Below are 50,423 nucleotides of genomic sequence, written 5' to 3' on the forward strand. Positions count from 1 at the left end.
ATAGACTCGTTCAGACAATGACATATTTTTTACATTTCCACAACTGCTACATGTTTTTGTGGAAGGAAACCATTTGTCTATTTTCATAAGTTGTTTTCCTTGTTCGTATAGTTTATAAGCTAAAAAAGAAGTGAACATTCCCCAACTATTGTCAGCGACACTTTTTCCAAAATGAAGTGCTTGCGACATTCCTTTCATGTTTAGGTCTTCAATAGCTACAACATCAAAATGAGTAGCCAACTCTTTAGACTCATGATGAAGGAAATTCTTACGTTGGTTAGCTACTTTCTCATGTAACTTAGCTACACGAATACGTTGTTTATTCCAACGCTCAGAACCTTTATTGCGTCTTGCTAATACTCGTTGTGCCTTTGCTAATCGATCTAACATTTTACGATAGAACTTAGGATAATTGGCTTTCTCACCCTCAGAACTAACATATAATCCATCCATCGCAAAGTCTAATCCAACAACTGTTTCTACTTCTTTTTGTACAATCTCTTTTTCGTATTCAGTCAAGATGGACACATAGTATTTACCAGTAGGTGTCATAGAAATCGTACATGACTTGATCATATAATCTTGTGGTATCTCTCTATGCTGTTTGATACGTACCATTTTCAGTTTTGGCAATTTGATATGACCATTAAGCAACATAATATTTCCGTTTACTACATTCGTTGTATAAGACTTTCTGTCTTTTTTACTTTTGAATGTTGGGAAGTCATTTTGACCACTAAAGAAATTCTTATAGGCAGTTTGCAAGTTTAGTTGAGCATTTGCCAAAGCTAATGAATCAACTTCTTTTAACCACTCAAATTCTGCTTTATATTTTGCAGGAGTTGGAAGCTTTTGTTTCTTTAGTTGTTCCTTATCATCTTTGTATTTTTCGTACGCTTCTTTCCGTTCAGCTAACATTCTGTTATACACGAAACGTACACAACCGAAGGTTTTACGCATAAGATATGCTTGTTCTTCTGTTGGATACAAACGGAATTTATATGCTTTATTATGCTTTGTCATATCATTTCACCTCACTTTTCATCTTGATTTTCAATATATTTCTTTACTACATCTATTGGCGAACCACCAGTAGTTAGTAAGCAAAAACTTCTTGACCAAAACATCTCTTTCCAAAGTTTCGTTTTCACTTGTGGAAAGTCTCTCTTGATTAGTCGAGAACTTGCACTCTTATAAGCATTGATGAATTTTGTCATTTCTGTATTCGGATGTGCCTTGAACAAAATATGAACATGGTCTACATCATGATTCCACTCTACCAGTGTTATGTTGTAATTCTCGGATAACCTGATAAACATGTCTTTTGCATAATCTGACATATCATCATCAAACACATTTCTTCTGTATTTCACGACCAACACAAGATGATAATACAACAAGAACACTGAATGATTATTACTGTCTAATTTCATTGATATACCAACCTTTATACTTTATAAGACTGATTATATCAGAGGCAAAATAAAAAGCAAAGCCTTTTGGCTACGCCAAACCGAAATTCATCTCCCACCTACCGCTAGGCTACGCCCTTCACGCGCTTGAGGAAGGAGAATTCTTTCGAGGAATTCGTTAAAAGCCTCTTATATGTAAACACATGCATCATGCTTAGAAATAATAGTGCCAGTATTTTCTTCTAACGCTTCATACACTTTTTCTAGTGAGGTAATAATTGTTTTTCGTTTTGGATCTGTATTAGCAAAGTTAATCGCTGCTTGAATTTTCGGAAGCATACTTCCTGCGGAAAATTGATTATCCCGTATATATTGTTCTAATTCATCAACTGTCACTGCCTCTAATTTCTTTTGATTTGTTTTATTAAAGTTTAAATAAACGTGATCAACTGCAGTTAAGATAACAAGCGTATCAGCATCTACCAATTCAGCTAGTTTTTGAGAAGCAAAATCTTTATCAATAACAGCCTCAGTTCCTTTTAATCCCTCTTCAGACTCAATAACCGGGATTCCTCCGCCTCCAACAGCAATCACTATATCTCCATCCTCCACTAAGGAATTAATGATCTTATGTTCATGAATACTTACAGGTTTTGGGGATGGTACAACTCGTCTCCATCCTCTTCCTGCGTCTTCTTTAAATACCGCTTTGGTTTCTTCCATTAACTTTCTTGCTTCCTCTTCAGTATAAAAAGGGCCAATTGGTTTTGTTGGATTTTCGAATGCTTCATCCTTTTCATCTACAATAACGCGTGTTATAACGGTGGCAACATCTTTTTTTATTTTACGTTTTTTCAGAGCCTTCTCAATCGCATTTTCCATCCAATATCCAATCATACCTTGACTCATTGCACCACAGGTATCTAACGGCATTGCTGGTGTTTTTTCCGTTTCCGCTACTTTTTGTTGTAATAGGATGTTACCAACCTGTGGGCCGTTTCCATGTGCAATGACGATATCTACATCATTTTCCATAATCTTAGTAAGTTGTTCTGCTGTTCTTTCCAACGCTTCTTGTTGCGCTTGTGCAGTAGCGTCCCCAGATTGTATAGCATTTCCACCTAATGCAACTACTATTTTTTTTCTTTTCATCTTTCAACCCTCCAATTGATTTCATATTTACAAGATCTTATACAAGAATGCATCCCGTTTATTTAAAAAGTAATATTACCTGTAATCAGTCCATAAATTGCAAAAAATGCTAAAGCTCCAATGGCCACAGATGAAGCAAGTTCAACCCGCGTAAATATTTGTTTTGGATTCGTTTGCTTTTGAACATTGTAAAAAATGAAAATCCCAGGAGCATATAATGTCATTGTCAGTAATAAATAATCTAAGCCCGCTGCATAAATTAACCAAATTCCATACATACTCGCCACTAAACCAATTATAATATTCTTTGTTCGATCATTTTCTTTAGATTGTAGACTAAACTTAAATTGATAAAATGCCGAAAAGGCATACGGAATTAAAATAGCAGAGGAAGCGAGAGAAAACGCAAAATGATAGGCTTGATCGGAAACTATAAATGTTAATAAAAAAATTTGAATTAACCCATTTGTTATCCATAATGAATTTACAGGAGCTTTGTTCTTATTTTCTTTCGCAAACCACTTTGGAAATACGCCATCTTTAGCAGCTAAATACGGAATTTCAGATGCAAGTAAAGTCCATCCTAGCCAAGCACCTAATACAGAAATAACTAACCCTAAGTTAATAAAAATCGCGCCCCATTTTCCGACAACACTTTCAAATAAATAAGCCATGGCTGGATTTTTCAAATTAGCAACATCGGCTTGTTGCATAAGCCCTAGAGATAATAGTGTAAGTAGGATGTAAATAATAAGAGTCCCAATTAATCCGATGACAGTCGCTTTTCCTACATCACTTCGGTTTTTAGCACGACTTGATAGGACAACAGCTCCTTCTACACCAATAAATACCCAGAGGGTTACAAGCATTGTGCTCTTAACTTGACTACCTACATCTCCCCATGAAAAAGAACCCGCTTGTCCCCAAAATCCATCTAAGAAAATATCAATATGAAAGGCGAAGATTCCTACCACAATAAATACAAAAACGGGTACTAATTTTGCAATTGTTGTTACTAAATTTACAAGGGCCGCTGATTGTATACCACGTAAAATTAACATGTGAACACACCATAGTAATACACTCGCGCCAATAATTGATGCTACATTTTGCCCCCCTTCAAAAACGGGGAAAAAATATCCAAGTGAAGAAAATAACAATGTACCGTAAGCTACATTTCCAAGCCAAGCGGACAACCAATATCCCCATGCACTATTAAACCCCATAAAGTTACCAAACCCCGCTTTTGCATAACTAAAAATGCCACCATCTAAATCTGCCCTTTTTACGGTTAAATTTTGAAATGATAATCCAAGGGCGATCATTCCTATACCCGTTATAACCCATCCAATAATAATTGCACCGGCACCAGCACCTTTTGCCATATCGCTTGCTAAGTTAAATGCTCCGCCGCCTATCATAGAGCCAACAACAAGAGCTGTTAAAGTAAATAAGCCTAATTTCTTTTCTTCACCCATTACACTCACCTCTCTTTAATCACAATAAAAATAAATAGCAGTAGTGAATGATAGTGTCTAAAGGTAGGGAAAGAAGGAAGTTTAACCTCCTTCTTTACTCCATATTTCCTAAAGTAGCTGCCATAACCGCTTTAATTGTATGCATTCTATTTTCTGCTTGATCAAATACTTTTGAATACTTGCTGCGAAATACTTCGTCACTTACTTCCATTTCTTTTATTCCATATTTTTCATAAATTTCTTCTCCATATAACGTTTCTACATTATGGAATGCAGGTAAACAATGTAAGAACATAACATTTTCATTTCCAGTCGCTTTAATCATGTGCATATTTACTTGATATGGTTTCAATAATGTAATGCGTTCAGCAAATTTGTCTTCTTCCCCCATGGAAACCCATACATCTGTATAAATTACATCCGCCCCTGCAACAGCCTCTTCGACATTGCTTGTTACCTTTACTTGATTATTATATTTTTTGGCCATATCAATCACTTCTTGTGCTGGCCATAATGATTCCGGTGTACAAATACGAACTTCCATTCCAACAATTGCTCCACCAACTAGTAAACTATTAGCGACATTATTTCGTCCATCTCCAACATAAACGAGCTTAACGCCTTTTAAATGTCCTATATGTTCTTTTATAGTTAATAAATCTGCAAGTGTTTGTGTTGGATGCCACATATCTGTTAAACCATTCCATACCGGTACACCTGAGTTTTCAGCTAAAATTTCTACTGTTGCATGATCAAAACCACGGAACTCAATTCCATCAAACATTCGTCCTAGAACTTTTGCTGTATCTTCAACAGATTCTTTTTTTCCAAGCTGAATATCACCTTTCCCTAAATATTCAGGGTTGGCGCCTAAATCTGTACAAGCTACTGTAAATGCACATCGCGTACGAGTTGAAGTTTTTTCAAATAAAAGTGCTACATTTTTGCCTTCTAAATAACGATGTGGAATACCATTTTTCTTTTTCTCTTTTAATTCTGCTGCTAAGTCTAGAAAATATAATAAATCTTCTTCTGTAAAATCTTTTTCAGCAAGAAAGCTTTTTCCTTTTAAGTTCGGTCTAGTCATTAACATGATTCATCCCTACTTTCTCCATTATTTATACTAAATATCTTTTCGAACAATCGGCATACTCATGCAGCGTGGACCCCCACGACCACGAGATAATTCCGAACTGAGTACCTCAATAACTTCTATACCATGCTCACGTAATAAAGCATTGGATACATAATTACGATCATATGTAACAACTACTCCTGGTGCAATTGCCAATGTATTAGACCCATCATTCCATTGTTCACGAGCAGAAGCGATTACATCTCCTCCTCCACAAGGGATAAGTACCAATTCACTTAATCCTAATACTTCTTTTAAAGTATCCATTAAAGAAGTACGATGTGTAATTTTAAGAGTTTCTGCATCCAATCCTTTTTCTAAAATATAAATGTTCATATTTCCTTTTGGTCCTTGGATAGCTGGATGAATTGTAAATTTATCGTAATCGACCATTGTAAATACTGTATCTAAATGCATAAACGCTCGACATTTTGGAAGTTCTATGGCCACTACTTTCTTAATTTTATTTTGACGACTAAATAAATTTTTAGCTAAGCGCTCAATTGCTTTAGCTGAAGTACGAGCAGATACGCCAATTGCAATTGTTTCCGCATTCAAGATTAATTCATCGCCACCTTCAATTGGAAACTTGTAATCACGATCTAACCAAACTGGCACATTATGATTTGCAAAACGTGGATGATGTTTAATGATATATTCCATAAACAATGATTCCCGTCTACGTGCTGGTTCTCTCATTTTATTAATCGTTAAGCCGTCCCCTATAGTAGCTGCTGGATCACGGGTAAAATATAAATTTGGCATTGGATCTAAATAAAATGGATAATGGTCTTCCATTAACTCATATAAATGTGCTTTCTTACTCGCTTCAATTTCGTTTTTCCGCACACCGCCCATAATTTTTTGAATCAATTCTTCATTTGAAAAGGAAAGTAAATATTCTTTTAAAGTTTGATGTGCAACATTTACATCAGCATGTCCTTCTTTTAAAATACGATCAACAAATTCTTCTCGAAGCTTTTTACCAACTAACGCCTCCGCTGCTAGATTTTCTAAATAAAGAACTTCAACACCCCGATTGCGTAATGTTTGTGCAAAATAATCATGTTCTTTTTGAATAATTGGTAAAAATGGAATATCATCAAATAATAACTGCTGTAAATAATCTGGCGTTAAGTTTTCTACTTCTTTACCAGGGCGTTTTAATAAAACCGTTTGTAATTCTCCAATTTCTGAAGTAACATGTATCGGATGTTTCATTTGCTGTACCTCCTTTTAAATTTTTTGATGCCTTTCAAGTACATAATAAACGTTACAAACCTCCCCATTTTTGAAAACGCTAACATTTTCTAGTGAAATATTTCACAAAATATTTTTTAAAATAATTTAATCTTGTATTTTTATGAACTTTTTTATCACAATGATCGCTAAAATTCTATACATTACGTATATATGATGTATAATGACCTCTTAATTAATAGTAGATAAAAAAACTGTGTCTAATTGGAATTAGACACAGTTTTTTTATCTACATAATTAATTTCAATCTCTCTTCTAAAACCTTCCTATCAGATTGTGATTTTGAAATTACAAGACATGTATCATTTCCACAAATACATCCTACTTTTTCTTTCCAATCTAAAGAATCTAATAAAACACCTATAACATGAGCATTACCCGGTAAAGTTTTAATAATCGTTAATTGATTTACATAATCAATCTTCACGACAACTTCTCCCAACTTTTTCTTTAACATCATATCAGTTTGTAAACTATTTTCTGTGAAAACCTTGTATATAGTTAATCCATTTGAAGTGATTGTCTTTATTAAATTTAATTCATGAATATCCCGCGAAATAGTAGCTTGTGTTACTACTACCCCTTGTTCTTCTAACAATTCTACTAATTTCTCTTGTGTATCTATTTCATACTCTCTCACCAATTGTTTAATTAGCCTTTGTCTTTTTTCTTTTTTCATAAAAGACGCCCCTTATATCATTATAGCTTTATTATATCTTGCTATAAATTTCATTCGAAAGAGACAAAGGAGAATATTGCGGAAACGTTCATAGTTTTGAGTGCTTTACGTCTCTCTATATAACAACAATTTTAAATTTCTGCATTTTTATCATATTCTAGAATACGGGGTATCACCACATATCCATCAACTTAAGAATTTTCTTTACCCCCAAGTGTTAAAAAAACGCCATCCTTTCCTATAAGGAAACAGAAAGAATAGCGTATTTTTTCATTTTAGAGAGGATTTTATTTTATTTTATTATCTTGATAGTAATAGGTCTGTACTCCTAGTAGAAAAATGCCTTTTTAATTATAATGGAATATATAACTTAATCAATTAATAAGGAGAATGTAGCATGGGACAAAGTATTAATCACATTTGTTTTTCAGTCTCAAATCTAGAGAAAGCTATTGAGTTTTATCAAAATATACTTCAAGCAAAATTATTAGTAAAAGGTAGAAAGTTAGCTTATTTTGATTTAAATGGTTTATGGATTGCTTTAAATGTTGAAGAAAGTATACCAAGAAATGAAATTCAGCACTCATACACACATATAGCTTTTACTGTAACAAATAATGAATTTGATTCTTTAAAAGAAATATTAATTCAAAATCATGTTAATATCTTAGCTGGACGAGAGAGAGATGAACGAGATAAACGGTCTATTTATTTTACAGATCCAGATGGTCACAAGTTTGAGTTTCATACTTATAAAGATATTTTGCTTTTGATTGCTACACTTTGCGTAGGGATCTTCTCATGAAAAAAAGACACCCCTTGAGTGCCTTCATCGTAGATCATTTTACTTTTAACAATTAAACTTTAAGCATTTTTTTCTATAGATTTTGATAGTGTGTACAATAAAATTCATTTAGCTTTAATACAGTATATAGTACTTCTTCCGGATCATTTTTTTCGAGCATTTGTGTTATTGATAAATAATACAACCTAGTATTTAGTTGTTTCAATTTCATAGTCATTCTTAAACCTCTCAGTTCATCTAACATTAAATGATATCTTTTAACATCGTCAGGATTACTAGGGGTGTGTTGTTTAATAATATGCTCACAATCTAAAATCAACTTTATAAATTCATAATCATTTTCCATGCTGGCCTCCTAGAAATGTTTCATTGTAGCCAATTGTTATTTACGTTATTAATCCAATATTGAATTGCTCCACCTTTTCTATATTCTTGCGCTATATCTGTTCCATTAAGATATTGAGTTTGGGGGGCTGTTAATCCTTTAAGCATTCTAATACCCTTTGGCACTTGAATTTTATATACCGTATTAAGTGGATTTCCCCATGCTTCTAATACGGCTAATTCATTTCTGGTTTCTTCAATACTTCTCGCTTTATCCCCCCACCAATAACCAAGACCATACTTAGACTCTGGTTCTCCAGATTTACTTCTTCTATATAGTACAAGTGGCTGATTGGTCTCCACAATTTCTATTTTCAACTCTTTAAACGCTAAAATATCTGAATTCGTTCCTTTGAAATCAAAATTTGAAAAACCAAAATGGCGTATTATTTCTCTCTTTAATGTCGCACGTTCCATTATGCTTAGATTTAAACTATCTATTCTGTCTAAAGTTAGGTTAACCTCTTTAATTGACCAACTATTAAAATCAATATCCTTAATATAACTAATTTTTTCTTCTACATTAGCATTATCATTAAAAACATTAACAATTTGATCAATTTTTTTAAAATCCGTGTTACTTGTCTCCGCATGCATATTAGAAAAGGGGGACAATAATCCGAATAAAATTAAAATTAAAAGTAATGTAATAGACAAATATTTTTTCATATTATGTAATCGACTCCTAACAATACAATATTTTATATTTTAATATACAAAACAAACGGTCTGGATTTTAAGCTTAGCAGCTCATCAGCCCGTTTATAAAGCGTTCTTGCTTAGGTAGTTCACATTTAATTCTTTTTTAGTGATGATTAGGATTTAATAGTTTGACATATACTTAACTTTTTCAAAAAATTCTTTTAAACGTACAAACTCCTCTTTATCTCCACGTGTCGAAAAAACATCTTGATCTTCATGGGAAACGGCAATAGCTGGAATCGTTTTAAAAAGGGCAAAAGCTTGTTTTTTTTCTTTTATTTCATTAATTTTATGGAAAGGTATCTGTAATGAAATAGGTAGCTTGCCAAACACTTCACTATAAAATAACAATTGTCGTTCTGTATATGCTAAAATCCCTTGCACAGGAGTAGAATTTCCATTTGGTACACCGATTAATCCAGATATACCATTTTGCATTTCATAATAGGTTGTAATCATACCTTGTAAGCTCTCATTGGAATTCATTTTTTCTTGAAACTCTTTCATTGCATGTTCTTTTAAACTCATATCAACATCTCCTTAAATTAAAATCTATTTTTGATTTTTTACTAGAAAAGAAATACTAAATAATAATAGAAAAGCTAACATTGCTAAAAAAGGTATTGTTATAAATTTCAAAAAAACAAAATCAATCGCTGAGCAGTCTTCATATAAATGACAAAAGGCACTCTTTGTTTGCGTCATTTGTATAATGTATTGATATAAAGATATTACTAAGCCTATTCCTGAAAAATACTTGATATACTCATTTGTATTAGAATGTCTTTTAATTAAAGATACAATACAAATTATAAATATAGGGTATAAGCATATCCTTTGATACCAACATAAACTACATGGAACTAAATTCATAATTTCACTTAAAAATAAACTACCTACTGTTCCAATGAACGATACCATTGTCACAAAGAACATATAGCTATTATAACGTATCAATTTCATAATTATCACCCATTTTTCTCCATCTTCTAAATAGAATTACTTATCATTATGATCATTTAAAAATTGGTTTAATTTTTTTTCTGTAATAATTTGATTGCTTAGACGAGCATCCTCTTTTCCATTTTTGTAGTGAATTAACATTGGAGTAGAATCGATGTTGTGCTCAACAAAATAGTCTTTATGACTGTTCCTATTCTTAGACATTTCGATACTGTCTATTGTTATGTTTCTCTCTTTTATTACTTTATTCAAAGTTGGTTCTAACTCTTCGCATGCTGGACAACCAGTTCTATAAACATATAAGAAAAACGATTGATTACCATCTAATTTCTCCATATATTTTTCAAAACTCATATCTTTATATTCATGGTTATTATCAACTGATGAACTATACACATATATACCTATTCCAAACGTCATTAAAATTACAATTAAAGATACAATATATTTTTTCACAGATTTACACCTCTATCAAATTCAGATATTCTTTCTTTTGAAAAATCATATATTTGATCATAATAATCAAACAAACAGGAATTATGATTAATAGAAATTACGATTATATCCATATTTTTTAGGTTCTTCATAATCTTTAATGCATTCTCTTCGTCTACGTTACTTAGCACTTCGTCCAAAATTAAAACATCTGGTTTTTGTAGAATAGCTCTAGCTAAAGAAAGCCTTTGGGATTGCCCTAAAGAGAAGTTAGACGAATCCTCCATTACTGGGAAATCGTAACCTTTATGTAGCCCATTAATAAAATCGTGAAGACAGGCAGCTTTACATGCATTTACAATTTCATCATCACTAAATGCTTTCCCCAAGGTTAAATTTTCCCTTATCGTTCCAGGGATAAAAAAGCGTTTATCATTTATATAGCAAACTTTTTCTCGAAGGGATTTTAAATTTATATCATTTATATCAATATCATTAACATAAATGGTGTTTTTAGATGTTTCTAGGAACCTAATTAAAAGCTTAGCTAACGTACTCTTTCCTGAACCACTTTTCCCTACAAAACTTACTATTTGATTTTCATTAATCTCAAATGAGAAATCTTTAAGTAATGGCTCTTCGTTCTTATAATTAAAACTCAAATTATCTACTCTGATATTTTTTATTTTATCTTCTATGATTTGCCCCTTATCCTCGTCTTCTACAAGACTGGATTCTAAAATATCAAAGAATCTATCAGCAGCTATAATTGATTGTTGAATTTGAGGTTGAATACTGGCTATATGTTGTACAGATGTGAAGAAGAATGCTGACAATGATAAAAAAGTAATTAATGCTCCTGTTGTTAATTGTGAAGACATTACCTGTAACGCACCAACCCATAATACAACCATTGGAAAAATGTACTGAATTATATTTTTTAAATACAGACTATTGTTATTTGTATTTTGAAGCTTTAATACCTTTTTAATATATTCATCGACTTTCGATACACTCATTGCACTGATACTCTTTTCTTTACTCAAAGCCTTTATATTTTCAATACCATTTAACATTTGAATAAAGAATGAATTGACATTGGCATGCCCTTCCATTGCTTTTCTATTTTTATTTGATAAATTTTCAAAAAATAGATAGCAAATAATTGAATATAATAAAACTGGAATTCTATCGTTTCACCAGGGATGAGATCCTACATCATTTGTGTCATATCAAGCTGGATGTATTCTGTTTGCTTTTTTAACGTACCATTATTGAACTATTCTGGGTCAGGGTTCTTGATATAAATGCGTGTATTCAACTTCAACCGTGAGATATGGTAAACCTTTTTATCCTGAATGGTTTGTAAGTCTACTAAATCGAAGTAACCTAGATCACGTAAACACAAATCGCTTGCTTCTAAGGTTTCAAGACAGATGGTACCATATGTTTTATCATTATTCTTTCCTGGTCCAAGCAGCACGTTAATGAATTGACCGCTAAATAAATCATATTCCAATTGAATTTTCATGCCTGCCTTATTACTACTCCCACCTAAACCTTGATAGTCGGTTGCGAATTGACCAGGTAGTTGAAACACTCTTGCATCTAGAATACGTATACGATTGAAAGTAGAGATTATATGTGCAGAAAGTGAGTGATTTGAACAGAGTTTTTGTGTGAGAAGAGAAGTAAAGATTTCTCAAAGAAATGCTACGTGTAGACTAATCCAAACTCATAAATCGGCCAAATCTCTTGTGTCATACTTACTTTTACGTTTTACGAAACTTTTCTCCCGTAGGAGCTTTTGAAGGATACTTGGAGATAGATATCGCTGGAGTTCTTTAGCGAATAAATGAAACTCATATTGAATCGATAGCGTCATAAAAACGCAATCCTTTCTGTATATTTCTACAAAAAGGATTGCGTTTTTTAATTATATGATTACATATTATCCATTATTAGCTGGAGCCTCTCCTGTATTCCCATCATTACTTGGTGACGGTAGCGTTCCATGGTCATCCTCATTGTTTGGTGGTGTTGTATTCCCTTGGTCACTGCCACTTTTTGGCGGCGTTGTATTTCCTTGGCCATTACCATTGTTTGGTGGTGTTGTATCTCCCTGGTCGCTACCACTTTTTGGTATTGTTGTATTTCCTTGGCCATTATCATTGTTTGGTGGTGTTGTATTCCCTTGGTCACTACCACTTTTTGGCGGCGTTGTATTTCCTTGGCCATTACCATTGTTTGGTGGTGTTGTATTTCCTTGGTCACTACCACTTTTTGGCGGCGTTGTATTTCCTTGGCCATTACCATTGTTTGGTGGTGTTGTATTTCCTTGGTCACTACCACTTTTTGGCTCACTTTGCTTTTGCTCTTCTTGTTTCTTTTGCTTTTCTTTTTGCTTATTTTCACTTGGCTGTTCAGTCGTATTTTCTATTTTCGTATTTGGAGAAGAATCACGCTTCTCACCTTTAATACGTAATTCGCTACCTTCTTGAACTACACTATTCGGCATTTTAAATTGTGACTTATCTGTAGCAAACTTACTCATCATTTCTTTAAAAATCAATTGAGCTATTTTCGTATTTTTACTACTAATATAATCATCTTTACTATCCTTTGTATATCCGGTCCATACTGCCATCGTATATTGTGGTGTATAACCAGCAAACCAACTATCACGAGTTGCACTTTCTGGTAGATTATATTTTGCTATTTGTTCTAAAGAATAGTTTGTTGTACCTGTTTTACCCGCTATATCTAAAGAACTTATATTAGCTGTTGTACCTAATCCAGATGAAACAAAAGTACGAAGCATATCAGTAATCATATATGCTGTAGAATCCTTCATAACTCTTTTTGGCTTTTGCTCAAAACTTTTTAATTTACCATCTGAATAAATGACTTTCTTAACAAAATGTGGCCTCGTATACTTACCATCATTACCAAATGCCGCATAAGCACCTGCAATTTCAGTCGGTGACGCTTCATTTGTACCAATCGCTGTTGATTCGGTCGGTGCTACATTAAATGTAATACCTAGCTTTTCAGAGAAACCTTTTGATCTATTAATTCCTACTTCTTTTGCAGTTTTTATTGCCGGGATATTTCGGGACGTCTTCAATGCATCACGCATTGTAATTAGTCCTAAATGCTTTCTATCAGCATTTCTAACTTCTTGTCCCGTTGAGTACTTAAATGGAGAGTCATCAATTTGATGGTAAGTAGCCCATTTTAAATATTCAATTGCAGGAGCGTAATCAAAAATTGGTTTCATCGTTGAACCTGCTGAGCGATTTAATTCAATTGCAATATTATGTCCTTTAAAAACAGCTTTATTTTCACCACGTCCACTACCAATTGCACGTACTTCTCCTGTTTTCGTATCCATAAATGTGAAAGCCCCTTGGAATTTCTCATTTGGATAATTAATAATATCTTTATTTAAAAGCTTGTCCGCAAAATCCTGTGCCTTTTGATCTAATGTAGTATAAATTTCTAAACCGTCAGATCCAATATTAGCATCTGGCAATTCTTTTTCAACTTCTTTCACAACCGCATCCATAAAAGCAGGATATGGCATTTCTTTTTGTTCAGTTGCTTTCTTAAGTCCTTCTGTTACTGGAACTTTTGATGCTTCTTCCATTTCTTTTTTTGTAATATAACCATGTCGATTCATTAATTTAAGTACAACATTTCTTCTTTCTGTTGCTTTTTTGATATTTTGTTCTTTCGTTGGATCATAGTTATTAGGAGCTTTCATTAAACCAGCAAGCATTGCAACTTCTGGTAGTGTTAAATCTTTTAATTCCTTACCATAGTAATTTTGGACTGCTGTTGCGATTCCGTATGAACGGTTACCTAAGTAAACTTTATTTAAATACATTTCTAAAATTTCATGTTTTGAATACTGTTGTTCTAGCTTATATGCTAAATATATTTCTTGCGCCTTTCTCTTTGACGTTTTTTCCATCGATAAGAAGTAATTTTTAATAACTTGTTGTGTAATCGTACTTCCACCTTGAGAGCCGTAATCCCCTTTTAGGCTGACTAAGGCTGCACGTGCAGTACCTTTATAGTCTACGCCACTGTGCTCGTAAAAACGTGCATCTTCTGTTGCTAAAAACGCATTTTCTACTAACTTAGGAATCTGATCATACATAATATTCGTTCGTTTTTCTTTTCCATATTCATATATCAATTTCCCATCTTTATCATAAATTTTTGAGGATAACGGATTAACAAGTTTTGCTTTCTCCAGTTTTGGAGCATCTTTGATCATAACGAAAAAGGTAGCAACCCCTGCGACTAACCCCACAATACCAAGTAATAAACAACTAACTAAAAACTTACGAAAAAATGATATTTTACCTTTTGCTTTTTGTTTCTTAGCAGCAGGCTGTTTTTTCTTTCTAATTTGTCGTCGCTCCTCTCGAGAACGATAATTTTCTGACATACTTTTTTCTCCTGCCTTTCAATTCTCCTGTTGATTTACTTAAAATTATTGAAGTCACTTTAAGAAATATATTCATATTTAAAAAGTGTACTAAATAGACAATTTAAGTAATAAATTTGTTCCACTTTAAGATGAGGAAGAAATTTGAGCTTATCTGATAACGAAACAAAAACGGTAATAGTGGCACAACTAAAAAAATGGAATTTCATAAAAAATCCATTTTTAGCTTGATGGGCATGTGGCTGTACCCCTTGTATAAGAGTTTGTTTTTAAACAAACTCTGTCTCAATAGTATCCTGATATTACAAAAAAGAACTAAGATGTTTCATCCTAGCTCTTTTTTAGCAATATCAACTTATTATATACATTCCTCAATCATTATTTTACTTCATTGGCAACAAAGAAATGCTCACATACACTTGAAATACGTTTTAAATCCACATTGCCACCTGAAATAACCGCTACTACTTTTTTACCCTGTACATATTTATCAACTTTGCCTGCAAGAAGAGCGGCTGTGGCTAACGCTCCTGCTCCTTCTACGACAGCCTTTCCGCGTTGCAATAAGTCTTTCATCGCTACTTCTAATTCTTCTTCCGATACAGTTACAATTTCATCTACTAGGTTTTTTACAATTTCAAAGGTTAAATTTCCAGGTATTTTAACTGCACAACCATCCGCTATTGTTGGAGCTTTATAATGTGATACAATTTCTCCAGCATCATAAGAAGCTTTCATACCGTGTACGTTTTCAGCTTGAACTCCAATAATATTAATGGAGGGATTAAATGATTTCAGTGCTACAGCAATCCCTGAAATAATTCCTCCACCACCAATAGGAACAATAACAGTATCAACATCCCACATATCATCCAGAATATCTAACCCAATTGTCCCTTGGCCAGCCATTACTTCTACATCATCATATGGATGTAGGTATGTTTCGCCGGTTTCTTTTATAATCTCTTCACACTTCGCTTTTGCATCATCAAATGTATCACCGTATAAAATAACTTCAGAACCATATCCTCTCGTCGCATCCACTTTAGCTTGCGGTGCAGAGGTTGGCATCACAATTTTACTTTTGATTCCTAGTAAATGGGAAGATAATGCAACACCTTGTGCATGATTTCCAGCTGAACAAGCGATTACACCACGTTCTTTTTCTTCATTTGTTAGTTGGGAAATTTTATTAAATGCACCACGAAACTTGAATGAACCCGTTAACTGCATATTTTCTAACTTCAAATAAATTTCTCCACCGGTTTTACTGGTTAAATAGAAAGATTTAACCAAAGGCGTTTTTCTAGCATTTCCATCTAAAATTTTTTGTGCTTTTTTTATATCCCCAATGTTGAGTGGTAAAATTTCATTACTCATATTAACACTTCTTTCAATGGCTTATAATCTAACTCTAGTGTTGCACCTAAATTCTCATAAGTTATCGTACCCTTGTAAATATTTATCCCCGTCGCTAAAGCCGGTTTATTTTGGATTGCATTCTCTAATCCATTTTTAGCTATTTCTAGCAAATACTCAATATTTCCATTTGCTAAGGCCATAGTAGAAGTACGTGGAGTAGCACCAGGCATATTTGGTACTGCATAATGGATTACATCATGCTTAATAAATATAGGATTATCATGAGTTGTATAATGATCGACTGTCTCTATCGTACCACCTTGATCTATTGCAATATCCACAATGACACTTCCTGGCTTCATAGATTGAACCATATACTCTTTAACAATTTTAGGAGGGCGAGATCCTGGTATTAAAATTGTTGAAATAAATAAATCTGCTTCTTTAATCGTTCGCTCTAGATTTTCAGTATTAGATTCAATTATATTTACTTCTTCTGTTGCGTATTGCTTTCTTAAATATGCAATTCTTTCTTGATTAACCTCTAGGATTGTAACACTACATCCAATTCCAATTGCCATATCACAGGCATTAGTTGCAGCATTCCCTCCACCTAGGATTACAACTTTTCCGGCTGGGATTCCCTCAATACCTGATAATAAAATCCCTTCTCCTTGATGTTGTTTTTCTAAATAATATGCTCCCATAAATACAGCACGACGCCCAGCAATTGCACTCATTGGCTTTAATAATGTCAAAACACCATCTTCGCTAATTGTTTCTCCTGCAATTGCAGTAGTACCAGCATTTCTCAGTGCTTCGACACACTCTTTCGACGCAGCCAGATGTAAAAAACCCCAGATTATAAGATCTTTTTTAAAGTAACGATATTCTTCAGGTAATGGTTCTTTTACTTTAACTACCATATCGACTTCCCAAGCTTCTCCTTGTGCTACTAAATTTGCACCTGCGCCTGTATATTCATCATTTGTATATCCTGATCCAATACCTGCATCTTTTTCTACTAAGATTTGATGCCCTTCTTCAACTAACTTCCGAACATTTTCAGGGGTCATTCCTACACGTGCTTCTCCCTTTTTTATCTCTTTAACTACTCCAATTCTCACTTCTAACACATCCTTTTATAAGCAATATAATACCTGGGATTAAAAAAGTAATACATGAATTTACCAAACTTATTATGTCCATTCATGTTATTTTTATCGCCTAACTAGCTTTTAAGGTAGAAAACATCCAATATCAATTATTGTTATAAGGATATGTAAACATTTTTCGAAATCCCAGGTAATATTCCTCCTACCAAAAGTATGTGGAATTGATTCGGTAACTAAAGAGACGATGCGCTGAAAGTAACTATGTTCCTGGAAAGTTAACAAACACTACTTAAGAACGCCTAATCAAACGATTGTATCAAATAAAAGATACTGATTAATATCAATTATCATATGTTATTGATGAGAGGCGAATCGTTAAGAAATAGATTCCGCAAAATACTTCTATTACTACAAAAGCTTTTTAACCATTTAGTGTTATAGAAATACCACTAAGGAATGTATATACTGAAATTGTTGCGATAACAGCATTGCTACTTGTATTAATAACAGAAACTGTATTAGAATTCACATTGGCAAAATAATATATGAACTAATTCAGTCAATGATGACCTAATAAACGTAGATGTAAATTAAGAAACCTCTTTAGAGAAAAAACCTAATTAGGGACTGTTACTGTGCTTTTACAGCAAGGCTATTCAAGAAATTACTAATTGAAGAAGCTTGAAAAATACGTAGGCTAAAAGAGCTGATATTATAATACTTTTCAGTAATTATAAGTATTGATGGAAAGTATTTAGATTCTTTTGGCTGCCAAGATTCGTTATGCCATTCCTGACTGTGGAAGTATAATTCATACCTATTTATTTTATCTTGCATAACTTTTTTGCTGTAAACTGACCTCTGGACTTCAATGAAGAATGGAGATCTACGCCAAATTGTAAATGCATCAGGTTCCATGAATTCTTTACCGTACTTTGGCTCCACTTTAAACAGTTTAGGTTTTTCATAATAGATAAGCTGTTTATACACATCTACTATGCCAAGAAAGTGGGGAATCTTTTGACTAGTTTTGCGAAGTGTGCTGGATTGAGGAAAGTAAATGTATGGCTGTTGCGAGATATTGGCATCCACATGACCATCTCTTCTTAATCGCTTCATCACTGTATTACAGCATGTCACCGCGTTCTTTAATCCTTGAAAATGCAAATCAATAATGTCATCACGAGACATGCATCTAAAACGTTTCAAATTGTTTAGTATGGCTTTGTCTCTATTCCTCATAATCTAACACCCCGAATAATTGATTTTCTTCTTGTGGTGGGTTTTGCAACTTTATATTCTCTTTCGGAACACGATAAGGTTCAACTATCTTCTTGGCTTTACTTAATTCTAAAAAAGGAGATTGTACTTTCTTTAATCCATTTAACTTTAATATCATTTGGCCAGATTGCTCCAAGCGTTCTGAACCAGGAGTACCCATAATATTACTGTTAATTGTACTATCACATTTAAAGCCCATTCTAACCGTCATATTGAGCTTTAACTTACCATCCAACACTTTTGCATCAGGGCGTTGCATACTTAGCATTAAAAAAACTCCAAGTGCCCTTCCGACTGCCGATATTTTTTCAACTATAGACATACATTCTTTTTCATCTTGCAACATGACCACTTCGTCGATAGCAAGTAAGATATATGGTTTCTGATTATCAGGATTTAATTTGTTGTATTCGTCAATATGATCTACTTCATACTCTTCCATCAATTTTCTACGTTCGCGTATTTCCTTCCACACTTTCTGCAGCATAATCTTCATTTCTATTTCTTCCATGCAAACCTCTTTTACGTGTTTCACCCTTCGCAAGAAATGGAATTCGGAATTCTTCAAATCGCCCAGGTACAAATGTAATTTATCAGGAGACATATATTGAATGAGTGTAGACAGTACAACGCGTACCATACTACTTTTTCCGCTCCCTGTCTCTCCTGCAATTAGAAGATGCGGCGTGTTTGAAGCAATCATGTCATACGTAATCATATTTCCGAATTGGTCACGCCCTACAATTACAGGAAGATGATGTTGTATAAGTAATGGTTGCCACTTCTTATAACTGTAATTGTATGCTTGTAGCCCAGCATCCGAATTAAACACATTAAGTACAAACCTTTTAATATCACCTTCAATTGCTACATTACGCCCTAATATTTGTTGAAAGCAAAACCACTTCTTTTCAATGGTTTTCGGATCTAATCCGTTTGGAATGGTAAATATGTATCGAACCTTTTCTTTCGAGGAAAAAATGTCATGTATCTTCGGGTAAATGGGTACTTTTCCACCTCTTGTTTGATGGTCTACATATAAACCTGCCTTTACAAATACCTCTATAAGTCGATTCTTCAAACTTTGTTTATGAAGCCAATCCTTTAAAATCCCCATGTAATTTCCTCCTTAAAACATCTCCATAATTTGAATAAATACATAACCAATGAAACAAACTCCACCTATCCTCATTCCATGATATATTCCATCACTTAAAAGTTTCGCTGCTGCAACATGATCGTTTTTCACAAGATGCTTTTCTAACAACGCCCCTCCAATTGTCGTTACTCCTAAAGCTCCTAAAGAGATAAATGTAGTTAACATATAAATTTCCCCTTTATAAACAGAATTTTGAATGTTGATGATACATGGGCTTACAAACTTAGAAATTTGGTAGAGTTACCTTGATAGCTACTTTGGTAGCAACCTTGATACATCTTATTGTGAATAGCTTGTACAATATGCAAATTTTTCTTTGCAATTGCGTATAGTTTTTTGCATTTTGGACAAGGATGATTAAAAAAGATTATGGAGGAGATTAACGTGTGGGGTAGAGGTATTGGGAGACATAGAACAAAGCTAGCTAAATTTTTAGCTAGCTACAATTACTCAATTCAGGATTTTTCTAAAGCTAGTAAGGTAAACAGAAATACATTAGGTCAACTGTGTAATGACAAGGATTATGTGCCATCACCAAATACAATGCAGAAAATAATGAAGATAGTTAGAAAACATGATTCTCGAAAACAAGTAACTGACTTTTGGCATATATAAAGAGAATAATCTCTTTATATATTATTCTTTATGCAAGCTTGATATTGATTTTTATAGGGATACTGTAGCGATTCCTTATAGGTATTTCCTTACTGCCCTCTCTTTCTCCAATAAATCTTAATTTATTTTTGGTAGTGGCAGATTGTTTTCTTTTATTAAATCATAACTAAATTTTTCTAGTACACTTTCAGCTGCTTCTCGCATTTGATTTGATGTTGAATCATTAAACACTTTTTCTATCTCTCTAAGTAGCTGTTTTAAAGAATGATTGTCCTTGCTATTTTCAAGGAATTCCTCACCTAATTCTTGAACAAAAGTACTAATAACAATTACCTTTTCCAATTTAGTTAGTTCCATCTCTATGCCTCCTAATCAGCTTATCATTCTCATCAAACATGACATCTCCCCTAATTAATAAAGAGTTACCAAAAGTCTTGGTGTTATGACAAGATATGCATAGATATTTTCGAGTCTCATGATTTAAGGGTTATATATATCCTGTGACCTAATCTTAACGATATGCTCAGGAACTTTCCTAAATCGTATATTTTTCATAATAGACAAGTAAAAGTCTCTAAAAGTATTCTTTTAAATTCAAATCACACGTTTGTTAGAGTCTATAAATCCACAATAGAGGTAAAAAATGAATTTATAGATTCGTATTTTTTGGACAAATTTACCGGCTGAATTAACAGAAACTTTGTGTTACTCTGAACTTGTTGAATATCCCAATACATTCAACAATGCTCAAAATTGCATATTTACTATGCAACCATCCACCCAGATACCTTAGTTAATACTTCTCCCTAATTGTCGTTATTGCTAAGGTATCTTTTTAGATGCCCTGTGTACAGTTTTTTTCTCTCAGTGATAAAGCTATTTCCCACTTGATATAATCAATTTTTTCAGTACATTTTCTTAACAAAATTCAGATTTGGTATTTTTACTACCATTTACTTTATATACAGTTTTTAAGTTTTCCCCTTACAATTTTGAAATCTTCTGCTAAAATCTATACATATTTTTGCGACCACTTAACTAATATATAAAATTTAAGTAAAAGACTTTTATATTAGTTTAAATGGTTGCCATAAAGACAAGGCAAATATCCAAGTAGGATCTCCATTTCCTTGATAGCTTTGAACCGCTTCATAAAATTTCCCTTGACACTCTACTTTATCTCCTTTTGTATATGCCTTTTTGGGATCCCATTTTTCATACGTTACATTTTGACTCTTTGTTGTTACTGTAAGGATGTTGCTTTGAACCGAGATATTTCCAGCCGTATCTACAGCCTTTACAGTATATTTATATTCTTTATTAGCTGTAAGGTTTTGATCAGTAAACTTTGTTTCTTGTACAGTTTGAATTAATTGTCCATCACGTAACACTTGATATTCTTTTACACCCACATTGTCTGTAGAAGGATTCCATTTTAGCTCTACACTGTCTGATGCAACATTGCTTGCATATAATCCTTGTGGCTGTGTTGGAGCTTCTGTGTCCGGTTTCGGATTAACAATTTGATTTACTTTCTTCAGGCCATCCTTTGTAACTTCATATATTACTTTTTTATCAAAGCTTTCGCGTTTATTATTATCCAGATTTGTTAATATTGCTCTCTCTTCACCTTCTAGGTGTGTAAGTTCAATAAAATTGCCCACTTTTACTGGGACTGTTTTTGATTCAGCTTTTTGTTGGGTATTCCCATAAACCTCTTTGTTATATACCACTTTACCTGATGTATCCTGTACTTTAATACTTGCATACGTACTATCAAAATAATTGTGTGGTGTACCTGCTATTAAACTAACTTGCAATTCTTCTGTTGATTTATTTAAATCAAGTTTTGCAAATTCAAAATCTCCTATACCCTTCATCGACCATGCAAACCGATCCCCTTCTAAAATGGTTGGAGATTCATTTTTGATTTTCACCTTTTTTTCCACAGTTTGATCAAATATATCTGTTAATACAATTTTTGCATAAGTATTTGTTGGTAATGATATAGATTGACTGATTCCATTTTGGTAAGATTTAATATCATCAATTACGTTAATCGGTTGGTCCGTCATATTTTCATTATTATAAATTTCAATTTTTCCCTTAAATTGAGGTGTACTACTATCTTTTAATTGCCAAGTTATATTTAATTTTTCATTTTCATAATACATAGACTTTACATCATAATCTAGTTTTCCTATTTCAGGTTGGCTAGGTTGATTTAACGTAAATGTTTTTCCTGTTCCAATAGTTGATCGAGAGTCTCCCCCAGCCTTAAACCAAAGATATTCTGAAGTAGCTCCCCCATCCCAATTATTATTCAATGGCTCTTGCCCCTCTATTGATTGAGTATTCCAAGATGTCCATTTTTTATCTGAGATATTTCTTCCATATCCATTTTTTACACGTGCCTCTCTTACATCTTGTCCATTACCAAGCCAGTCTTCTTGAAACAGCGTTTGTCCATAGTTAAATGTAACGTTAGGAACTGGAAAGTCCATAATCCCAATAAGCTTCCATTGGTTTTTTGAAACATCTTTTAACCACTGTCCAAATTTTGTGTGTCCATTCTCTTGCCAAGAACGCATTGTCATGCGATACCAATTATAATTCTTCCAATCATATGTCGTCTGAATTTTAAGACCTGTTCCTTCTCCACCAAAATTACTTGCAACTGATGTAGGGGATACATATTCTGCTTTTATTGCTTCCTTAGAAGAAATAGGATCCCAAACTGCAAAGTGCAAAGTACGCTTTCCATTTTCATCAAAACCGCTTTGTTGTTGGAATCCAGCATACCCACCAGCTTCTCCCCCCTGGTTCCAGTTATGTACAGCCCAATATGTATAAGGTGCTGTTTGAACAGGAGACCAGTCTATACTAATAATATCTGAAGAAACACTATTTTTAGGTGTAACATAAACTCCTGGAGCAGACGCCGCCTCTATGATAGAAATTGATAATCCAAACATCGAAAACACCGTACTAGCTGCTGTAATTGCTAGGATTTTTTTGACGCCATTTCTTGTTCTTTGATTGAACATAATTTTCCCTCTCCTCTTTCGTTATTAATAACTATTTAAAATAATATCTCTCTATATACAATTGAACAAATTTCCCATGAATGTAGTACTATTTTAATAAAATGGAGATATTTGATGTTATTTTCACTGTTATTCAATAAGCATTTATAGTATTTCGTTATAAATTTAAGTTATATATCGCTGAATTTATCCTATTAACAATAGAAAAATTCATAAAAATAAAAATATTTCAGAACTTTTTAAGCACTTATTAATTAAAAACCCCCATTTTTCTACAAATGAGGGCGTAATGCGTTGAAAATCTTATAGTTTACTTTCTACATCTTACTTGTCTAAAAAATATTGAATTCATTTTTAAGTATTTGATGCTATTGTTTCTCTGTTATTTCTTTTTTAATTTTCTTTCCATGCCGGGTTTCTGTAAAACTTTGCTTAGTAAGTGCAATATGCCCGTGTTCAATTAATTTGCAAATAATATTCGCCTTATTTACTGGTGATTCTGGATGCTCTATAACCATGTTTTGTATAGCATTCACTTTCTTTTCATTAATTGCATTTAAATAAAAAGCATAACTGATAGACCAGGTATCACTAAGATCCGAATCAAAAAAATGTGAAGTTTCTCCATTTTTTCCTTTTTTCATTTCTAATACATGGGTTCCTTTCTCCGTATTTTGTTTACGAACACGATATTCACCCGTTACAGAAGTCACGCTGTCACCGTGAAAAGGAACAGGATGTAAAGGGAGATAGGATGCAAAACCGGCGTCTATAATATAGTTTTCATATTTGTGTTGTAAAACGATAAGTGCATGGCCATCATCAGGGTTCCACTTTCTTGTTTTTGGATCATATAGAGTTCCAGCTATTCGATACACATTAAATCCACAATCACACAAAAAATAATATAATAAAGAATTAATTTCATAGCATAATCCGCCACGATTCTTTAAAAGCAGCTTTTCTTCAATATTTTCTCTAGAAAATTCTTTCGTATTTCCTTCCATGATGTCTATGTTTTCATAAGGTAATAAGTGCCCCATCTGCAAAAGAATTCTATGTAAATCTTCAAATTTCACATTTTCTCTTGGGGGAATTTTTAATTTTGAGAAAAACTTTTTTTTTAATTCAGTTAACATTATATATATCTCCTCCATTTGCAGAAATCATATATATTTACCTATATATTAAGACTATTAATTATATATGGTGTACAGCTTGATTAATACATTTCATAAGAGTGTGTAGCACTAACCATATTAGCGACAATTAAGGAGCAAGTGCTCAAAAATTCCTTAATATTTATTCAAATGTATGTTTTTGATATTTTGATATCTTTGCTAATTCCCCAAAACTGAGTTGATAAGAATTTTAAATGTAACGTCTAAAAGTGTACTTTATGAAAAATCAAAAATAGAGAATCTAAGATGCAGTTATTATTCAGATAAATAACTATATAACCTTTAATCCTTCTACTTATACATATAATACTCTTTATATCGTTCAAACTTAGATTTTTTTGTTTTTGCTGGTATTATGGGTGACCTTAATGTTTTAGAGGGTGCCGCTTGCTTTGGCATTTCTAATACTCCACGTTTCTTGAGCTCTCTATACAAACTACTCACTTTGCACCCTACTATTTTCGCAATGTCTGGATATTCGGTCCCTTGATTAAATAATTGAACTGCTTGTTTGCATCTTTCATCCCATTTTTCTTCTGTCGTTCGATTTTTAACTGATTTTTTTTCTAGCTTGATATACTCTCTTTCTATATTACACTTCTCCGCATTATACTGTTCTGCGTCCGCTTGAAGATTACAACACTCCTCCCCCTCTAAGGGTATCATTTGTGCTTTTTTCGTAATTACTTTCATGTTTCATTCACCTCATTTTATTTGATAAATTCTCGCATCCTACTACGTTATCTACAATTCTTGCTAGTTTCTCAGATAATACTTATAATAAGGCCATTAATACTTCTATCCTTATCACTTCTATTACAACTTTTAATTAATTATTTACAAGCCACATTGATTTTGCTGTTTACGTAAACTACTTATTTGACATTCAAATTGATGTACATTTCTTATAAATATCCATTCCTTCTTAACACCAGCGCTTGCTAGCAAATGTAATCCCACTTCAATTTTATTTTTCTTTTAGCGGCCTTTTCATCAAAAATCAATTCCGTTCCTATTTGACATGCTGCTTTTCCAATTTTTCAATCATCAATACAATATTTATGTACACTACTAGTATGATGATCTTGCAAATCTAAAATACAAATTCTCATTTCTCTATTATTCATAATTCCAATCTCTGCGGTATAATAGTTGCCAATATTACACCACTAATGACAGCGCTTTCTAATTCTAATAGATTTGATTCATCCCATTTGAACAAGTCTATCCATTTCTGAACCCAACTCCAAACAATCCTACAATTCCATTCATAACAACGGGTATTTTAGTCTGAATTTTTAAATTATTTTTCTATACAAATGTTGATGATGTGGTAAAATTATAAATGAAAAAGAGTATGGATTTAAAAGAAGCCAATGAATATAAAAATTGGCTTTTTTCTTGATAGAAAATGAAACAAAAACTTCTTTAAATCTTTATTAGTGATATGTTTTAAAGAAAATCCAACCTGGTTATAGTTTTACATAATTGTAAACTATAGTAAATTGATATTATTAATATTGAATATTCTTAACATTAATCCCACTTATACACATCAATAAACAAAACATTACTATTAATTTCTACTAATTTTTTGTAAACATACTAAATTATCACCTTTTAATGGATTTATTTATCTTAAAAATTATCTTTAAATTTATATATTATATTTTTGTAGTTTTAATACCTCTTTGTATTTAATATTTCTTTTACAAATACAGGTAATCTATCAAATATAGTGAATCTGAATTAGGGATATGAAGTCTATACATCTTCTTTAATTTCTAAAATTACTAATTCAGAAAATTTATAAGTAACCTACTATTTATCAATGTGTAGCATAACAATTGCCCTCGAATCTTCAAGTAACCCACCAAAATTAATTTGTCTTTCAATAATTCCCTTTAGGTGTCCACCTACTTTTTCAAAAAGCTTCTTTATCTTGAATAAACCCTTTTTACGTTCAAATAAATATTTTTTTCAAACTTGTGCGTGCCCTAAAAAAATACAAGTGATTTTATTCTAGTCACCTTGAATTTCTTGCACACCTAGTGAAAAGAATCCGTTTTTTACTAACGGGTTCTTTTCTTTATTCGTCATACTATAACTAGATTGTTACATTTTTTCACAGCTCACCTTTACTTGCATAAATATTCCGTTCTTATAAATCCGTAAATCCTCTTTCCTTTAATGCTTTTATGTTATTTGAGTCTATTCATGTAAATTCATTATTTCTCCCTTATTCAATAGCCTCTGAACCTGTAGGTATAAGGTTTATCTAGAAATATAGTCTAGGACACATAGGATTTTTGTGTACGAAAGAAAGAATCGTAATTTCAACCAAAAACCATTTATTTACCTATTTTTAAGTTTCTAAATTTGTATTGATAATTCTTGGCTTTAGAAGTATCCTATACATATTCAAACATTTGAAGATGTATAGGATACTTCTGAAATGTTAAATGTAAATAAATACTTGAGGTGTTTTAATGGGAACCGAAATGCAACAATTTAAAGCAGATTTCTTTAAAGCTTTATCGCATCCTTTACGAATAGGTATTTTGGAACTTCTATCAGAAGGTGAAAAAAGTGTAAATGAAATTCAAAGCATTCTTAAAAAAGAAGGTTCTGCAGTTTCTCAACAATTAAGTGTATTACGCGCGAAAAATATTGTTGTTGGCACTAAAGATGGAAAACGAGTATTATACTCCCTTCGAGATCCTATGATTATGAATTTATTGGTGGTTGCGCGGAAAATTTTTAACAATCATTTAATTGATACAATTTCTATGTTAGAAGAGCTAGATGAAGCAGAAAGCGAAATGGTAAAGGAGGAATAAATTGAGCAATGAGGCTAAAAGAGAAGATATCATCCAACATGGAATTGAGATATTTCACTCTATAGGAGCTCATCACGTTTGTAATGTTTGCATTAAAAGTGGATATTCTTGTTGCTTTTCATGTCAACATTTACAAGATGGTATTGGATGTCAAAAAAGGAATACAGCTTGTACAGCATGGTTATGCGGCATTCAGAACTTTTTGTTTGATCAAATAGGATTATTAGAAGAATGGAATAGTTTTTGGGCTGATATTCCAGGACAGATGTTTCGTAGAGATATTACCCCAGATAAAGTAAAAGTCACATCGTTTATTGATACGAAAAAGCTAGATAGTCGGGCTGGAGAACTTCTAGCGGAAAAATTACAATTCCATGTACAACAAGGTGGAGATATAGGGAAATTAGAACGCCATTTAAGCAAAACTTATAGTAAGTATTAGGATGTCGTTCTCTTTTATAAAAATTAAATTCTCCTGTATAAGCGAATGCGAAACATATTTGTAATCCGGGTTTATTAAAAATAGAAAAGAAGGGTTTGTAATGAGAGGTTTATTTACGGGAAGGTTTAAAGGATATTCATTAGGGCATTTTCAAAAAGATCTTCTTTCAGGACTGATTGTTGGAGTTGTTGCGATTCCTCTTGCTATGTCTTTTGCTATAGCTTCTGGTGTAAAACCAGAGTATGGAATATATACAACATGTATTGCAGGAATACTTATTTCTCTATTTGGTGGTTCAAGGTATCAAATTGGAGGGCCTACAGGTGCTTTTGTTCCCATACTTTTAGGAATTGTCATTACTTATGGGTATGAAGATTTACTACTTGCTGGTTTACTTGCTGGAATTATCTTATGCCTTATGGGAATTTTCAAATTAGGTTCGCTGATTAAGTTCATCCCACGTCCTGTAACAATTGGTTTTACGTCAGGTATTGCTGTTATTATATTCACTGGGCAAATTGCTAGTTTTTTAGGTTTAACAGGCATAAAAAAACATGAGGCTTTTATAGCAAACTTGAAAGAAATCAGTACTCATATCGGTACCACTAATTTTTATAGTGTAGTGACTGCTCTGATTTGCTTTTTCATTATACTCATAACACCCAAAATTTTGCCAAAACTACCCGGTTCATTAGTAGGTATTGTGATTTCAACTGTAATTGCAACTATATTTTTCTCAGGTCATGTGCCTACTATTGGTACAGCATATGGTACGATTCCAAATGCACTACCGCAATTCAATATACCTGAGATTACAGTAGAACGTATCCAACATTTAATTGGCCCTGCGTTTGTTATTGCTATGTTGGGCGGTATTGAATCCCTTTTATCTGCTGTCGTTGCAGATGGGATGACAAATAGTAAACATAACAGTAATAAAGAACTTATTGGTCAAGGAATTGCTAATATTGTTACCCCATTATTTGGAGGAATTCCGGCGACTGGAGCAATTGCTCGAACAGCAACGAATATTAAAAGTGGCGCTGTTTCACCCATGTCCGGTGTGATTCACGGAGTATTTGTGTTATTTACGCTTCTACTGCTAGCTCCATACGCCTCGCACATCCCACTTGCTAGTATGGCTCCTATTTTAATGGTTGTAGCGTGGAATATGAGTGAGCAACAGCATTTTGTTCATATACTTAAAATGAAGACCGGAGATTCTCTTGTATTACTAGTAACATTTTCCCTTACTGTATTTACAAGTTTGACAACGGCTGTGGAAATCGGTCTTATTTTAGCTATTATTTTGTTTACAAAACGTATGAGTAATATGCTTGTGATGTCAAAAGTGCTTCCTGATCATACAACAAAGAATGAAAAATTATTACCACATGTGGTAAATAATGCTCATGATTGCCCTCAAATTAGTATTTACACAATAGAAGGTCCATTATTTTTTGGAGCTGCGCAAACATTCGAACAAAACATTTTAGCGACAATTCATTATAGACCCAAAATTCTAATCTTACGTATGGGCAAGGTTCCTTTTATTGACACAACAGGCGAAGCCTACTTTAGGAATATTGTCCAACATTTTAAAAACCAAGGTGGCGTACTTCTCATTTCAGGGGCTCAATCAGAGTTGAAAACAACTCTAATTAAAAATGGATTATATGCTGAGATTGGAAAAGAGAACTTTTTTTATCATACAGGAGAAGCAATTAACTGTGCTTTAAGACATTTGAATAAAGCGAAATGTGTAGGATGTAAACATTTTGCTTTTCATGAATGTGCCCAGCTCTCCCAACAATGCCAGGCTATTAATACAATAAAAAATAAATCAAAAGCATTAGAATTTTAAAAAATATATTTCCTATACAAAGTTTACTTGTTTTGATTTACTCTTTTAAATATTTTGCTACAAAGCAGAAAAGGAGAATGTTTAATTTGGCGAATGCGAAGAAGATTTTTATAAAGCTTCAACAAGAAGGATTTTCATACATTCAAAAAATGATCATTACACAACAAGAAGAGAATATATTCCTTACATTTCAATGCAAAAAAATTGTACAACTAGTACCCTTTCAATAGATGATAAAAAGAATTACGAAAAAGCTATATCGTTTTTTTCTCATGCTTCTGGTGGTGTAATTATATGGGGAATAGATTCAAATAAAAATAATAATGGTGTTCACATAGCTAAAAAAATTCAACCTATCTCTAATGGAAAAGAATTTTTTAGTAATCTAAATGATTTATTATTTAAAAATCCCAACAATACAAACCAGGATGTTAAATATATATATATTCCTTTGCCTAAAGAAGTAAACCGTGGATTTGTAATCACCTATGTCCCCAGGAAAGACTATCTATTAAAACTTAATGACCACTATACAAAAACCAGGGATAACTTTGCAATGATGATGGGACAGATTCTATTAAATGATATGTTAGAAAATAGAAAATTGTTAAGGGAATCACTATAAATCATGCATATAAAGGAACCCTCTTGCTTTTACGAGAGGGTCTCACTTTACATTATTTTATTTCGGTATAAAGATAAATAAAAAACTGTCATTTGAATAAAGAAAACACTAAATACAATGTATAAGGGATATCCTGGAATATACATATTAAAAATAGGAGAAAGCACTAAAAATCCAATTGCGATGATTAACACATACCATAGTGAAACAAATGCTGTACGACAAGCTCTTTCAGTAATTAACTTTTCACGTTCGTCTTCTAGGGGAAACAATAGTGGATACATCAGATATGAAAGGGCGTTATATTTCTTCCTCTGTATTTTATAAAAAATTGTTATTACAATACCTATAACTAATAAGAATAAGACTGGTGTAATATTTAATGATACTTCAAAGGCTACTTTCTTAGCTTCAATAATATTGGCAAGTTCTATAATGCCGTAATAAAGTTCAATGAATACCCAACATGCTAATGCCATAATAAGTACATTAATTACATAAGAAATCATCAATCTATTCATCCTCTTCTTCCTCCTTGTTTAATACAAACACTTCTTCCATCTTCAAATCAAACACATCACAAATTGACAATGCTAGTAATAATGAAGGGACGTAATCCCCTTTTTCAATTGCTGCGATCGTTTGCCTCGTCACTCCAACTTTTTCAGCTAATACACTTTGTGTGAAATTAAAACGAGCTCTAATTTCCTTTACTTTGTTAAAAATAGTCAAGTTCACCACCTCTTACCTTCAATGTATACCATAATTAACAAAATGTAAAGTTAACTTAACATTTATTCCGCTAAAAAGCCAATTTTATAAAAAGCGGTACCACCACATATTCATTAATTTAAAAATTGTATAGTGGCCCTAAAACAAAACGCTGATTGCGTGCTCTAAGGCTGAATTATTTGATATAGCAGTAAACTTCAAATACTCCTCACCTTCCAATAGAATCAATTAATAACGTGGAAAAATCAAGTGAACTCTTGCTGTTCAAGTCGTTGAGGTAACCGAAGCTCACAAGAAAAAGAAGGAACCATATTTAAGTCTTAGGAAAGAGATAAACATTAGAAAAACTGTCATTAAAAATTCAAGTACACTCTCTAAAAAAGTTTTACAATCAAAGCAGAGAGACTTTGAAACAGGAGGCGCCAATTTATGAATCGAATTGAACGTGAAGAGAAAACAATTAGCATTATGATTGATATGTATTGTAAAAACGAACATCAACAAAATACTCTATGTGAAGAATGTCAAAAATTAAAAGATTATGCTTATTTTCGTTTATCCAAATGTCCATTTCAAGAAAAGAAACCAGCATGTCAAAATTGCAAAATTCATTGTTATAAACCAGATATGAAAGGTTTAGTTAAGGAAGTTATGAAAAAGAGCGGACCGAAAATGATTTTAAAACATCCATATTTCACGCTCATGCATGCTGTTGACACAATGAAGAAGTTTCCTGACTTACCAAAAAGAAAAAAGTGTAAAAAGAAAAAGTAGTTTGTCTAACAAACTAGTTTTTTTATTCCTTTTCGACTAAAAAATTATATGTGAGTTTTAAATCCTAATTGCTTCACAATATGTTCAGCTGTGCATTGCTTCTGAATCATCTTTAAAACAAAAGTATTTAGAAAATGTTATGCAGAGATCCCTTTCCTCAAATTTGTCCGCTTTATCTCCAAACTAATCATTTTTTTGAATAGAGATTTCCGTTAGAAATCTTGGTACATCTTCATCATAACTCCAAAGATAGGTTCCGAACCTAAAGTGGCAAAAAACAAAGAGTCAATTATCGCTGTGATATCTTGGGCGCACTAGTTCAGGAATAGATAATGTATTGTTTTAAAAATGCAAATGTTTCATTCGTAATACAACAAGCTCATTTAGAGATAATCCGTATTCTATATGCCAGGTGTTTTTTGAGGAGGGTTGCCCTATCGTAGTAGGTTAGCTTTTATTTGCTACTTTCTCCTCGACGACTTTATCGATAAGATTAGCAATAACTTCCGTGCATCTTATAATAAAATCAGCATCCCCACGAGTAGTATCACTATTACTAATACGTTCAATCACTTCTGTTCCATATTCCCTATCTTCATCTGATTCTGCTAAATACCTTTTGTAAGCCCTTATAACTAGTATTGCTTCTTTTTTATCCATATCAATTTGGTGTAGTTCATCATCAAAGTCTTCCAATAAAATCCCTCCTGTTTGTAAATAACGAAGTCTATTTAATTATATTAAAATATTAAAATATTTAAATTTATTGTTGTATTATTTTTGTGAACTTGTGTAAAAGTGTAAATGTCAACGTTTACACTTTTACACATTAAGAACGAAATTACATGGAAGAATATGAAGTTGGATATGAAAAACGATATTCATTTGACTCTAGTGAAGAAGGATTTATAAAAGGTGAATATAACAGTGGCTTTTAGATTAAACAATATTTATTATATATCGAGTCGATACTATAACTCGATGCTGCTGAAAACGGGATATAGTATTTAAATCAAAGGAGTGGGGAAATGAGTACACAATATAAATAAGGAAACTAAAATATCTAATGGATTTCAAAAATAGTATAGGTAATGTATATAAAAAGATCACTTGTCTTGGAAACAAGTGATCTTTTCATTAGATAAATTGCTACTTGCCAACAGCAGGTAGCTGTTATCCTATTCATATGTTCAATAGATATTATAACACATATTCTAGTGATGTAATCGGATTTGTTTCTAATGAAATGAAACAAAAAATCTTTTAAAAGGTACTGTTAATTATTTAATAATTTAAAAATGCTTTTTTGTTAGGTGAGAGGATTAGAAAAAAGACAACATGTATATTTGATTGTGGGCTATGCATTAAGTTAATCGTAGTTCTTTATGAATAAAAATAAATATTCTGTCAATGATGTAGACACATGGTTATCTTTCTCCGATTTCCTTATATGAGCAGTTAGCTTTTGCTAGCTGCTCTTTATTTGTACAAGATACTCAATTAACTGACGCATATATTAATATCCCGAGTTCCTTTCTTTATAAAATAGTCGTTATAAAATTTGTCTCGTCACGAGAGCGCTTTACTTAGTGCTTTTTTATGTTCCAACTTAATACAAAATGAATTTTTTGTCATGTTTCTCTACAATCCAATACACTTTTTCCTACCTACTATAGTTAGTGAAAAAATTTAAACATCACTAACCATACTTGAAAGTGTTATATTTTAAATATTTTAAATATAAGAGGTTAGAAAATGAAAATTTCAATAGTTTGTTTCGATAATTTCACTGATATAGATGTTTTTTACCATGGGATTTATTAAATCGTGTACGTCTAGTTGGTGGTGTTTCTGATTGGGAGGTCCAACTATTAGGAACAGAAAAAACTCATGTATCTATGTCTGGTTTACGTATACCCATGACAGGAAGCATATCCGATATCCCTTCTGCTGACGCTGTAATATTTGCAAGTGGTAAGGATGTACAAAATTTATATAAAAATCAACAATATCTTAATAACATTCATGTAGATCCTCAAAAACAATTAATAGGCTCTATGTGTTCTGGTTCACTACTACTAGGAGCTAATAAATTATTAACTGGCAAAAAAGCAACTACATATCCATCTGTAGTAAAACAACTTAAAGAATTTGATGTAGACGTTATTGAACAAAGTTTCGTAAAAGAAGGCAATATATCGACTGCTGCAGGTTGCTTTGCTGCACAAGACCTCTCAGCTTGGATTATAAGAACCCTAATTAATGAAGAAATGGTTGATACTGTGCTCGAAACTGTTCAGCCAGTGGGCAAAGGTTTATATTTTTAATTTCAAATCATTCCATTACCTATTTGGATGAATTAACCAGTATTTCTACCAAAAAATTCATGATATGGTTAATTAGTCTAGTACGTCATTACTTGACATTTACCCTTAGAAGCCCGTTGATAAACGGGGCTTCTTTCATTCATGTAAAGATTTTAGTTTACTTTTGCTAGCTACCTTTCTCTTGTATAAACGCACCCTTTTTACAAACAATATTAAAATCCAAATTAGTTCCTTTTAGGACGGTACCAATATGAACAAGATATTTAAATACATTTTAATCTTCTTTTGTGCAGTGTTTTATATTGCAATAACACCACATCACCATCGAACAAAAAGAATGTATTCCTAAAAAGGGGTACAGCCCACATTTTAACGAAAATATACGCTAAGCAAATTTCGACATAAAATGAGCCGAATTTCTTACTCTAAGAAAAATTCGGCTCTTATATTTAGGATTGTTGTAAAGGACGGAGAGTTTCTAATGTTGTTGTATTCCTCGAATTAAATCGATATTCTCCTAAAAAATTAATGTGTTCCCATCCTAAAGGTGAAACATGTTTTAATAAATTTTCATCTATCCCCTCTGTATTCCTTAACACTTCTACAGCCTGGCTAAGATATACAGTATTCCAAATGATGATGGCATTAATAAGAATGCTTAAAGCACTTTCTCGTTGTAATTGATCTTGAAGAGCACGTTCACGGAACTCTCCATGTTTTCCAAAAAAGATTGCTCTTGCTAAGGAGTTCATTGCCTCACCTTTATTTAAACCTCGTTGAACTTTTCTTCGTAGATTTTTGTTCGAAAGGTAGTCCAGGATAAAAATAGTTTTTTCGATTCTTCCCATTTCTCTCAAAGCCTTAGCTACTTTATTTTGCCGGGTATAGGAACCTAATTTCCCCATAATAAGTGAGCCTGATACTTTTCCCTCTCGAATGGAATGAGCGATACGTAAAACATCATCATAATTTTCATAAATTAATTTCATATTTACTTGCCCTCGGATAAGTCCTTCTATGTTCAAAAACTCCTTAGGAGAACCAATTGTATAGAATTTAGAACTTGATATATCTCTTAATCGTGGTGCAAACCGAAATCCTAATAGATGCGTTAGACCAAATACTTGATCTGTATAGCCTGCTGTATCTGTATAATGCTCTTCAATCATTAAATCTGATTTCGTGATGAAGCAATCCATCAATTACGTGTACAGCATCCCTTGCGTTTGTATTAATCACTTTTGTATAAAAAGAAGAAAATTGATCACTTACAAATCGATATATAGTTGCCCCTTTTCCAGTTCCATAGTGTGGGTTAGAACTGGCGTGTAATGATGAAACTCCAATTTGTACTCGCATTCCGTCTGATGATGAAGTGGTACCGTCTCCCCAATAAGAAGCTAGAGGAAGTTTTTTTGAAAATTAACCAATATCGCTTGTGCTCGATTTAATGCATCATCATACATCCTCCATTGACTTGCATTAGCTAATTGATGATAGGAGATACCAGGTGTAGCTTCTGCCATTTTTGTAAGTCCAATATTCGTTCCCATAGCCATAAGTGAAGCAAGAGAAATGATAATTTCTTCTCCTTTAGGTGGTTTGTTTGTAGATGCATGAATAAATTGTTGTTCAAATCCAGTCCAATGAGCTACCTCTATTAGTAAGTCTGTGAGTTTAATTCTAGGAAACATATGATACAGTTTGCTACTTAATTGTTTTGCTGTTTGTGGGGTATCCTTGTCTAGACGCTGAAGATGCAGGGTTCCACTGTTAATATCTACTCCTTCTAAGGAATGAACATTTTTAGAAAATGTTGCGATTCGTTCTAGTAGAGTTTTTGTTCGCTCCTCTACATACTCATCAGCATGAGTAGAAACAGCTAGGCGAACTCCGTTTTCTTTACTGTAGTTCCACTCGTTAATAGGTATTAAATATTCATCGAAATCTTTATGTTGTCGACTTCCTACAATAGAAATATCCCCAGAACGCACATAATTCCGCAGTTCTGTAAATGCGGCTAATTCATAAAAGTGCCGATTAATGTTTCCATCTTCATCATGTAGATACTTCTTCCATCTATTTGTAACAAAGTTCAATGGTGCACCATTGGGTATTTTTCGTTTTCCCGATTCGTTTAATTCATGTATCGTCTCTAAAGCTTCTAATACGTATCTGGCATAATTAGTAGATTGAAATTCTAGTGATCTAAGTAATGTGGGAGTATATTTACGTAAGTAATTATATCGACTCTCTAACAAATCAAGATAATCATAGTTCATTGGCCGTGGTAGTTGCTTTGCTTCCTCTACAGATGCTACAAATTTATCCCAAGGCATAATGGTTTCTAATACGATAAAAGGGTCTACATTCTCTTCTTTTGCTTTTATTAAAGCCATTCCTAAATCTGCATAATGAAGGATTTTTTCATTTAGTGATTTGCCATTTCTTTGGTGTAATTCTTTTTGCTGTTTTCTACCTTTTAGTTGAAGGTTCATCATTTGTTTATCATGAATTTCAAAAGCCTGATCAATTAAATCTTGTGTTAAATCAAGTAAATAAGCTACCAATATGGCATACTTTTTTATATGTTTAAACCTTCGAAATGAATAAGCTTCATAGCGTGCTCCCATCCGAGATAATTGTCGTAAACGATTAGGATGTATACCTTTTGTATCAATATTTAACTGTAAGCCTTTTATATACTCTAAACGCTCAATTACCTTTAAAAAGGATTCTGGTGAAAATTGGCCAGGTATTTCTTTTAACCAAGCTAAATAAGTTTTTGAAGAATTAGGCATAAAGTGAAGTAGACTGCTTATTTTTTCTTTTTGTAAAAGAGATAAAGAAGATGTTAGCGTTTTAAATATAATTTCTTCAGCTCTTTTACGTGTTTCCCATATTGCTCTTTCTATGACTGCCATTGAAGGAAGTATAACTTGCCAAGTGCGTAATTCTTGCAATGCTGTCTCAATGAGATATGTAGTATTCCCATTATTTAATGCATGAGATTGAAGAAATTTAGATAATCTTCGATAATCTGTAGTTGTAAAATTACGCAAACTATATTCCTTTCGAATTTCTTCTACATGTTCATACCTTGTAGCTTCCCGCTGGGCATATAGCCCCCAGTCTTCTGTACTTGCACCAATTTGTCTCGCTACAAATTCTAAAACTTCGTTAGGAATGTGCTCAATATCTGATAAAGTCCAACCTAAATATCGTAAAACACTTAATTGCATAGCAAAACCCAGTCGATTATAATCCCTCCGATGGCGATTAATGATTTGTTTATCATGCTGACTGAAGGTAAAGTATGTACTTAATGTCCATTCGCTAATATCAGAGGGGATTTGCATATAACGCTTTCGTTCTTCTGCTGTAAGAAGTTCTCGTACTCTCACATACATAAGAATGCCTCCCCTTGCTATTTTTCATAAAACTATGTTCTTTTACTTTTGTTAGAATTTTAATTTTATTATCTCATAACCTTCGTGAGATAGGAATAATGGACAGGATTCTAAATCGTGATAAGCTTATCTATTTTATTCAGCTAATTGCCTCTTTCTTGTTTTGATTGCTGTTATATGAAAAAACAATAAGGAAAGAGTTTATATAATTTTGGGGAAATGTATTTATTATCATATAATTAGCCAATCTATAAAAGAAGACACAAATGAAGGGAAAAGTGTTAGTTATGAAATCTAAACCATTAAAATCGGATGATTGTTCTATAATTGATTACGGGGATTTTCAATCACCTATTAAAATTCAACCTGATCTTGCTGTAGAAATGCAAGATCGAGGTGAAATAATACTTAATTATGATCGTACATTCATCTCCATAGAAGACGAAGGGGATACAATTAAAGTTCATAATGATGAAAGTGGTTTTGCTATCATTAACGGAAGAAATTTTCAATTAAAAGAATTTCATTTTCATGTAGGGAACAAAGAGGAAGAGCAACATGAAAGTGAACATGTTATAGAAGGTCATTGTTATAAAATGGAGCTTCATTTAGTACACACAAGTCAAGTAGGCAGAATAGCTGTGTTAAGTGTTTTTTTCAAAATTGGACGTGAAAACTCTGCGATCCAAACAATACTGGATAATATAAATAAAAAAAACGTAGTAACAACTACAATAGATATTGATATTAAACAATTACTACCACATGAGACCGTATACTATCACTATCTAGGTTCATTAACCACAAGTGGATGTATTGAAAATGTAGAATGGTATGTATTTGAAACATCAATAGAGATGTCTCAAGAGCAGTATAATATATTTAAGACACATTATTCTGGTAATGTAAGGAAAATTCAGAATCTGAATGGAAGAAAAATACTCAAAAAGAAAATTAAGTTGTTCACCAAATAAAAATTTAAATACATATAGAAAAAGAAATATACTATAGAATATTCCGTAGTATATTTCTTTTTATTTCAATCGTTATCCAAAATAAACAAGAATTATGTGCACCATGATATTTTTATAACTCTATGCCGTTCCAACTTGATTCTGATCCGCTAAATCTCCATCAAATGTATTTGTTGCACTAACACCACTAAATGTATTCACAACAAAACCAACATTTGAAGAACCACATCCGTTATATCCTTTTGTATTTTCTTTAGGAGATACATTATAAAAGTCTCCTAAGTTAAAAGAACCGTTGCTATTTTGTACAACAAGATTCCCCACAATTGCTGGCACATTCTACACCTCCTTTGTTAGAAAAGATTTTAATTAACATATGTTTTACAAGTTTTATAGGTGCCTATAATTTTGGTGTAGAGTACTTACTTCACTAACATAATAATGATGTTTTTAATGTGTAACCCCAAATTAATATTAAAGCAGATAATGTTATACGTTGACTGCCTCTGAATAAACAATATCAATCGTCTTTGAGGTAATCTTTGTAATTTTTAAGGTAATTTTAAGGTTTTTCTTTCTATTCAGAATTGATTAAAATTAATGTTCGTTATATAGTGGATGTGACTTAATTCAAATGCTGTAATATGGCGTTTGATAGAGTGTAAGATATAAGGAGGAGGTGCGAATGAAAAAGCTATATGCTTACTTGATGATTTTTCTTATCTGTATTATTTTTTCTTTTCTATATAATGTTCAAACAAAAGAAAATTCTACTAATAATAAAAAAATCAAGGTGGCTATAGTAGATAGTGGTATTAAGGAAGATCATCCTGCGTTAGCTGGGAAAATAGTAAAACAATTCAATGCGATTAATTCTAAGGACTCTAATAAAGATGTATTCGGACATGGCACTGCAATTGCTGGTATAATTATCAATCAAAATACCAGCAATCCATCAGAATCATCAAAAAATGTAGAACTATATGATGTTAAAGTTCTAAGTGAAACGGGAAAAGGTGAAATAAAAGAGTTCATTAAGGGGATTGAATGGTGTATTAAACAAGATGTAGACATTATGAATATAAGTTTTGGTGTCCAAGTACATTATCCAGAATTAGAGAAAGCGATTAATAAAGCCATTGATTCTGGGATTATTGTTGTAGCTGCTTCTGGTAACACATTTGGGTTTGGCGTGGATTATCCAGCAAAGTATAAAGATGTAATTTCTATTTCCTCGGTCGACAAGAATTTCAAAAGGCCTATTTCAGCGGCAAAAGGGAAAATTGATTTTGTTGCACCTGGAGAAAAAATTCTATCTACTGATAAGAATGGAGGATATTCCGAATTTAGTGGCACTTCTTTCGCTGCGGCTTATGCCTCAAATTACATAGCTGAATTATTAGCGTCCGAATTAAATTCTAAAGGAAAAGATATAAACTCCTTTCGAGTGAAAGAATTATTAATTAATCTTTCAAAAGATCTAGGTGTTGACGGCTTTGATAGTAGTTACGGTTATGGGGTATTAATAAAAAAAGAATGAGGTGTATTTATTGAAGAAATTTTTAAGCTTATTATTAGCATTGACTATGACATTTATGATTTTCCCAAAGGATATTACTGTACAGGCAGATAAAGCAAATCCAACAGAAATTGACTTAGGTACTGCTGAAAAAGAAATAGAAAAACAGTATAATATGCAAGTTTCTGAAAGTGTATTAGTTAATATTAAAGAAGAAAACGAGCAAATGCTTACGCTTGAAACAAGTGTAGAAGAAGAAAACCTCAAAATTAATGCCGAAGTAGATTTGAATAAAGAGAATCACGAAATTACAGTTTTAGGTGCAATCACAGATGAGAATGGTCAAATTTCTAATTATGAATATGATATGAAACTTCATGCAATTAAAGATGAAGTATTTATTGCAACTTTAACAGATACAAAAACGGGTGAAGAATATTTGTTGGATTCAACAAAATTAGAAGCTTCTGCCGCTCCACTTGTACCTATAATTCTAGGATTAGTAGCTAAAAAGGCTATTCAAAAAGCAATAAAGGAATACGGGAAAGAACAAGTAAAGAAAGCGGTCCTATCTCAACTTAAATGGCCAAAAACTATTAGTGGTAAAGATCTTATCAAGATGCTTAAAAAAGTAGGGTTTGAAGAAGTAAGACAAAAAGGTAGTCATGTGACTATGAAGGGTCCTAACGGTAATACTTTTACTGTTCCTTTGCATAAGGAATTAGCCAAGGGAACTTATAATAGTATTAAGAAATCAGTAGAAAATTCTATAGTCTGATAAAAATAAATAACAGGTGATTTTATGTCACCTGTTATTTATTTATCGGGATGTAAATTCTTTTGCAAGGGTAATTTCATGTAGAAAAACTTTACTAGTTACTCCTTGGATAATACAATTATTCCATTCAGGATGATTATATAAATAATCTAAATCGAAAATTTTTTCCCAACTTTTCTGTATCGACTCGGGTGATAAATCAAGGTTATTATCGTCTTCTGCTTCAATGTTGCAGTAAACGCCATTCAATACAAAATGCCATGCTTCAAAGTCCGATAAAAGAACTCTCTCATCATCAATTTCAATTTTTAGTAAAACACCTCGCTCTCCTTTACCTAAATGCCCACATCTTCTTAAGTCAGGTCTATTAGCCCATAGCCATATAGGGTAACCTTCTTGAGTATAGTTTTTAACTCTTAAATTCATTTGTTGCACCATCCATTTATATGGCTCTATAAATTCGGGCCAAACATGATCAGATGTACCAGTAAGGCAGCCGATACTTTTAACTTCATTCCACTTTTCTACAGATTGAATAGTCCAAAATGTACTCATAGTCCCTCCAAAAGTTTAACAGATTAATAGTATTCTTCAATTCATCATTTCACTTTAATATATAACATTTGTGTGCCTTTTCCCATCTCAATTAAAAAAGGATATAAGGGTTCACGTCACATGCCCATCAAGCTAAGGTTTTGAGACATCTCCATTACGAGAAATTTACCTTTTACAGTTATTTATGAGAATTCGACTCGTTTTTTTCGTTTTTGGGGAAAATCAATTTTTTAAGTTGATGGCGATGTGACGTGATCCCTGTTAGAGAGAATAGAAAAAACGAAGAAAAAGACTGAACAAAAAAGTGAAAAAGCAGAAGCTCAGGGCTTGATTGAAAATAAGGTAATGGCATAACTCAATAGCATTGGAGAATATATGCATATTATTGATATAGCAGAGCTTGAAATTACGCCTGTGTTTCAAGGGAAAGGGTTTGCATCTAGGTGTGAATTAACAGCTTCATTTCATATGTATCGTTCGATAATAACTGAAATCATGTTACTTGTGTTCATGAGGAAACAACGATCTGTTAACAAAGGAAAACCTGCACAAATATAACGGTTGAAAATGTAAAAAAGTCTTTTACTTAGTATGTTCACTTTCAGAAACCTTGTAAGTACTTCTGTTTAATGAAGTACTTTTTATTTTTAGTGTCAAAAGAAGGTTCAATCTAATCGATAAACATATTTAGTCTTAAAAACATTATGTTTTTAAGACTAAATATGTTTTGCTTGAAGAGAGTACTGAATAAATGTACATGTTATGTAATTATATATTTGTTTCAAAGGAGTAATAGCAATGGCAAGTTTTCAAGATTTTACACATGTATTTCTTTCATGCTACCAATTGCTTTTTGTTACTTTATAAATAATGACTAATGTACATCTGTATGAAACAGCATTCGGTAAATAAGTGAACAATAAAACTTTATATGCCGTAAATAAAAACTTAATTGCTAAGAGTAGCCACTTGAATTTTTAGAGCAATGGGACTTTATAGTTATGAATAGATCCAAATTGATATAAATATAATTAAAACGAAAATAATCAGTAGATATTTTAGAGATTCCATAACATCCTCCTTTTAGAAATCATTATTTGTGAAAGAGTAATAAAGCATCCATTCAGGTACTTTATATTTTGGAGAAAGATATGAGGAGCTCTTAATGAACTCTCTTTACTCAGGAAAAACAAGTGAATTTATTAAGTGTAGGATTGTAGAAGAAAAGGAACACGTGGGTCATTATTAATACGCCGCAGGTTCCTTTTCTTTCATACATTTAAAATGCAGGGTTTTATTTATTATTGAGCTTTTATAAATTTAAAATGCCTGCCTTTAATCTCTTAACACTATTATCTCTTCAAAGTTCTATACAATTTTGGATTTTCTTTTCGTTAAACGATAAATAATAATTGTAGAGATCATAACGCAGACCACACCTAAAATAGGAATTGTATGCTCTTCCATAATAACTCCAGCTTTATTCCAGTGTTCGCCTAATTTCATACCAATATAAATATACAATGCTGTTAGTGGGAACATTGCTAAGAATGTATAAATTGAAAACTTCCATATATTCATCTTAGCCACTCCACATGGAAGTGAAATCAGAGTACGTACACCTGGTACAAAACGTCCAAAAAAGGCAACAATGGGGCCGTGTTTTTCAAAAAACAAGTCAGATTTTCGGATATGTTCCTCTTTAATAAAAAAGTATTTTCCATATTTAAGTAACAATGGTCTACCACCATAATAACCTAGCAAATAAATAGTTAATGGACCTAATGTTCCTCCAATAGCTCCTGCTAATGTAGCAATCCAAAAGTTCATATCTCCTTGATATACCCAATAGCCAACAAGTGGTAGAACAACTTCAGAAGGAATGCATTCTATACTTAAAGCAACAATCACACCCAAATAGGAAAATTGTTTTAAGTAATTCACAAAATGTAAAGCGATTTGCTCCATGTGTTATCTCCTATTTCAAGAATTTTTAAGTTTATTTTTTCATGTAATCATTATCACATACTTAACATAAAGTCACATATGCGTTCTGTATTACCTGTCCATTTTCAGCTAGTTCGAAGGCCCTATACTAAGAAAAAAGAGTATAGCATGTAATAATTTATTCTCTAAAAATTGATATAAATTCAAAATAAATTTTTATTTGTTCATTCTTTCTTTTTCAATTATATTGGATATATTCATTTTAGCTTTTTTGGAGGTAAAGATGGTTCATAGATTTTCTTCACTCGATTATGTTTTATTTGACTACATTAATCAAAATGCTAACAAATATGTATTACTCGATCATGTTATGGTTGGATTATCAAAGTATTCTCCGCTTGCCTTTGTTTTAATTTTAGGTTTCTTTTTATTTTTGGGTTCTAAAAACAAAAAAATTGTTTTTCAAGCCTTGTTAGCATCTGGTTTAACTGTCGTAATCAGTAAAAGTATTCAGTTCTTTTTTTATCGAGATCGTCCCTTTATTTCTTACGATGTAAATCAACTGTTAGAATACACAGCTAATAGTTCATTCCCTAGTGATCATACAGCGTGTGCTCTGGTAATTGCTGTTACCATTTGGTTCTATCGAAAACAGTTTGGATTCTTGTGCATTATTGCAGCTAGTGGGGTTGCTGTATCAAGAATTTGGATTGGTGTACACTTTCCGTTTGATGTGCTAGCAGGAATTATGTTAGGTGGAATAATAGCATTCTTCGTACATTATTATGTAATGCAGACGAGACTTATTCAAAGCATATTACATCGTTTGGTACACTAAGTAATTGAATATGGAAGTTTAATCTCAAACGAGGTAGTGGATACTACCTCGTTTTTATTTTAAGTGTAAAAAGAGAGGATGTGTCAACTTTTTGAACAGAATTAAATTTTTTGAAAAATAAAAACTATAACGTTTGACTGTACGGTTTTCTGTATGCTATTATTTAGCTAATTTAAGTGAAGGGGTGACGGATCATTGGGAACCGATATCGAATCGGAGAGGTGGCAGAGCTGGCTCAGGTTTCGAAAAGAACCATTGATTATTATACGAATTTAGGCTTATTAGAAGCAAAACGTTCCAATAAAAATTATCGTTACTACGATGAATCAGCAGTGGATCGTTTGAAATTCATTGAAAAATGCAAACAATTAAATATGCAACTCAGTGAGATTAGAAAAGTATTAGATAATCAACAAAATCAAACAGTATTAAACCATAAACTTGCAGGACAAGTGAATGATGTGTCGGGACATCTTCAACAATTAGAACATGAACTAATGCATTTGAAGCCTTTACTGGATAATCTGACAGAAGAGCAAAAGAAACTTTATATGAAGGGACTATCCGGTCAAGCAACGACACTGATTCAAACGCTTGTTTTATTTTTAAGTTAAAGGAGAAATGAAGCGATGTTCTTTCACCCGATGGATTTTCTGATTTTAATTGCATTTGGCTTATCCATATGGGCACAATTTAAAGTAAAAGGAAATTTTAATAAGTGGTCTGAAGTAAATGCTTCTTCAGGACTCAGTGGTGCTGAGGTAGCACGAAAAATTTTAGATAATAATGGACTGTATCATGTGCCGATTGAAGTTGTTCCAGGAAGACTTTCAGATCATTATGACCCTACGGTTCGTGTGGTACGATTATCAGAGGATGTATACTATGGAAACTCCATTGCCTCTGTATCAGTTGCGGCACATGAAGTAGGGCATGCCATTCAGCATGATCAATCGTATGGCTTCTTAAGCCTTCGGCATAAAATGTTTCCTGTTGCAAATATTGCATCCGGCATTGCACCATTTTTATTACTGGGTGGCTTCTTATTTCAGGCCTTCTCATTAATAGGGATTGGTATTATTTTCTTCTCCGCAGCGGTGGCATTTCAATTAATTACGTTGCCAGTAGAATTTAATGCGAGTGCTCGTGCAAAACAATTAATGCTTGCAGAAGGAATGATTTCTGATCAAGATACAAAAGGTGTGAATAAAGTACTAGGAGCCGCTGCATTAACATATGTAGCCGCTACATTAATTTCAGTTCTGGAATTAGTAAAATATGTAATGATTTTCTTCCAAGGAAATGAAGAAAACTAAAAGTATATAAATAAGAATGTTTTTATAGGAGGTGGATCCTTTAGTTTCTAAGAAACTAAGGGTATTAGTTGGAAATATTGAATTTAGTGATGGTAGCAGTTTTAATTGGTTTTACAGGCTTTTTCGTAGCAGCCGAATTTGCGATTGTAAAAATTAGAAGTTCAAAAGTTGATCAATTTGTATTAGAAGGTAAAAAAGGTGCCTTAGCAGCTAAAAAAGTAACATCAAATTTAGATGAATACTTGTCAGCGTGTCAATTAGGGATTACAGTCACGGCGATGGGATTAGGTTGGTTAGGTGAACCAACGATTGAGAGATTGTTACATCCTTTATTTGAAAGATGGGATATCAATTCTTCTCTTGCAGGCATTTTATCTCTAGCAATTGCATTTACTTTAATGACCTATCTACATGTTGTAGTAGGTGAATTGGCACCAAAAACATTCGCGATTCAAAAAGCTGAAAAAGCGACATTATTACTCTCTACCCCACTTATTTGGTTCTATAAAATTATGTATCCATTCATTCGATTATTGAATGGATCAGCAAGGATGTTAACTGGATTATTTGGTTTAAAGCCAGCATCTGAACATGAAGTAGCTCACTCAGAAGAAGAGTTGCGTCTCATTCTTTCAGAAAGTTATGAGCGTGGAGAAATTAATCAAGCAGAGTATAAATATGTGAATAACATTTTTGAATTTGATAATCGTATTGCAAAAGAAATTATGGTACCCCGCACAGAAATTATTGGTTTACACGTAGATAATTCTCTAGAGGAACATATTAATACAATACAAAGTGAAAAATATACGCGTTATCCTGTATTTGGAGAAGATAAAGACGAGATTATCGGTATGGTGAATGTAAAAGACTTCTTTATTCGTTATATAAACAAGAGTACAGAACCATTTGATACGATTCGTCCGTATACACGTCCAGTTATTCAAGTAATTGAGACAATTCCAATTCATGATTTAATGTTAGAAATGCAGAAGAAACGTATTCCATTAGCTGTATTATATGATGAATATGGTGGAACTGCAGGTATTGTTACAATTGAGGATATTCTTGAAGAAATTGTTGGGGAAATTCGAGATGAATATGATGAAGATGAACATGCTCCGATCCAACATGTCAGTGAAACTCATAAGATTGTAGATGGAAAAGTATTAATAAGCGAATTAAATGACTTACTAGATTTACATTTAGATGATAAAGATGTAGACACCATTGGTGGTTGGGTCATGATGCAGAATTATCATATACAAGAAGGACAGTCTGTTGAATCCGAAGGATATGAATTTAAAATTATTTCGAAAGACTCACATCATATTAAACGAATAGAGATTCAAAAAGCAAAAGAGCATGAACAAGAAGAGGAAAGTAAGCAAACAGTAACAGAGTAGTTACCGTTTGTATTCTCTAATGAATAAAATAAATACATTATAAGAAAAAAGGGAGAGACAAAATGTTTAAAAAGATTTTGGCTAAATTCGGTAAAGGTGCAGCAACAGTAGATTTGCGTTTTAAAAATCCATCTTATTCTGCTGGAGAAACACTGCATGGAGAAGCTTGGATTGAAGGCGGTCAAGTTGAACAAAAAATGAATAGCCTTACAGCGGACTTCATGATGAGTGTTGTCACAAAACAAGGATCTGTCACACGTAAGGTAGCAACTATTCCATTGAACGGATCCTATAACATTCTTCCAGAGGAGTCCAAGGTAATCTCATTTTCTTATGATATCCCAAGAGATCTTCCTGTATCTAGAGGGGGCGTTTCTTACTATTTCGATACGCACTTAGACATTGAAGGTGGCGTAGATCGAAAAGACTTTGATCGTCTTGTTATTGAAGCACCGGAAGAAGTACAAAATGTTTTTTTTGCATTGAATCGATTAGGGTTCCAAGAAAAATCTACATCGGGTAAATTAGATACATGGGGCCAAGAGTTTTCCTTTTTCCCAAGGGAATTATTTGTAAACGAAGTTGATGAAATAGAGATTCGTTTTGCTTATGAAGAGTCAGGGATTCGCATTTGGATGGAAGTAGATTGCAGAACCAGACATGGGGAAATGGGAGCAAGACGTGAGTTTTTCATTGAACAAGATGTATTGAAAGAAAGTAGACAAATAGCTAATATTTTAAAAGATTATATAAATGAAATGGTAAATGATCCGCATGCTTATGCACAACCATTCTCATATCAAACACAACAAAACTATAATCATGCTCATCAGGGTAGTAACGGAGGCAGTCCAATTGCGGGTATGATTGGTGGTCTAGCTGTCGGCATATTAGGTGGCATGCTATTGAATGAACTAATGGATGGATTAGGTGTAGATGAAATGGTAGAAGAAGCAACCCAAGAACTAGGAGTGAATGAGGAAGAATCATTTCTAGGTGATTTCTTTGGAGATAGTGATGAAGAGTAAGATTATCTCTATAAAAGATTAATATTTTTATTAACCCCTGACTTATGTATAAATTCAGGGGTATTTTAGTTTCGTATAGAATAATGATATTCTTATATTTTTTGATAGTCCAAAATACTATAATCGCATGATTGGTTAAGCCAATGTATATTCTTTTTATGTGAATTTTAAATTGAAGATTTGACATAATTTAAAGTTCATATGTTTATACAGAATCATTCTTAAATAATAAGCCTTGTGCGCAATATTGAATAACATCTCTTCTTTTAACAATACCTATAAAAATCCCATCGTCATCTACCACAGGAACAAAATTTTGTTCCATAGCTCTTGATAAAAGGTCTTCAATTTCCGCATTGATGGAAACTGGTTCATTTGTACGGTGTAAAGAAACTTCACTCAGAACAACTTGATGAGTGTTGTTAAAGCTTAAAGATGCCGTATTTTTGAGTGTCCATAATAAATCTCCTTCAGTAAGTGTACCTGCATATTCTCCCTCAGTATTGACTAAGGGGATAGCTGTATATCGGTGATGTTCCAACTTTTCTAAAGCCTGACGCATTGTTGAATTTATATTTATATAAACCAATTCACTTTTAGGAGTAAGAAAAAATGCAATGTTCATGCTATTGAATCTCCTTTTTATAGCTTATTTACTTATTATTCTTTATATTTTATTTGTAGATTATTTGAACGATTGGTTACTGCTTTAATGATTGAGTTTCCAACTATCAAAATCAGTATACTTTTGATATACACTCTTTATAACATTATCGTGCCAAATATTTTTATATTCAGGTCTCCCAATCTTAACATTATACTCACTTATGTCACCATTTCTATTCAGCCACTCAGGATTTTCACAAGCATACTTGTAATTAAATATACGTGCCCTTTTTAATGTTTTAAATGTAATAGGGAAATGCTTTTCTTTACCATCTTTGCAACCAATTACTCGATATGCCTTACTTTGTTCTCCAACAGTTTTAAAATAGGGTTCTGTAAAATCTTGTATGATTTTTATATAAACCTCTCCCTTTCTAAGCGCTTTAGAAATATTATATAGCATAAAAAAGAATTTTATGGAAGTACTTTATTAAATATATAGTTTAATAATAAATAGCTAGTGTGGCTTTAAACTAAAGGATAAGCAAAAACATTGAATAGCCCCTTGTTGTTCTACAAGGGGCTATATCTTTTTTTATAAATAGAGGTGTGACTTTATACATCTTCTTAAAGCTCAAATACGTGGATCCTGCCAGAAATTTAAAGGGAAGTGATTGCTTTCATGATATGCCTCAAATTCATACCCTTTTTCTTTTAACCCTTTTATGATGGCTGGTACGGCTGCAACTGCTTGAGGGTGAATATCATGCATTAATATAACTTCTTGGGACTTCGTTGCATTAGTAAGTACATTTTGAGCAATATTCATGGAAGCAGACCCTATAGGTACGTTATTATACTTCCAATCTAGGGAGTCAATTGTCCAATCCCATACTTTAAATCTACTATCTACTACCTTATTACGAAGTTCTTCATTTAATCCAGGCATAGAACCATAAGGAGGTCGGGTTAATTGTGGTTTTTCTCTAATAATGTTCGCTATTAAATTTTGGTTTGTTGTCATCTCATTAACATAGTTGCCATTTATATATAATTTTTTGAAATCATGAGTCATGCTGTGCATACCCACATAATGACCTTCTGTTTTTTCTCGTTTTACTAAATCAGGATAGGCCTTTACATTCTTACCAGTTAAGAAAAAAGTTACTTTTACATCCTGTTGTTTTAGTATATCTAAAAGCTCAGCTGTATACTTTCCTGGTCCATCATCAAATGTAAGATATGCAATTTTCCGTATTTGACCGTTAAATTGGTTAGGTACTGATTTGTTTATCTCTACGTTAGGCTGCTCGCTTACAAACTAAATTGAGTTCTCTTGGTTTGTTATCCCTCTTGCGGGTGATGCAATTGATTGAATCACAAAATAAGTAATGACCACTAGGACTACCGTTAGAATTGATAGTACGAATTTTTTAGCCTGAAATCTTATTTTCACTCTCTATATTCCTTCCTCTACCTATTAGCAATAATTTGTTTAAATACAATTATACCAAATCACATCTGGTACCAAACAAATAGTATAATTTACCTTATTTTCGAGTATTTCACTAATTAATAAGAAATGTATTTTTCTTAAGCGTTTAAACAGGTATACCTATATACATGATAGTTCATATGTAAAAAGTAAAAGTAAGTTTACATCTTTTTATAATTTGTTAAATACGTCAATACATATCCAATTAAAAACCCATTGAAATCAGCATATGTGTATGATATCAATGGGTTTTTATGAGTTTAACATTTTGTATGTTTTGTAAAACTAATTTTTCTTTATAATTTTTAAATATGTTCCAAAAG

46 protein-coding genes and 7 pseudogenes (1 of these 53 only partly in view) are annotated in these 50,423 nt (G+C 32.6%); 17 read left to right on the plus strand and 36 right to left on the minus strand.

Annotation, left to right across the window (positions count from 1 at the left end; translation table 11 throughout):
• The 7 genes from ILT06_RS28925 to argR all read right to left on the minus strand — a co-directional run.
• Positions 1–1,023, minus strand: the 5' portion of a protein-coding gene (locus tag ILT06_RS28925) for an RNA-guided endonuclease TnpB family protein (RefSeq protein WP_222655751.1). It extends 90 nt beyond the left edge of the window; 1,023 of the gene's 1,113 nt are visible here — the first part of the coding sequence; the start codon lies at positions 1,021–1,023; its stop codon lies off the left edge, out of view.
• Between the two features lie 11 nt (positions 1,024–1,034).
• Positions 1,035–1,433, minus strand: a complete 399-nt coding sequence (tnpA, locus tag ILT06_RS28930; RefSeq protein ID WP_113937393.1) for an IS200/IS605 family transposase — start codon at positions 1,431–1,433, stop codon at positions 1,035–1,037.
• Between the two features lie 168 nt (positions 1,434–1,601).
• Positions 1,602–2,564, minus strand: a complete 963-nt coding sequence (gene arcC, locus ILT06_RS28935; RefSeq protein WP_222655752.1) for a carbamate kinase — start codon at positions 2,562–2,564, stop codon at positions 1,602–1,604.
• A gap of 62 nt (positions 2,565–2,626) precedes the next feature.
• The gene (gene arcD, locus ILT06_RS28940; RefSeq protein WP_098082331.1) at positions 2,627–4,042 is read right to left on the minus strand and encodes an arginine-ornithine antiporter; all 1,416 of its coding nucleotides are present in this window, start codon (positions 4,040–4,042) and stop codon (positions 2,627–2,629) included.
• A 94-nt stretch (positions 4,043–4,136) separates the two neighbouring features.
• A complete protein-coding gene (gene argF, locus ILT06_RS28945) occupies positions 4,137–5,135 on the minus strand; it encodes an ornithine carbamoyltransferase (protein WP_098131518.1) in 999 nt (332 codons plus the stop codon).
• Between the two features lie 30 nt (positions 5,136–5,165).
• On the minus strand, positions 5,166–6,398 hold the full coding sequence (arcA, locus tag ILT06_RS28950; protein ID WP_097891122.1) for an arginine deiminase: 1,233 nt from the start codon (positions 6,396–6,398) through the stop codon (positions 5,166–5,168).
• Between the two features lie 268 nt (positions 6,399–6,666).
• The gene (gene argR / locus ILT06_RS28955; protein WP_078203857.1) at positions 6,667–7,116 is read right to left on the minus strand and encodes an arginine repressor; all 450 of its coding nucleotides are present in this window, start codon (positions 7,114–7,116) and stop codon (positions 6,667–6,669) included.
• A gap of 397 nt (positions 7,117–7,513) precedes the next feature.
• On the opposite strand from argR, the gene fosB reads away from it, so the two are divergent.
• Positions 7,514–7,921, plus strand: coding sequence for a metallothiol transferase FosB (fosB, locus tag ILT06_RS28960; protein ID WP_222655753.1), 408 nt, complete (start codon positions 7,514–7,516; stop codon positions 7,919–7,921).
• A gap of 73 nt (positions 7,922–7,994) precedes the next feature.
• Here the strand turns inward: fosB and ILT06_RS28965 are convergent, their stop codons facing one another.
• From ILT06_RS28965 to ILT06_RS29030, 14 genes and pseudogenes are all read right to left on the minus strand, one after another.
• Entirely contained in the window at positions 7,995–8,267 is a 273-nt protein-coding gene (locus ILT06_RS28965; protein ID WP_098103421.1) for a hypothetical protein, read from the minus strand.
• A gap of 20 nt (positions 8,268–8,287) precedes the next feature.
• Entirely contained in the window at positions 8,288–8,974 is a 687-nt protein-coding gene (locus tag ILT06_RS28970; protein WP_098103420.1) for an autotransporter, read from the minus strand.
• A 153-nt stretch (positions 8,975–9,127) separates the two neighbouring features.
• Positions 9,128–9,535: a GRAM domain-containing protein gene (locus ILT06_RS28975; RefSeq protein ID WP_222655754.1), complete on the minus strand. Its 408-nt coding sequence runs from the start codon at positions 9,533–9,535 to the stop codon at positions 9,128–9,130.
• A gap of 24 nt (positions 9,536–9,559) precedes the next feature.
• Entirely contained in the window at positions 9,560–9,970 is a 411-nt protein-coding gene (locus ILT06_RS33210; protein WP_142315101.1) for a disulfide bond formation protein B, read from the minus strand.
• A gap of 36 nt (positions 9,971–10,006) precedes the next feature.
• Positions 10,007–10,390 (minus strand): thioredoxin family protein, encoded by a 384-nt coding sequence (locus tag ILT06_RS28985; RefSeq protein ID WP_141560293.1) that lies wholly within the window; start codon positions 10,388–10,390, stop codon positions 10,007–10,009.
• A gap of 32 nt (positions 10,391–10,422) precedes the next feature.
• Positions 10,423–11,592: an ATP-binding cassette domain-containing protein gene (locus ILT06_RS28990; RefSeq protein WP_308010631.1), complete on the minus strand. Its 1,170-nt coding sequence runs from the start codon at positions 11,590–11,592 to the stop codon at positions 10,423–10,425.
• A 29-nt stretch (positions 11,593–11,621) separates the two neighbouring features.
• Positions 11,622–12,290 (minus strand): annotated as a pseudogene (locus tag ILT06_RS28995) (IS4 family transposase); the annotation flags it as partial.
• Positions 12,291–12,356: 66 nt separating this feature from the next.
• Positions 12,357–14,864, minus strand: a complete 2,508-nt coding sequence (locus ILT06_RS29000; RefSeq protein WP_222655756.1) for a PBP1A family penicillin-binding protein — start codon at positions 14,862–14,864, stop codon at positions 12,357–12,359.
• Between the two features lie 378 nt (positions 14,865–15,242).
• The gene (tdcB, locus tag ILT06_RS29005; RefSeq protein ID WP_222655757.1) at positions 15,243–16,244 is read right to left on the minus strand and encodes a bifunctional threonine ammonia-lyase/L-serine ammonia-lyase TdcB; all 1,002 of its coding nucleotides are present in this window, start codon (positions 16,242–16,244) and stop codon (positions 15,243–15,245) included.
• Complete coding sequence (ald, locus tag ILT06_RS29010) at positions 16,241–17,353, minus strand: alanine dehydrogenase (RefSeq protein WP_222655758.1); 1,113 nt, start codon at positions 17,351–17,353, stop codon at positions 16,241–16,243. The genes tdcB and ald overlap by 4 nt, the downstream gene beginning before the upstream one ends.
• A gap of 409 nt (positions 17,354–17,762) precedes the next feature.
• Positions 17,763–17,870 carry a hypothetical protein gene (locus ILT06_RS29015; RefSeq protein WP_371399578.1) on the minus strand — a complete coding sequence of 36 codons (108 nt, stop codon included), beginning with the start codon at positions 17,868–17,870 and terminating at the stop codon, positions 17,763–17,765.
• Between the two features lie 101 nt (positions 17,871–17,971).
• Positions 17,972–18,583 carry a replication-relaxation family protein gene (locus ILT06_RS29020; RefSeq protein ID WP_061663230.1) on the minus strand — a complete coding sequence of 204 codons (612 nt, stop codon included), beginning with the start codon at positions 18,581–18,583 and terminating at the stop codon, positions 17,972–17,974.
• Entirely contained in the window at positions 18,573–19,739 is a 1,167-nt protein-coding gene (locus tag ILT06_RS29025; protein ID WP_222655759.1) for an FtsK/SpoIIIE domain-containing protein, read from the minus strand. Before ILT06_RS29025 ends, ILT06_RS29020 begins: the two co-directional genes overlap by 11 nt.
• A gap of 12 nt (positions 19,740–19,751) precedes the next feature.
• A complete protein-coding gene (locus tag ILT06_RS29030) occupies positions 19,752–19,946 on the minus strand; it encodes a hypothetical protein (RefSeq protein ID WP_222655760.1) in 195 nt (64 codons plus the stop codon).
• Between the two features lie 204 nt (positions 19,947–20,150).
• Between ILT06_RS29030 and ILT06_RS33215 the strand changes: the two genes are divergently transcribed.
• A complete protein-coding gene (locus tag ILT06_RS33215; protein WP_043308935.1) occupies positions 20,151–20,396 on the plus strand; it encodes a helix-turn-helix domain-containing protein in 246 nt (81 codons plus the stop codon).
• A gap of 117 nt (positions 20,397–20,513) precedes the next feature.
• On the opposite strand, the gene ILT06_RS29035 is transcribed toward ILT06_RS33215, so the two are convergent.
• The 4 genes from ILT06_RS29035 to ILT06_RS29050 form a co-directional block, all read right to left on the minus strand.
• Positions 20,514–20,753, minus strand: coding sequence for a hypothetical protein (locus ILT06_RS29035; protein WP_222655761.1), 240 nt, complete (start codon positions 20,751–20,753; stop codon positions 20,514–20,516).
• Between the two features lie 710 nt (positions 20,754–21,463).
• Positions 21,464–23,443, minus strand: a complete 1,980-nt coding sequence (locus tag ILT06_RS29040; RefSeq protein WP_222655762.1) for a DUF3472 domain-containing protein — start codon at positions 23,441–23,443, stop codon at positions 21,464–21,466.
• 368 nt (positions 23,444–23,811) lie between these two features.
• The gene (locus ILT06_RS29045) at positions 23,812–24,582 is read right to left on the minus strand and encodes an arylamine N-acetyltransferase family protein (RefSeq protein WP_222655763.1); all 771 of its coding nucleotides are present in this window, start codon (positions 24,580–24,582) and stop codon (positions 23,812–23,814) included.
• Between the two features lie 333 nt (positions 24,583–24,915).
• A complete protein-coding gene (locus tag ILT06_RS29050; RefSeq protein WP_088069018.1) occupies positions 24,916–25,317 on the minus strand; it encodes a hypothetical protein in 402 nt (133 codons plus the stop codon).
• Positions 25,318–27,113: 1,796 nt separating this feature from the next.
• On the opposite strand from ILT06_RS29050, the gene ILT06_RS29055 reads away from it, so the two are divergent.
• The 4 genes and pseudogenes from ILT06_RS29055 to ILT06_RS29070 all read left to right on the plus strand — a co-directional run bounded on the left by ILT06_RS29055 (position 27,114) and on the right by ILT06_RS29070 (position 30,395).
• On the plus strand, positions 27,114–27,464 hold the full coding sequence (locus ILT06_RS29055; RefSeq protein WP_097982020.1) for an ArsR/SmtB family transcription factor: 351 nt from the start codon (positions 27,114–27,116) through the stop codon (positions 27,462–27,464).
• Position 27,465: 1 nt separating this feature from the next.
• The gene (locus ILT06_RS29060; protein WP_000064032.1) at positions 27,466–27,906 is read left to right on the plus strand and encodes a hypothetical protein; all 441 of its coding nucleotides are present in this window, start codon (positions 27,466–27,468) and stop codon (positions 27,904–27,906) included.
• 100 nt (positions 27,907–28,006) lie between these two features.
• Positions 28,007–29,770, plus strand: coding sequence for a SulP family inorganic anion transporter (locus ILT06_RS29065; RefSeq protein ID WP_222655764.1), 1,764 nt, complete (start codon positions 28,007–28,009; stop codon positions 29,768–29,770).
• 86 nt (positions 29,771–29,856) lie between these two features.
• Positions 29,857–30,395: pseudogene (locus tag ILT06_RS29070) on the plus strand (hypothetical protein).
• Positions 30,396–30,442: 47 nt separating this feature from the next.
• Here ILT06_RS29070 and ILT06_RS29075 read toward each other — a convergent pair.
• Both ILT06_RS29075 and ILT06_RS29080 read right to left on the minus strand, forming a co-directional pair.
• The gene (locus ILT06_RS29075) at positions 30,443–30,916 is read right to left on the minus strand and encodes a DUF2178 domain-containing protein (RefSeq protein ID WP_001080996.1); all 474 of its coding nucleotides are present in this window, start codon (positions 30,914–30,916) and stop codon (positions 30,443–30,445) included.
• A complete protein-coding gene (locus tag ILT06_RS29080) occupies positions 30,909–31,127 on the minus strand; it encodes a helix-turn-helix transcriptional regulator (protein WP_000151822.1) in 219 nt (72 codons plus the stop codon). The genes ILT06_RS29075 and ILT06_RS29080 overlap by 8 nt, the downstream gene beginning before the upstream one ends.
• Positions 31,128–31,556: 429 nt before the next feature.
• Here ILT06_RS29080 and ILT06_RS29085 point away from each other — a divergent pair, with 429 nt between their 5' ends.
• Positions 31,557–31,901 (plus strand): nitrous oxide-stimulated promoter family protein, encoded by a 345-nt coding sequence (locus ILT06_RS29085; protein ID WP_222655765.1) that lies wholly within the window; start codon positions 31,557–31,559, stop codon positions 31,899–31,901.
• 44 nt (positions 31,902–31,945) lie between these two features.
• Here the strand turns inward: ILT06_RS29085 and ILT06_RS32745 are convergent.
• Positions 31,946–32,306, minus strand: a pseudogene (locus tag ILT06_RS32745) (integrase); the annotation flags it as partial.
• 42 nt (positions 32,307–32,348) lie between these two features.
• A complete protein-coding gene (locus tag ILT06_RS29090) occupies positions 32,349–32,597 on the minus strand; it encodes a hypothetical protein (protein ID WP_222655766.1) in 249 nt (82 codons plus the stop codon).
• Positions 32,598–33,656: 1,059 nt separating this feature from the next.
• On the opposite strand from ILT06_RS29090, the pseudogene ILT06_RS29095 reads away from it, so the two are divergent.
• Positions 33,657–34,228 (plus strand): annotated as a pseudogene (locus tag ILT06_RS29095) (DJ-1/PfpI family protein).
• Positions 34,229–34,677: 449 nt separating this feature from the next.
• On the opposite strand, the pseudogene ILT06_RS29100 reads toward ILT06_RS29095, so the two are convergent.
• Positions 34,678–37,638: pseudogene (locus tag ILT06_RS29100) on the minus strand (Tn3 family transposase).
• A gap of 266 nt (positions 37,639–37,904) precedes the next feature.
• On the opposite strand from ILT06_RS29100, the gene ILT06_RS29105 reads away from it, so the two are divergent.
• On the plus strand, positions 37,905–38,612 hold the full coding sequence (locus ILT06_RS29105; protein WP_222655767.1) for a carbonic anhydrase family protein: 708 nt from the start codon (positions 37,905–37,907) through the stop codon (positions 38,610–38,612).
• 120 nt (positions 38,613–38,732) lie between these two features.
• On the opposite strand, the gene ILT06_RS29110 is transcribed toward ILT06_RS29105, so the two are convergent.
• On the minus strand, positions 38,733–38,948 hold the full coding sequence (locus ILT06_RS29110; RefSeq protein WP_098631614.1) for a spore germination protein: 216 nt from the start codon (positions 38,946–38,948) through the stop codon (positions 38,733–38,735).
• A 349-nt stretch (positions 38,949–39,297) separates the two neighbouring features.
• Here ILT06_RS29110 and ILT06_RS29115 point away from each other — a divergent pair, with 349 nt between their 5' ends.
• Together ILT06_RS29115 and ILT06_RS29120 are read left to right on the plus strand one after the other, a co-directional pair.
• A complete protein-coding gene (locus ILT06_RS29115; RefSeq protein ID WP_222655768.1) occupies positions 39,298–40,152 on the plus strand; it encodes a S8 family peptidase in 855 nt (284 codons plus the stop codon).
• A gap of 10 nt (positions 40,153–40,162) precedes the next feature.
• Positions 40,163–40,909: an SAR2788 family putative toxin gene (locus tag ILT06_RS29120; RefSeq protein ID WP_222655769.1), complete on the plus strand. Its 747-nt coding sequence runs from the start codon at positions 40,163–40,165 to the stop codon at positions 40,907–40,909.
• 42 nt (positions 40,910–40,951) lie between these two features.
• On the opposite strand, the gene ILT06_RS29125 is transcribed toward ILT06_RS29120, so the two are convergent.
• Positions 40,952–41,464, minus strand: coding sequence for a DUF3841 domain-containing protein (locus ILT06_RS29125; protein ID WP_222655770.1), 513 nt, complete (start codon positions 41,462–41,464; stop codon positions 40,952–40,954).
• A 258-nt stretch (positions 41,465–41,722) separates the two neighbouring features.
• Between ILT06_RS29125 and ILT06_RS29130 the strand changes: the two are divergent.
• Positions 41,723–42,022: pseudogene (locus ILT06_RS29130) on the plus strand (hypothetical protein).
• Between the two features lie 810 nt (positions 42,023–42,832).
• On the opposite strand, the gene ILT06_RS29135 reads toward ILT06_RS29130, so the two are convergent.
• Complete coding sequence (locus ILT06_RS29135) at positions 42,833–43,432, minus strand: DedA family protein (RefSeq protein WP_222655771.1); 600 nt, start codon at positions 43,430–43,432, stop codon at positions 42,833–42,835.
• A gap of 262 nt (positions 43,433–43,694) precedes the next feature.
• Between ILT06_RS29135 and ILT06_RS29140 the strand changes: the two genes are divergently transcribed.
• From ILT06_RS29140 to ILT06_RS29160, 5 genes are all read left to right on the plus strand, one after another.
• On the plus strand, positions 43,695–44,249 hold the full coding sequence (locus tag ILT06_RS29140) for a phosphatase PAP2 family protein (protein ID WP_222655772.1): 555 nt from the start codon (positions 43,695–43,697) through the stop codon (positions 44,247–44,249).
• Positions 44,250–44,443: 194 nt separating this feature from the next.
• Complete coding sequence (locus ILT06_RS29145; RefSeq protein WP_222655777.1) at positions 44,444–44,863, plus strand: MerR family transcriptional regulator; 420 nt, start codon at positions 44,444–44,446, stop codon at positions 44,861–44,863.
• 15 nt (positions 44,864–44,878) lie between these two features.
• Positions 44,879–45,565 (plus strand): zinc metallopeptidase, encoded by a 687-nt coding sequence (locus tag ILT06_RS29150; RefSeq protein ID WP_222655773.1) that lies wholly within the window; start codon positions 44,879–44,881, stop codon positions 45,563–45,565.
• 68 nt (positions 45,566–45,633) lie between these two features.
• Positions 45,634–46,971 carry a hemolysin family protein gene (locus tag ILT06_RS29155; RefSeq protein ID WP_222655774.1) on the plus strand — a complete coding sequence of 446 codons (1,338 nt, stop codon included), beginning with the start codon at positions 45,634–45,636 and terminating at the stop codon, positions 46,969–46,971.
• Between the two features lie 62 nt (positions 46,972–47,033).
• Positions 47,034–47,999 carry a sporulation protein gene (locus ILT06_RS29160; protein ID WP_222655775.1) on the plus strand — a complete coding sequence of 322 codons (966 nt, stop codon included), beginning with the start codon at positions 47,034–47,036 and terminating at the stop codon, positions 47,997–47,999.
• A gap of 205 nt (positions 48,000–48,204) precedes the next feature.
• On the opposite strand, the gene ILT06_RS29165 is transcribed toward ILT06_RS29160, so the two are convergent.
• The 3 genes and pseudogenes from ILT06_RS29165 to ILT06_RS29175 all read right to left on the minus strand — a co-directional run bounded on the left by ILT06_RS29165 (position 48,205) and on the right by ILT06_RS29175 (position 50,061).
• A complete protein-coding gene (locus ILT06_RS29165; protein WP_222655776.1) occupies positions 48,205–48,624 on the minus strand; it encodes a CBS domain-containing protein in 420 nt (139 codons plus the stop codon).
• A gap of 84 nt (positions 48,625–48,708) precedes the next feature.
• On the minus strand, positions 48,709–49,068 hold the full coding sequence (locus ILT06_RS29170; protein ID WP_240369283.1) for a hypothetical protein: 360 nt from the start codon (positions 49,066–49,068) through the stop codon (positions 48,709–48,711).
• Between the two features lie 171 nt (positions 49,069–49,239).
• Positions 49,240–50,061 (minus strand): annotated as a pseudogene (locus ILT06_RS29175) (peptidoglycan-N-acetylglucosamine deacetylase).
• Positions 50,062–50,423: the final 362 nt, after the last annotated feature.

The sequence above is a fragment of the Bacillus sp. 17RED48 genome, from assembly GCF_019837545.1.
Classification (GTDB): domain Bacteria; phylum Bacillota; class Bacilli; order Bacillales; family Bacillaceae_G; genus Bacillus_A; species Bacillus_A wiedmannii.

Excerpts from the sequence above, each read along its gene's own strand:
- ILT06_RS29055 (WP_097982020.1), top strand. The coding sequence starts at position 27,114 with ATGGGAACCGAAATGCAACAATTTAAAGCAGATTTCTTTAAAGCTTTA.
- ILT06_RS29050 (WP_088069018.1), bottom strand. The coding sequence starts at position 25,317 with ATGAAAGTAATTACGAAAAAAGCACAAATGATACCCTTAGAGGGGGAG.
- fosB (WP_222655753.1), top strand. The coding sequence starts at position 7,514 with ATGGGACAAAGTATTAATCACATTTGTTTTTCAGTCTCAAATCTAGAG.
- ILT06_RS29105 (WP_222655767.1), top strand. The coding sequence starts at position 37,905 with ATGAAGGGAAAAGTGTTAGTTATGAAATCTAAACCATTAAAATCGGAT.
- arcD (WP_098082331.1), bottom strand. The coding sequence starts at position 4,042 with ATGGGTGAAGAAAAGAAATTAGGCTTATTTACTTTAACAGCTCTTGTT.
- ILT06_RS29025 (WP_222655759.1), bottom strand. The coding sequence starts at position 19,739 with ATGGGGATTTTAAAGGATTGGCTTCATAAACAAAGTTTGAAGAATCGA.
- tdcB (WP_222655757.1), bottom strand. The coding sequence starts at position 16,244 with ATGAGTAATGAAATTTTACCACTCAACATTGGGGATATAAAAAAAGCA.
- ILT06_RS29160 (WP_222655775.1), top strand. The coding sequence starts at position 47,034 with ATGTTTAAAAAGATTTTGGCTAAATTCGGTAAAGGTGCAGCAACAGTA.
- ILT06_RS29170 (WP_240369283.1), bottom strand. The coding sequence starts at position 49,068 with ATGCTATATAATATTTCTAAAGCGCTTAGAAAGGGAGAGGTTTATATA.
- ILT06_RS29075 (WP_001080996.1), bottom strand. The coding sequence starts at position 30,916 with ATGAATAGATTGATGATTTCTTATGTAATTAATGTACTTATTATGGCA.
- ILT06_RS29040 (WP_222655762.1), bottom strand. The coding sequence starts at position 23,443 with ATGTTCAATCAAAGAACAAGAAATGGCGTCAAAAAAATCCTAGCAATT.
- ILT06_RS29035 (WP_222655761.1), bottom strand. The coding sequence starts at position 20,753 with ATGGAACTAACTAAATTGGAAAAGGTAATTGTTATTAGTACTTTTGTT.
- ILT06_RS29065 (WP_222655764.1), top strand. The coding sequence starts at position 28,007 with ATGAGAGGTTTATTTACGGGAAGGTTTAAAGGATATTCATTAGGGCAT.
- ILT06_RS29115 (WP_222655768.1), top strand. The coding sequence starts at position 39,298 with ATGAAAAAGCTATATGCTTACTTGATGATTTTTCTTATCTGTATTATT.
- ILT06_RS28975 (WP_222655754.1), bottom strand. The coding sequence starts at position 9,535 with ATGAGTTTAAAAGAACATGCAATGAAAGAGTTTCAAGAAAAAATGAAT.
- ILT06_RS29125 (WP_222655770.1), bottom strand. The coding sequence starts at position 41,464 with ATGAGTACATTTTGGACTATTCAATCTGTAGAAAAGTGGAATGAAGTT.
- ILT06_RS29140 (WP_222655772.1), top strand. The coding sequence starts at position 43,695 with ATGGTTCATAGATTTTCTTCACTCGATTATGTTTTATTTGACTACATT.
- ILT06_RS29135 (WP_222655771.1), bottom strand. The coding sequence starts at position 43,432 with ATGGAGCAAATCGCTTTACATTTTGTGAATTACTTAAAACAATTTTCC.
- ILT06_RS28970 (WP_098103420.1), bottom strand. The coding sequence starts at position 8,974 with ATGAAAAAATATTTGTCTATTACATTACTTTTAATTTTAATTTTATTC.
- ILT06_RS28985 (WP_141560293.1), bottom strand. The coding sequence starts at position 10,390 with ATGACGTTTGGAATAGGTATATATGTGTATAGTTCATCAGTTGATAAT.
- ILT06_RS29045 (WP_222655763.1), bottom strand. The coding sequence starts at position 24,582 with ATGTTAACTGAATTAAAAAAAAAGTTTTTCTCAAAATTAAAAATTCCC.
- arcA (WP_097891122.1), bottom strand. The coding sequence starts at position 6,398 with ATGAAACATCCGATACATGTTACTTCAGAAATTGGAGAATTACAAACG.
- ILT06_RS28965 (WP_098103421.1), bottom strand. The coding sequence starts at position 8,267 with ATGGAAAATGATTATGAATTTATAAAGTTGATTTTAGATTGTGAGCAT.
- argR (WP_078203857.1), bottom strand. The coding sequence starts at position 7,116 with ATGAAAAAAGAAAAAAGACAAAGGCTAATTAAACAATTGGTGAGAGAG.
- ILT06_RS29150 (WP_222655773.1), top strand. The coding sequence starts at position 44,879 with ATGTTCTTTCACCCGATGGATTTTCTGATTTTAATTGCATTTGGCTTA.
- tnpA (WP_113937393.1), bottom strand. The coding sequence starts at position 1,433 with ATGAAATTAGACAGTAATAATCATTCAGTGTTCTTGTTGTATTATCAT.
- ILT06_RS33215 (WP_043308935.1), top strand. The coding sequence starts at position 20,151 with ATGGAGGAGATTAACGTGTGGGGTAGAGGTATTGGGAGACATAGAACA.
- ILT06_RS29000 (WP_222655756.1), bottom strand. The coding sequence starts at position 14,864 with ATGTCAGAAAATTATCGTTCTCGAGAGGAGCGACGACAAATTAGAAAG.
- ILT06_RS29030 (WP_222655760.1), bottom strand. The coding sequence starts at position 19,946 with ATGTTAACTACATTTATCTCTTTAGGAGCTTTAGGAGTAACGACAATT.
- ILT06_RS29085 (WP_222655765.1), top strand. The coding sequence starts at position 31,557 with ATGAATCGAATTGAACGTGAAGAGAAAACAATTAGCATTATGATTGAT.
- arcC (WP_222655752.1), bottom strand. The coding sequence starts at position 2,564 with ATGAAAAGAAAAAAAATAGTAGTTGCATTAGGTGGAAATGCTATACAA.
- argF (WP_098131518.1), bottom strand. The coding sequence starts at position 5,135 with ATGTTAATGACTAGACCGAACTTAAAAGGAAAAAGCTTTCTTGCTGAA.
- ILT06_RS33210 (WP_142315101.1), bottom strand. The coding sequence starts at position 9,970 with ATGAAATTGATACGTTATAATAGCTATATGTTCTTTGTGACAATGGTA.
- ILT06_RS29020 (WP_061663230.1), bottom strand. The coding sequence starts at position 18,583 with ATGAGGAATAGAGACAAAGCCATACTAAACAATTTGAAACGTTTTAGA.
- ILT06_RS29165 (WP_222655776.1), bottom strand. The coding sequence starts at position 48,624 with ATGAACATTGCATTTTTTCTTACTCCTAAAAGTGAATTGGTTTATATA.